Origin of the sequence: Geothrix sp. (assembly GCF_020622065.1) — a bacterium.
In the GTDB taxonomy this organism is placed as follows: Bacteria; Acidobacteriota; Holophagae; order Holophagales; family Holophagaceae; genus Geothrix.
This window is the reverse complement of sequence record NZ_JAHRYQ010000002.1, coordinates 1103185-1157830: the sequence shown is the minus strand read 5'-3', so window position 1 is coordinate 1157830 and position 54646 is coordinate 1103185. Positions and strand designations below refer to the sequence as shown.

Here is a 54646-nt window from a genome sequence, read left to right as displayed (position 1 = left end):
ATGCCCTCCATCTCCGCCACCTCGTGGGCGTTGAAGCTGGAGCGCACCAGGGGACCGGCGTAGACCGTGGCGAAGCCGAAGGCCTTGGCCTTGGCTCCCAGGTCGGCGAATTCGTCCGGGTGCACATAGCGCTTCACGGGCAGCTGGTGGCGCGTGGGGCGCAGGTACTGCCCCAGGGTGAGGATGTCCACCTGGGCTTTGGCCAGGGCCTCGAAGGTGGTCATCAACTCGGCCTCGGTTTCACCCAGCCCCAACATGAGTCCGCTCTTGGTGCGGAAGGCGTGGCCATACAGGGCTGTTCCCAGTTCCTTCGCGTGCGCCAGCACCCGGAGCGAACGCTCGAACCGTCCCGCAGGTCGTACCTCGGGATAGAGGCTGGGCACGGTTTCCGTGTTGTGGTTGAACACGGCGGGACCGGCGGCCACCACGCGGGCCACGGCCTCGAGGTCGCCCAGGAAGTCGGGCACCAGCACCTCCACGCCCACACCCGGGTTGCGGCGGCGGATGGCGAGGACGGTCTCGGCGAAGTGGGCCGCGCCGCCATCGGGCAGGTCGTCCCGGTTCACGGAGGTCAGAACCGCGAAGCGCAAGCCGAGCGCGGCCACGCGCTCGGCCGTTTCAAGGGGTTCCCGGGCATCCAGGGCCCGGGGCTTGCCGCTCTGGATGCTGCAGAAGCCGCAGGCCCGGGTGCAGACCTCGCCCATGAGCAGGAAGGTGGCCGTGCCGTGGGTGAAGCAATGAGTGCGGTTGGGGCAGCGGGCCTCTTCGCAGACGGTGTGCAGGTGCGAGTCGCGCAGGTCCCGCTTCATGCCGTGCAGGTCGCTGAGCTTCACCCGCTCCTTGGTGATCCATTCGGGGAGACGGGGGTGGCCCTCCAGCACTTCACGGCCAACGCGCTTCGAGAAACGGGCCATCGGGCCTCCAGATCCTCCAGTTTTCCGTAACATGCAGGAATGTCCAAGCCGCTATCCAGGTTGCTGCGCCTGGAGCAGACCGCCTTCCTGGCCCGGGACCGAACCGCCTGGGGCCCTCATCTGGCGCGGGTGCGGGGCTTCCTGGGCGAGGGGTTGCAGGCGGCGGACCCCGCGCGCCCCGTGCTGATCCTGGGCGCGGGGTCGGGCCTGGAGGTGCCCTGGGGCCTGGCCCCCACCGGGACCACCGGCTGGGATGCGGATCCCTGGAGCCGCGCCCGCACCGCCCTGCGCCACCGCCGCTGGGCCCCCTGGGTGTTCGAGGACTTGACGGGAGGCCTGGGGGACCTGGCGGCAGCGGCTCGGCGCGCCGTGGCCGAGCCCTGGTCGGGCCGGCACCGGGACCCCCAGACCGCCGCCCTGCGCCTGGCGGGGCTGGTGCCCTTCCTGCGCCCGGATCCCGCGGCGCTCCGGGCCTGGATCGAGGTCCACCGGCCCGGAACCATCCTGGCGGCCAATGTGATGGGCCAGTTCGGCGCCGTGGCCGAGCGCGTGGTGGAGGGGGCCTTCGGGAAGGCCTCGCCCTGGGCGGCGGATGCCGAGCGGTCCGATCCCCTGGCGGAAGCCCTGGAGGCCTGGACGCGGCGGGCCCTGGAGGCGTTCCTGGAAACCCTCGCCGGGAGCGGGGCGGCACTCTGGCTGGTCCATGACCGGGGCGTGGCCTTCGGTCCCGGTTCGCTGGAGCTGGGGCCCTGGACCGACCCCTGGATGGCCCAGCTGCGGGGAGGTGTCGAGGGTCTGGAGGTAAGCGATCCCCTGATGGGCCTGGATGTCGGGGCGGCGCTGAGGGCGGCGGGGCGGGATCCGCATCGCCGGGACCGCTGGGTCTGGCCCCTGGCGCCGGACCAGCGCCATGTGGTGGAGGCTTTGGCCAGCTTGCCGACCGGGGCGTGAATCCCCTGTGGCCTCCGTCAACCCTTGTCCCCACAGACGGCAACCACCGCCATACTGTCTTTCCCTGGAGATTGAACGGCATGGCGTGGTTGGGATGGGCGATGGCAGCGATGGTCCTCATGGGCCTGGGCAACCTGGGCATGAAGGCCGCGAGCCATCACGGGCTCAGCCCGGCGGGCGTGCTGTTCTGGGTGGTCGTGGGCGAAGTGCCGCTGGCCTTGGCCTACTGGCTGTACCGGGGCCGGCCTTCGACGCCGCCCGCCGGCGCGGCCTGGGCCGTGGGGGCGGGCCTCTTCACGGCCCTGGCCCTGATCTCGGTCAACGAAAGCTTCGCCCGCGGCGCCAAGGCGGCCGTGGCCGTCGGCATCATGAATGCGAATTTCGTGGTGGTGGCGCTTCTGGCCTTTCTTCTCTTCCGCGAACAGCTCCAGCCCACCAAGCTGGTGGGGCTCGCCGCCACGCTGTCTGGCCTGTGGCTGATGGCCCGCTGATGCAGGAATCCTGAAATGCCCAATTTCCGAAGACTTCTCCTGGGCCGCCGTCTTGCCAGCGAGGAAAGCCACGAAGCCCGGATCAGCAACCCCGTGGCCCTGGCGGTGTTCAGCTCCGATGCGCTCTCCTCCGTGGCCTATGGCACGGGCGAAATCATGGCCGCGCTGGCCCCCTACATGGCCATGGCGGCCTTCGGGCCGGCGGTGCTGTCCTGGTCCTGGCCCGTGGCCGTGGGCATCGTGCTGCTGCTGACCATCCTGACCGTCAGCTACCGGCAGACGATCTTCGCGTATCCCAGCGGAGGCGGCGCCTACATCGTCGCGAAGGAGAACCTGGGCGAGGTGCCGGCCCAGGTGGCCGGGGCCTCGCTGCTGGTGGACTATGTGCTCACGGTGGCGGTGAGCGTGTCCGCCGGCGTCACGGCCATCACCAGCGCCTTTCCGGCGGCGGACATCCACCGCGTGGCGATCGCCCTCGCGGTGGTGACCTTCATCGGCCTCGTGAACCTGCGCGGGGTCAAGGAGAGCGGTGCGGTCTTTGCGGTGCCCACCTACGGCTTCGTCATCTCCATGTTCCTGATCATCGGGCTCGGCTTTTGGCGCTACTTCACGGGGGGCGTTTCCATCGGTGAGCACCACGCCGTGGCGGCGCCCCCCCTTCCGGGCTGGCTGGCCATCTGGGTGTTCATGAAGGCCTACAGTGCGGGCTGCACGGCCCTGACCGGGGTGGAGGCCATTTCCAACGGCGTGTCCGCCTTCCGGGAGCCCACCGCGCGGAACGCGGGCAAGACCATGATCGCCATGGTGCTGATGCTGGGCGCCATGTTCCTGGGCATCACCTGGCTGGCGAACCACTTCGGGATCGTCTACCTCGGCGAGGGTGAATCACTCCTCTCCATGCTGGGGCGGCGGATCCTGGGCAATGACGCCGGTCTCCCGCATGCGGTCTACCTGTTGATGCAGACCTTCACCATGCTGATCCTCTGCCTGGCGGCCAACACGGCCTACGCGGACTTCCCGCGGCTGGCAGCCATGATGGCCCGGGACGGCTTCCTGCCCCGGCAGTTCTCCAGCCAGGGGGACCGCCTGGTGTTCTCCAACGGCATCTTCATCCTCTCCCTCCTCTCGGGCGTCCTCCTCTGGCTGTTCAACGCCCGTGAGCACCACCTGATGCCGCTTTATGCGGTGGGCGTGTTCCTGGGCTTCACCATCAGCCAGACGGGCATGGTGCGGCACTGGCTCAAGCTCCGCGGCCACCACTGGGCCCTCAAGTCGGTCATCAACGGAGCCGGCGGCCTGACGACGCTGGTCGTGATGATGGTCATCATCGTCACCAAGTTCACCCACGGGGCCTGGGTGGTGGTGCTGGTCCTGCCCCTCATGGTGATGACCTTCTTCAACATCCACCGGCACTACATCCGCGTGAAGTCGATCCTGGCGGGCAGCCGCGCCGACTTCATCAGCCCCCGCAAGAACCGCGTGGTGGTGCTGGTCTCCGGCATCCACTCGGGCGTGGTGCAGTCCCTGAATTACGCCAAGGTCATCGCGGACCACGGTGAGGTGGAAGCCCTCACGGTGGACTTCCCCGACGAGAACGGCCGCGACAGCGCCGCCCTGGAGCGCCTGCGCTCGGACTGGCCCCGCTACTGCGAAGGCATCCCCCTGCGCTCCATCCGCAGCCCCTACCGCAAGATCGTCGAACCCATCGTGGAGGAGCTCGATCGCATGCGGCGCGTGGAGCCGGAGTACACCATCACCGTCATCCTGCCGGAATTCGTGACGGGCCACTGGTGGGCGAACCTGCTGCACAACCAGACCGCCTGGCGCATCAAGGGCACGCTCCTGATGAAGCCCAAGACCGTGGTGATCTCGATCCCCTACCACCTGGAGCCCATCGTGGAGTAGCCTGCTGTCCGGGAGCGAGGGATGCAGAGCCTGAGGCGGATCCTCCTGGGACGGCGGTTATCCAGCGACGAGACGCAGCACACCAAGATCAGCAACCCGGTGGCTCTGGCCGTGTTCAGCTCGGACGCGATCTCCTCCGTGGCCTATGCCACGCAGGAGATCCTGGCCTCGCTCTCCGGGGCGCTGGTGCCGGTGGCCGGCGGCTTGGCGCTGGTGGGCGCGGGGATCTTCGGATGGTCCATCCCGGTGGCCCTCAGCATCGTGGCGCTGCTGGCGATCCTGGCCATCAGCTACCGGCAGACCATCCTGGCCTATCCGGGCGGGGGCGGCGCCTACATCGTGGCCAAGGAGAACCTGGGCGACATCCCCGCCCTGACGGCCGGGGCCTCCCTTCTCATCGACTACATCCTGACCGTGGCCGTGTCCGCCTCGTCGGGCATCGCCGCCATCACGGCCGCCGTGCCGGCCCTGGCGGGACACAATGTCGCCCTGACGCTCCTGGCCATCGGGTTCATCGCCATCATGAACCTCCGGGGCATCCAGGAGAGCGGCCATCTCTTCGCGATTCCCACCTACGGCTTCGTGGTGAGCATCTTCCTGGTGATGGGCTATGGCATCCTCCGCCTGCTCCTCGGGGAGGGCCCCTCGCCCGCGCAGGCCCAGCAGGCCGTGGCCCAGGGCGCCCACCTTGCGGGGGTGTCGATGGTCTGGATCTTCATGCGGGCCTTCAGCGCGGGCTGCACGGCGCTGACGGGGGTGGAGGCCATCAGCAACGGCACGACGGCCTTTCGGGATCCCGTGGGGCCCAACGCCGCCAAGACCATGATCTGGATGGTGCTGCTGCTGGGAACGATGTTTCTGGGCATCACCCTGCTGGCCCACCAGTACGGGGTGACCTACCAGCACAGCACGAATCCGGCGGTGGTGGCTGAGACGCTGCTGTCCAAGCTGAACAAGGCCATCCTCGGCGATGTGAGCCACGGCCTTCCGAAGCTGATGTACTACCTGGCCCAGGGCTTCACCTTCGCCATCCTGGTGGTGGCGGCCAACACGGCCTTCGCGGACTTCCCCCGCCTGGCGGCCCTCCAGGCCCGGGACGGCTTCCTGCCGCGCCAGTTCGCCAGCCAGGGCGACCGCCTGGTCTTCTCCAACGGCATCCTCATTCTCTTCTTCTTCTCCGGCCTGCTGGTCTGGCTCTTCCACGCCAATACGGACATCCTGCTGCCCCTCTACGCGGCGGGCGTGTTCATGGGGTTCACCCTCAGCCAGACCGGCATGGTGGCGCACTGGCGCAAGGTGAAGGGCCCGCGCTGGCATGCCAAGGCGATGGTGAACGGCCTGGGGGCCGTCACGGCCCTGGTGGTGCTGCTGGACATCGCCCTCACCAAGTTCATCCACGGGGCCTGGATCGTGATCTTGTTGGTGCCCGTGCTGGTGGTCGTCCACTTCAGCATCCGTCGCCACTATGTGGGCGTGAAGTCCCGGCTGGCCGCCAGCCGCACGGACGCCTTCCTGCCAACCAAGCACCACGCCCTGGTGCTGGTGAACGGCATCCACCGGGGTGTGGTGCAGTCGCTTCTGTATGCCCGGCTCATCGCGGGAGACCGCGTGGAGGCCCTCACGGTGGATCTCGGCTCCGACGGCACCCGGGAGAGCCCGGCCATGGAGAAGCTGCGGGCCGACTGGATCATCTACGGCATGGGCGTGCCCCTGCGCTGCCTGCCGAGCCCCTACCGCAAGCTCGTGGAGCCCGTTCTGGGGGAGGTGGACCGGATCCATGCCGCGGAACCGGAACTGGCGCTCACGGTCATCCTGCCGGAGTTCATCACCTCGAAGTGGTGGCAGCAGTTCCTCCACAACCAGAGCGCCCTGCGCCTCAAGGCCGCCCTGCTGATGCGGTCGGGCGTCATCGTGACCTCCGTGCCCATGCATCTCCCCCAGTAGGGCGCGGGGCCCTCAGCGCATCCGGGCGACGGGGCGGGCCAGCAGCTCCTGGCCGCTGAGGAGCTCGCCCAGGGTCTGGTGGCGGGGGCTCAGCACCATGCAGAGGAAGCTCAAAGGGAAGCAGGCCACGGACAGCAGATGGACGAGGGAGAAGGCCATCCGCCGCTCGGGCTGGTTCTCGGGAAGGGTCACGCCGAAGAACCCCATGAGGGGCGTCTGGCCGGCGAGGACCAGGGGGGCCATGAACAGGATCCAGGACACAGAGAACAGGTAGGGCAGCACCAGGGGCCAGGCCCCCAGCAGCAGCCGGTTCGGGGCCACGCCCAGCAGCCAGGCCGGCAGCGCCAAGGCCAGCACCTGCACCAGGACCAGGAGCAGGGCCTCGGTGGCCTCCACCTTCACGAGGGGCCAGAAGCTGGCGACGGGTTCCTGGGCGCCCAGGGCCGCCTGGGCGGGCCGGCGCGGTGAAATCGAAGGCGTTCCGCCGGCTTCAGGGCGTTCCAGCTCCTCTGGTGCGACCTCCACGGCCACGGGGGGTACGCGGCCCAGGGCGGGGGCCGTCAGGGCCCGGGGCGGCGGCGCGAAGGAGGCCTGGGCCAGGGCGGAGGCCTGGAAGAGCAGGGGGCGGCCCTGCCGGGGCGGCGCCAGGGCCAGCCCGCATTCGGGGCACTCCGCCGCGAGGGGTGAGAGGCGGGTCTGGCAGCTGGGGCAGATGCGCCGGGAAGGGGCCGTCATCCCCCCACTATCCGTCACCCGGCGACCACAGGGAACCCGCGAAACGAGAAGGCGCCCCGCGGGGCGCCTTCTCGTTGAAGAGTCGGAGGGCCCTACTTCACATTCACGGCCAGCCAGGCATTGTTCACGGTCGTGTAGACCGAGCTGCCCGAGGGGTAGCCGAGAGCGGTGCAGGCATTCAGGGTGGCCACGCGGGCGCCGGCGTAGTTGGTGCTGCTGGTCATGTAGGCCGTGATGGCCTTGTACCAGATGCGGGCGGCCAGATCGTTGCCGATGCCGGCGATGCTGGTGACGCCGTTGGCCAGGGGGGACTGGAGGTTGCCCGAGAAGGCGTCGATCTGGCTGCCGTGGGCGAGGAGGAAGAAGAAGTGGTTGGCCACGCCGGAACTGTAGTGGACATCCAGGCGGCCGAGCGTCTTGGACCAGGCATCCGGGCTGGAGCCGTCGAGGCTGGGCTTGTACATGTAGCGCAGGGGCTTGTTGAAGGCGTTCGTGGCCAGCTGCTCGCCGATGAGGTAGTTGGCGGCGGGCACGGAGCCGTAGTTCACCTGGATGGTGCCGGTGATGCTGGTGTAGTTGGGCACAGTGTTGGTGCCGCCCCCATGGGCCATGAACTCGACCATGCTGCCGAAGATGTCGGAGTTCGCCTCGTTCAGGCCGCCGGACTCGCCGCGGTAGGTGAGGTTCGCGGTGCGGGCCATGACGCCGTGGCTCATCTCGTGGCCGGCGACATCAATGGACTCGAGGGACTTGAAGGAGGAGCCGTCGCCGTAGGTCATGCAGAAGCAGCTGTCGGACCAGAAGGCATTGTCGTAGGCCGAGCTGTAGTGCACGCGGCTGTAGGTGGCGCCGTTGTTGCCGTCGATGCCGTTCCGGCTCAGGACATTCTTGTAGAAGTCGTAGGTGAGGCCCACGCCGTAGTGGGCGTCCACGGCCGCGGTCTGGCCGTTGGCGGTGGTGGTGCTGCCCCCGGCCACATAGTTGGCGCCGTCGCCCCAGGTGTTGTCGGCGTCGTTGTAGAGGGTGCCGGTGCCCGTGGTGGCGTGGTTCAGGTTGTAGGTGGCGTAGTTCATGCCGCGCGTGGTGTCGCGCAGGTCGTAGGTCGCGCCGTTGGCCGTGGTGTTGATGGCGACCGTGCCCGAGAACTGGGAGTTGCCCGTGCCGCTGATCGTGTGGAGGGTGCTCCAGCTTTCAAGGATCGCGCCGGTGTGGGCGTCCACGAGGAAGTCGGTGTGCCGGGTCTCCTCGGCGCCGTTCTCCAGCTCGGTGTGGATGTGGTAGGCCAGGGCCGGGCGGGAAAGGGTGCGGGTGCCGCGGGGGGTCTCAATGTCCCGGGTAAGGGTGGCGACCACGAGCTCGGAGGTGGGTGCGTGGGCGTAGGCGCCTTTCGGGGCCAGGGACTGGTGGGCCACGGCCAGGGCCTCGCCGTGCGCCAGGGTGGGGACGACATTCAGGTTGAGGCCGCGGACCAGCGCGTCGGTGCGGTCCGTGACGGCACCCCCGCGCATGTGCACGACCGACTCGCCCTCGAAGACGCGCACGCCCTTGTAGAGCTGGTGCATGCGGATGTGGGCCTCGCCGGTGGGTTCCTCGAAGACGCTCTTGGGCGAGAACCCGTGGTCGCGATCCAGGCCCAGCTGGTAGACCCGGGCGTCCAGGTGGCGGCGCGCCTCGTCAGCCAGGGGGCTGTCCGCGGGACGGGCGGCGAAGGCGGGAACCACGAGAACCGCTGCCGCGGCGAGACGAAGGGCGAAACGAGAGGGCATGGGACCTCCGGGGAGCCGAGGCTCCAGGAAAGAAGGAAAGAGGGTGGGAAAGAAGGGGATGCTCGAGCTTAGGACTGCCGGGGCCGGGTAGAGGTGTTAAGACATGTTAATTTTTATGAGAATCAGTTCTATTTGAAGCGCCTCCCGGAGCCGTGTCATCCTCGGGTGAAACCGCCCGGGAGTTGCATGTCCACCGAAGCCCCCACTCGCGCCCTGCCGGCTCCGCCGGCGGCCTTCCGCTGGCTGGTGCTGGTGGTGATCAGCCTGGCCATGTTCGGCAACTACTATGTCTATGACGCCATCAGCCCCCTGGCAGATGTGCTTCAGAAGCAGCTGGGCTTCACGGATGGCAACATCGGGCTGCTCCAGGGGATCTACAGCGTGCCCAACATCATCATGGTGCTGGTGGGCGGCATCCTCATCGACCGCATCGGCGTGAAGAAGGCCACCTTCCTGTTCGCCGTCCTCTGCTTCATGGGCGCCCTCCTCACGGCGCTGAGCCCCAAGCTATGGGTCATGGCCTCGGGCCGCCTGGTCTTCGGCCTGGGGGCCGAGAGCCTCATCGTGGCCGTCACGGCGGCGGTGGCCCAGTGGTTCCGCGGCAAGGAACTGAGCTTCGCCTTCGGCATCAACCTGCTCATCGCGCGGCTGGGCTCCTTCGCGGCCCTGAACAGCCCCACCTGGGCCCGCTGGGCCTTCGGCTCCTGGCGCACGCCCCTTCTTATCGCCACAGTCTTCGGTGCGGTGTGCGTCATCGCCGCGGGCGTCTACTGGCTCATGGAGAACGGCGCGGCGAAGCGCTACGCCCTGGGCGGGCAGGGTGGCACGGACAAGGTGGTCTGGGGCGACCTGCTGAAGTTCAGCCCCACCTACTGGTATGTGGTGGCCCTCTGCATCACCTTCTACAGCGGCATCTTCCCCTTCCAGACCTTTGCCGTGAAGTTCTTCCAGGATGCGCACGGGGTGACCCGCGAAACCGGCGGCTTCCTGTCCTCGATGCTCACCCTTTTCGCCATGATCGGCACGCCCCTCTTCGGGCTGATGGTGGATCGCGTGGGCAAGCGGGCCCTCTTCATGATGCTGGGCAGCCTGCTGCTGATCCCGGTCTACCTGCTCATGGCCTACACGCAGGTGAGCCTCTTCGTGCCCATGGCCATGATGGGCATCGCCTTCAGCCTGATCCCGGCGGTCATGTGGCCCTCCGTGGCCTACCTGGTGCCGGAGGAGAAGCTGGGCACAGCCTATGGGCTGATGACGCTCATCCAGAATGTGGGGTTGGCGGGCTTCAACTTCCTCATCGGCTGGGCCAACGACCATGCCGCCGCCAGCGCCGCGCATCCCGCGGGATACCGGCTGGGCATGTGGATCTTCAGCAGCCTCGGCTTCTTCGGCTTCCTCTTCGCCTACCTGCTGCGCCAGGCGGAGACGGGGCCGGATGCCCATGGGTTGGAAACCATCACCACCGCCAACCAGGCCGGGTAGCAGTACACTTGCAAACCGCAATCCTGGAGGTCGCATGACTCGCTGGCGGAGGACCCTCGCGCACCTGGCCGCCGGCCTGGTCGCCCTGGCCGCTCTGTTGCCGCTCACGGCCTGCGGACCCCAGGGCCCAGCTTCAGCCCCGTCGGCCCCGGCCGCGCAGGTCCAGGTGGCTCCAGCGGACCCCCTCCCCCCCCACGCCCGCGAGACCCTGGCCTACATCCGGCAGCACGGCTACGCCCAGCCCGGCTATGTGGGCGGCCGCATCTTCGGCAATTACGAGGGTGCACTCCCCCGTTACGACGCCCGCCGGAAGCGCATCGAGTACCGGGAGTGGGATGTGCATCCCCGGGCCGAGGGCCGCAACCGGGGCACCGAGCGCCTGGTCACGGGCAGCGACGGGCGGGTCTGGTACACGGTCGACCACTACCGCACCTTCGTCGAGGTCCGATGAGCGACTGGACCTTCCTCACCTCCGCCGAAGGGCCGCACCTCTGCGTGTGGCGCGGGGCAGCCGCCGCACTGGCGGAGGCCGTTCCGGCGGCGGAGCCCCTTCGCTGGCTGCGGGGGAGCCGCATGCGGACCCGGGCGGGGCTCTTGGACGAATGGGCGGCGGCCGCCCAGTTTCCTCCCTACTTCGGCGGCACCTGGGACAGCCTCCGAGACAGCCTGTCGGACCTGCCCGCGGGCGGGACCTTCCTGGTCTTCGACGCGGACCAGCTGCTCCAGGATGCGCCGCCTTCGGACGGCGTCACGCTGATGGCTGTGCTGGAAGCCGTGGCGGAGGACCTGGCGCCCCGGCCCTTCCACCTGGTGCTCCAGGTGGAGCCCAGCCACCACGGCGACCTGGTGGAGGGCTTGCGCCGCCTCCGGGTGCCCTTCCGCGAGGTCTAGAACTGGGCCTTGAAGGCCTCGAAAGCTTCCCGGAGTTCCATAAGCTCGTCGCGCAGGGTGGCGACTTCGCCTTCCAGCTGGTCGAGCCGACCGGAACGGGCGGGAGCGGCATCCTGGGTGGGGGCTTGGGCCGGAGCCTGGCCCTCCACCGGGCCCGAGAGCAGGTGCGCCACCCGCGCTTCGCGGGCCCCGGGCGCCCGGGGGAGTCGCTGGATGAGGGGCGGTTCGGCCTCCAGGAGCGCGCCAAGGCAGCCCTCCAGCTCCGCCAGGTCGGGGAAGGCATACATCCGCCGCGTGTTGGTGCGCAGCTCGCCGGGCGTCTGGGGCCCCCGGAGGAGCAGCTCTGCCAGCAGGGCCGCCTCCTGAACAGAGAGGTTCCAGGTGGGCTTGGCGGTGTGCGCCACCTTCAGGACCCGGCCCGGCCAGTGCTCGGCCAGCCCGCGGGCAAGGAGGGCCTCCACCGAGGCCTGGACCTCCGGTTCCGTCACCGTCAGCACTGGGGCGCGGTTGCTGGACTGGTTGCAGGCGTTGAGCAGCGCGTTCATGGACAAAGGATAGGCGTCCGGCGTGCTCAGCTGCTTCTCCAGCAGGCAGCCCAGGATGCGGCATTCCAGGAGCGGGAGGTCGAAGTCGGACATGGGCCATTATCCCCCAGGTCCATCTCCCGGAGGGCGTCCTCCCTGGGGCGGAGGTGGGGATCCAAGTCCCCGCGGGAGGAGCCAAAAGAGGCCTGAATTCTTTGGCAACAACAATTGACGACGATCACATCGTTAATAACGCCAAGCACTCATAGTGGGTCCCATCCCAACCACAACAAGAAAGGACCAAGCGTATGCAGTGGAACCAAAACTACGCCGCGCTTCAGGGGAGCCTGCTCCTCACCGCCCTGGTGGTGGCCATCCCCATCTTCTTCTTGTTCTGGGCCCTGGCCGTGAAGCGCATGAAGGGCCATGTGGCGGGGCTACTCACGCTGCTTCTCACGATCATCATCAGCGTGCTCGTCTACCGGATGCCGCTCAGCGCCGCGCTGTCGGCCTCCGCCCTGGGCATGGTGACGGGTCTCTTTCCCATCGGTTGGATCATCCTGACGGCGGTCTTCCTCTTCAACCTCACGGTGGAATCGGGACAGTTCGAGATCATCAAAGGCTCGATTTCATCCCTGTCTCCGGATCGCCGGATCCAGGCGCTGCTCATCGCCTTCTCCTTCTCCGCCTTCATGGAAGGCGTGGCCGGGCAGGGCGCTCCGGTGGCGGTGGCCGCGGCCATGCTCATCGGCTTGGGCTTTCCCCCTCTGCCAGCCGCCGTCATCTGCCTCGTGGCCAACACGCCGCCCGTGCCCTTCGGGCCCGTGGGCGTCCCGACCATGATGATGTCCACCGTGACGGGCATTCCCGCCACGACCATGGCCCGTGCCATCGGCATCGACATGGCCTTCATGGCCCTGATCATTCCCTTCTTCATGGTGGTCGTCATGGTGGGCTTCAAGCGGGCCCTGGAAGTCATTCCGGCGGCGCTGGTGGCCGGCATCAGCTACGGCGCCACCTCGTTGGTGATCTCCACCTACTTCGGGCCCGAGCTGCCCGCGATCACAGCCTCCGTGGTGTCGCTGCTCTGCCTGGTGATCTTCATCCGCTTCTGGCAGCCCAAGACCACCTGGACCTTCGAGGAGGACAAGGCCGCGAACCCGGCCACAGGCGTCCGCCACACGGCGGGCCAAATATTTAAGGCCTGGTCCCCCTTCCTCATCCTCATGATCGTCATGGGTCTCTGGGGCACGCCCTTCTTCAAGAACTACGCCGAGAAGACCCACCACTGGTTCCTGGCCGTGCCCCACTGGCCCTGGCTGGACGGCGTCGTCTTCAAGGCCGCGCCCATCGTCGCCAAGCCTGCCGTCTACGGCGCCAGCTACAAGTGGCAGTGGCTCACGGCCCCCGGCACGGCCATGTTCCTCTCGTCGCTGATCTCCATGGTCGTGCTGGGCATCAGTCCCGCCACCGGCGCCAAGGTCTTCGCGAAGACCTTCATGCAGCTCCGGTTCGCCCTCATCACGCTGGCCTCGGTGATCGGCTTGGGCTTCCTGGCCAACTACTCAGGCATGTCCTTCACCCTGGGCTTGGCCATGGCGGTTCTCACGGGCATGGCCTTCCCGATCTTCTCCCCCATCATCGGCCTGGTGGGTGTGTTCCTCACGGGCTCGGTGACCTCGTCGGCGGCCCTGTTCGGCAAGCTCCAGCAGGTCACCGCCGGGCACCTGGGCTTCAACCCCGTGCTCACCACCTCGGCCAACCTGTTCGGCGGCGTCATGGGCAAGCTGATCTCCCCCCAGTCCATTGCCGTGGCCTGCGCCGCGGTGGGGCTCGTGGGTCGGGAGACGGACATTTTCAGGAAGACCCTTAAGTATTCCCTGATCCTTCTGGGGATCGTGATCGTCGTGGTGCTCTTGCAGGCCTTCGTCATCCCCTGGATTCTGCCCACGGCTCCGGCCGTCAGCTGATGGGAAACCCGCCCTCCAACCTCACGCCATGAAGGAGACACGCCATGACGACCTGTGAACTGGAAACCCTGAAGGGCCTCATCGACTCCACCCCGGATGTGGCCGTCCTGATCAACCTGCGCGACTACTACGCCAAGCGTTCCCTGCCCGAGAAGGGCGTGGACAGCGAAGTGGTCTACGAGTGCCCGCGCACGCAGATGATGATCCGGACCGCCGTGAAGGGCACCACCATCGGCCGCCACTTCCACACGGTCTGCGACGAGTATGTGATCGTGGTCGGGGGCAAGGGCGAGATTATGGTCAACGGCGAGTGGAAACCCGTGAAGGCCGGCGATGTGCATGTCTGCCCCCGGGGCATCGTCCACGACACCCGGGCGCTGGAGGAGGATCTCCAGTACCTGTCGATCTTCACGCCGCACCTCCCTGCTGGCACGGACATCAACTGGCTTAAATAGATTCCGAGGAGGATTCGCCATGACCGCACTGCTTCCCAATGTCGACCCGGACGGACTGCTGGAATTCTCCGTGGTCTACACCGACCGCGCGCTCAACCACATGTCCAAGCGCTTCCAGCAGGTGATGCGGGAGATGAACCGCATCCTCGCGAAGGTCTACCACGCCCAGGCCGCCGTGATCGTCCCCGGCAGCGGCACCTTCGGCATGGAGGCCGTGGCCCGGCAGTTCGCCACGGGCAAGAAGGCGCTGGTGATCCGGGACGGCTTCTTCAGCTTCCGCTGGTCGCAGATCTTCGACATGGGCGGGATTCCCGCCTCGCATGTCGTGCTCAAGGCGCGGCGCACCGGCACGGATCGGCAGTCCCCCTGGGTGCCGACGCCGATCGCGGAAGTGGTGGCCGCCATCGCCGCGGAGAAGCCCGCCGTGGTGATCGCCCCGCATGTGGAGACCGCCGCCGGCATCATCCTCCCCAATGACTACCTGAAGGCTGTGGCCGAGGCGACCCACGCCGTGGGCGGGCTGTTCGTGCTGGACTGCATCGCGTCGGGCTGCATGTGGGTGGACATGGAGGCCCTCGGTGTGGATGTCCTCGTGAGCGCCCCCCAGAAGGGCTGGAGCGGCAGCCCCTGCTGCGCCATGGTCATGCTCTCCGAAAGGGCCAAGGGCGTGATGGAAGCCAGCACCAGCACCAGCTTCGCCTGCGACCTCAAGAAGTGGTCCGCGATCATGGACGCCTACCTGAAGGGCGGCCACGCCTACCACGCCACCATGCCCACGGATGCCCTGGCCAAGGTATGCGCGGTGATGCAGGAGATGGAGGCCTACGGCTTCGACAAGCTGCAGGCCGAGCAGGCGGATCTGGGCGCCAAGGCCCGCGCCCTGCTGGAGAGCTGCGGCCTGCCCAGCGTGGCGGCCGAGGGCTTCAAGGCTCCGGGCGTGGTGGTGAGCTACACCACGGACCCCGACATCCAGTCCGGGAAGAAGTTCCTGGCCGCGGGCCTGCAGGTGGCCTCCGGCGTGCCGCTGCAGTGCGACGAACCGGCGGACTTCATGACCTTCCGCATCGGCCTGTTCGGGCTGGAGAAGCTGCACAATGTGGACCGCACCGTGGCGCACCTGGCGGCGGCCCTGACGGAAGTCGGCCTTCGCGAAGCGGCTCCGGTCCGGTAAGGGAAACCCCCCAAAAGAGAAGCGCCCGGCCGTGTGCCGGGCGCTTCTCTTTTGGGATTGCTATCGCCCGATGACGCCCGCCATGGGGCTGCTGGCACTGGCATAGAGGCGCTTGGGCATGCGGCCGCTCTCGAAGGCGAGCCGTCCGGCGATCACGGCGTGATCCATGGCCTGGGCCATCTTGGTGGGCTCCCCGGCCTCGGCCACGGCGGTGTTGAGCAGCACGCCATCGGCACCCAGCTCCATGGCCAGGGCCGCATCGGAGGCCGTGCCCACGCCGGCATCTACGATCATGGGCAGCTGATAGCTCTCGACCACTTCCTTGATCAGCAGCAGCGTCATGGGGTTCTGCACGCCCAGGCCCGAGCCGATGGCGCTGCCCAGGGGCATCACGGCGGCGCAGCCCGCATCGCAGAGCTTCTTGGCGAGGATGGGATCGGCGTTCACATAGGGCAGCACCGTGAAGCCCTCCTTCACGAGGATCCTGGCGGCTTCCAGGGTTTCCTCGTTGTCGGGGTAGAGGCTCTTTGGATCACCGATGACTTCGAGCTTCACCCAGTTCGTGTCGAGCGCTTCGCGTGCCAGGCGCGCCACGCGCAGGGCGTCCTCGCGGGTGTAGCAGCCGGCGGTGTTGGGCAGCAGGGCGATGTCCTTGGGAATCCAGTTGAGGATGTTGTCCTCGCCCTTGGCGCTGAGGTCGAAGCGGCGCACGGCCAGGGTGACCATTTCCACCCGCGCGGCCCGGTAGCAGGCCTGCATGGTGGCGAAATCCTTGTACTTGCCCGTACCGAGGACGAGGCGGTTGTTGAAGGTCTTGCCGGCGATGACCAGGGACATGGGGCGCTCCGAACCTTCAGTCTAGCTCCGGCGGACCCCCCTCGTTCAGCGGGGCGGAATTCCCGGGCAGGTGAGGTCCAGCCTGCGATCGCCGGCGGGACCCCGGTAGAGGACCCGGACCTGCAGCGGGGCCTGGGGATCGCGGCTCCGGATGAACACCAGGCCACGGCGGCTCCGGCCCGGTGGCAGGGATCCGGGCACCCAGGCCTCATCCCGGAAGAAGTCGCCCAGGCGGCGGTTGCTCCGAGAGGCCACGACCGCATTCGGGATGCCGGTTCCCAGGCCCACGACCCCCAGAGCACCGAAGATAGCCTGGCCGATGCGGTCGCCGCCGCTGGCAATGGCCAGGATTCCCGGAAGGATCGGGTAGAGGAGGTAGGCGGCGCTCCGCTGTCGCACCAGGAGCAGGGCGGCTTCGGGAGTCAGAGTGCCAGCCTCGTCCGGCAGCTGCAGGCCCAGGACCTCTACGCCCTGGTCGGAGGCATTCTCAAGGCTCAGGACCGCCACGCGCAGGTGGGCGTCGAGGGCCTTTCGGGCATAGCCGGAGTTGTCCCCCCAGGGCAGGAGGGCGAGGCGTCCCGACAACTCTCCGCGCTGGACCTCCACTGGCGGCGCCAGCAGGGCCACGGGCCGATAGATCCGGGCGCAGTCCAGGCTTCCAAGCAGGAGCAGCAGGGTGCAGAGGAGCGATCGCATGGGACCTCCCCCGGAGATGTCGCCCCAGTTTCCGTGCACGGTCCCCCAGCCTCAACCGACCGGCGGGTGGAGAGGTCATGGCCTGAGGTGGATGGGCCATACGGATGGGTATGGTAGCCTGCGGGTCCCGGCCCAGGTCTGCATGCCCGTCTCCCGCAAAAAGCCCCCCCGCCCCGCGACGCCCCTCTCGCCCGAGGCCTGGGTCCAGGCGGCGCAGGCCCTGATCATCCGGGAGGGCGTCTCGGCGGTGGCCGTGGAGCCGCTGGCGCAGGCGCTGGGCGTCACGAAGGGGAGCTTCTACTGGCACTTCGAGAATCGGGATGCCCTCATCCGCGCGGCCCTGGAGGCGTGGGAGCAGGATCAGAGCACCGATGTGGTCGCCCGCTACGGGGGCATCGCAGATCCCCGGCGCCGCCTGCGGGTGCTGCTCTTCGCCGCCTTTGAAGATCTGGAGAACGGGCTGTTCTTCGCGGCGCTGGCGGTCTCGAGCGGAGATGCTCGGGTGGCCCCCTTCCTTCGCCGCGCCACGGAGCGCCGCCTGGCTTTCGGCGTGGAGGCCTTCCGGGCCCTGGGGCTCTCCGAGGCTGAGGCGCGCGAGCGGGCGCTGCTGGCCTACGCCGCCTACGCCGGCTACTTCCAGCTGCTGCGCACCACCCCGGAAGCGGTGGCGGCGGTGACAGACCTCAGCGGCTATGTGCGGCGCCTGGCCGACGCCCTGGTGCCCGGCCCCAAGGTCTGAGCTTCCGCGCTTGATCTTCAGGATCCAAGGGCGTTCCATGGAGCCATCTTCGGGGGGACCATGCCCACGATCCTGACCGTCCCTGGCTATCAGAGTTCCGGCCCTGGCCACTGGCAGAGCCTGTGGGAGGGCAGCCTGGGCGGCATGAAACGGGTGGAGATGCCCAGCTGGGAACACCCGATCAAGGCGGCGTGGGTGGAGGCCCTGGACGAGGCCATCGCCGACTGCCAGGAACCGCCGATCCTGGTGGGGCATTCGCTGGGCTGCCTGGCCATCGTCCACTGGGCGGAGGGCCATGACCGGGAAATCCGGGGCGCGCTGCTGGCGGCCCCCGCAGATGTGGAGCGAGCCGATGCCTTGGCGGTGCTGAGGGCCTTCGGACCCATCCCCCGGCTGCGGCTGGCTTTTCCCGCCATCCTGGCCGCCTCCTCGGACGACCCCTTTCTGGCGCCGGCCCGGGCCCGCGCCTTGGCGGCGGACTGGGGAGCGCGCTTCGTGGACCTGGGGCCCTGCGGCCACCTGAACCAGGCTTCGGGCCACGGCCCCTGGCCCCGCGGCGAGGCCTTGCTGAGCGACCTCCGGTAGCGGCTTGCAAAAGGGGGCTTGGCCGTGGGAAGGTGGACCTTCCGATGGAGGAGCGGTCCCCATCAGTACCGACGGCGAGGGGGATGACCCCGATGACCTGCCGGGAAAGGGGAGGATCGCCGAAGGGATCGCGAGTCATCGGCGCGGCCCCTGGACGCTGAGGCGAAAGCCCGGCGGCTGTCGTGCCGGTCACCCGGCGCGGAGGGCCTGAGGAGCGGCGGCGGGAGTCCCTCCCACCGCGTTCCAGATGGCACCGTCGGCCCGCCGAGGTTTCCATGAACGCCACCACCGCCGATCTCCGAAGCTGGCTCACAGGCAGCCTGCGACAGCTTTGCGCCCAGGAGACCACTTCGGGCCGGGAGGATGCGGGCCTGCCGGCCCTGCGGGCCCTGCTGCAGGGACTCGGCGCGACGATCCACGAGCAGCCCGTGGCCGAGGGTCGAACCAATGTGCTGGCGGTCTGGGGGCGACCGGCGGTGCTCTTCTCCACCCATCTGGATACGGTGCCGCCCTTCCTGCCGCCGAGGCTGGAGGGAGAGGTGCTGCATGGCCGCGGGACCTGCGACGCCAAGGGCCAGATTGTGGCCCAGCTCGGCGCCGTACGGAGGTTGCTGGCCGAAGGCCGCGAAGGCCTCGCCTGGCTGGGCGTGGTGGGCGAGGAGACCGACAGCGCGGGAGCCACCGCGGCCCTGGGCTTGGCGGACCGCCTGCGGGACCTGAGGGCGCTCATCAACGGCGAGCCCACGGAGCTGAAGCTGGCCTCGGGTCAGCGCGGGGCCCAGCACCTCTGCCTCCACTGCGCAGGTCGGGCCGCCCACAGCGGCAGCCCGGAGCTGGGCCACGACGCCACCTGGCCCCTGCTGGACTGGCTCCAGCGGCTGCGCGAGCAGCCCCGGCCCGCGGATCCCCGGTTGGGTCCCGAGGTGTGGAACCTCGGGCTGCTGCGCGGGGGCGAGGCCCTCAACTCCGTGCCAGCCTCGGCGGTGGCCGACCTGCTGGTGCGCACGCTGCCCGGCAGCACCTTTGCCGAGGAGGTCCGCCGCCTGGCGCCGCCCGAAGGTTCGGTGGACCTGCGCCTGGACGAACCCCCGGATCGCTATCCGGAGATTCCTGGCTTCGAGCAGGCGGCCATGCCCTTCGGATCCGATGCGCCCACCCTGCGGGCGCTGGTGCCGGATCGCACCGTGGTGTTGGCGGGGCCCGGCAGCATCCGCGTGGCGCACACGCTGGAGGAGTGCCTCGCCCTCGCCGATCTGGAAGCCGGCGTGGATCTGAATCACCGGCTGGCCCTGCATTTCCTGGGAGACTGAACCATGTCCTCGAAAATCCCCGTGACCGTGTTGGGCGCCACTGGCGTCGTGGGCCAGCGCTTTGTGCGGCGCCTGGCGAACCACCCCCTCTTCCGCGTGGAACACCTCGCGGCCAGCGAACGCAGCGCCGGCAAGCGCTACCGCGACGCCTGCGCCTGGCGCCTGGACGGCGAGCCCTATGGCGGTTTGGGCGACCAGGTGATGGCCGAGGGCACCCCGGAATTCGCCCTGTCGCCGGTGATCTTCAGCGCCCTCGACACGGCGCCGGCCACGGAGCTGGAGCCGGCCTTCGCCCGGGCCGGGGCCATGGTGTTCTCCAACGCGGCGGCCTTCCGCATGTCGCCGGAAGTGCCCCTGCTGGTGCCCGAGGTGAACGCCGATCATCTGGGCCTGCTCGAGGTGCAGCGCCATCACCACGGCTGGAGCGGCGGCATCGTCACCAACGCCAACTGCACGGCCACGGTGCTGGTCATGGCCCTGGCCCCGCTCCAGGAGGCCTTCGGTGTGGAGGCCGTGCTGATGACCTCCATGCAGGCCATCAGCGGCGCCGGCTACCCCGGCGTGGCCAGCCTGGACATCCTGGGCAATGTGATCCCCTTCATCCGCAACGAGGAGCCGAAGGTGGAGGAGGAGACGCCCAAGATGCTGGGTCGCTTCACCGGCCGCGAAGTGGAGCTGGCGCCCATGCGGGTGAGCGCCCTCTGCCATCGGGTACCCGTCATCGAGGGCCACACGGAGGCCGTCAGCGTGAAGCTGAAAGGCAACCCATCCCTGGAGGCGGTGCGCGAGGCCTGGCTGAGCTGGAAACCTGAACCCCAGCGACTGAAGCTCTTTTCGGCACCCGCCGTGCCCGTGCATGTCCACACCCTGGAGGACCGCCCCCAGGTACGCCGCGATGTGGAGACGGATGGCGGCATGAGCGTGCATGTGGGCCGCCTGAGGGCTTGCCCCATCCTCGGTGTGAAGTTCGCGCTCCTCGGCCACAACACGGAGCGCGGGGCGGCCGGAGGCAGCATCCTGAACGCCGAGCTGGCCCATGCGAAGGGGTACCTCCGATGATCGTCCTCAAGTTCGGCGGCAGCAGTGTGGCCGATGCGGCCTGCATGCGCCAGGTGGCGAGCCTGGTGCGGTCGGCCCTGCCCCAGTCGCCCCTGGTGGTGCTGTCCGCCATGGGCAAGACCACCAACGGCCTCTTCGGGGCGGCGAGGGCCGCGGAAGCGGGCGACCTGGCCGGCGCCATGGAGCAGCAGCGGGGCCTCATGGCCTCCCACCGGAAGGCCGCCGCGGAGCTGTTCGACGGCGCCGTGCCCGAAAGCCTGGATGTGGCCCTGACGGACCTCTTCGGGGAGCTCGAGCTGCTGCTTCGGGGCGTGGCCCTGCTCCGCGAGCTGAGCCCCCGGAGCATGGATGCCATCGCCTCGCTGGGCGAGCGGCTGTCCACGCGCATCTTCGCGGCCTTCGTGGGGGGTGCCTGGGTGGATGCCCGCACGGTTCTCCGTACGGACGGCGTGTTCGGGGAGGCCGTGCCCCAGCAGGAGGCGATCCGGCCCCTGGCTGCCGACCACCTGAAGCCCCTCCTGGGCCCGGGCCGGGCCGTGGTGACCCAGGGCTACATCGGCGCCACGGAGGATGGGCTCACCACCACGCTGGGCCGGGGTGGCAGCGATTATTCCGCCGCCCTCTTCGGGGCGGCCTTGGGCGCGGCGGAGGTGCAGATCTGGACGGATGTGGAGGGCGTGCTCACCTGCGATCCGCGCATCGTGCCCGAGGCCCTGCCCATTCCCGAGCTGAGCTTCGCCGAGGCCGCCGAGCTGGCCGCTTTCGGCGCCAAGGTGCTCCACCCGGCCACCATCCAGCCCGCGGTGGAAGCGCGCATCCCTGTCACCGTGCGCCACACGCAGAAACCCGAAGGCCGCTTCACCACGATCTCGGCCGAGGTCCGCACGGGCCGTCCCATCACGGCCCTGGCCAGCCGGGGCCCGGTGACCGTGCTTACGGTGAGCAGCTCCCGGATGCTGGCCCAGAGCGGGTTCCTGGCGCGGCTGTTCGAAGTGTTCGGCCGCCGCGGCGTGAGCGTCGACCTCGTGGCCACGGCCGAGGTGAGCGTCTCCCTCACGGTGGAGGCGGATGTGCCGCTGAAGCCCCTGATCCAGGACCTGTCGGCCTTCGCCACGGTGGAGATCCACGAGGGCCGGGCCATCATCGCCGCCGTGGGCGAGCGGCTGAAGTCCACGCCGGGCCTGGGCGCGCAGCTGCTGTCCTCGCTGGGCGACATCAATGTGGAGATGATCAGCATGGGCGCCAACGAGATCAACCTGAGCCTGGTGGTCCGCCAGGACCAGAGTTCCGAGGCCCTGCGGCGCCTGCATCGCGTGCTGGTGGGGGGTGCGGCGTGACGGCACCCCGCCTTGGCCTCTTCGGGAAGGGCCGTCTGGGTTCAGCCATCGCCGCGGAGGCCGGGGAGGCCCTGGCCTGGCAGGTGGACCGCGAAGGGCGCCCGACCGGCCCCGTGGCCGTGGCCATCGATGCCAGCGTGGCGGAGGCCGTCGAGGCCCATCTCGCCTGGGCCCTGGAGACGGGAACCGACCTCGTGATCGGCACCACGGGCTGGTCGGTGCCCGACCTGGAGGATCGTGTGGCGGGGCGCATCGGCGTGTTGGCGGCCTCCAACTTCTCGCTCTCGGTGGCCCTCATGGCCCGCTTCGCCACGGTGCTGGGGCGCTTCGCGGCCCTCGATCCCGCGCGGGATCCCTTCCTGATGGAGCGCCACCACCGCCTCAAGGCCGACGCACCTTCCGGCACGGCCAAGACGCTGGCCGCGGCCCTCCTGCGGGGCTGTCCCCGCAAAACCGAATGGACTTTGGGCACGCCAGCGCCGCATCAGCTGAGCATCGGCGTCGTGAGGGCCGGGGCGGAATTCGGCACCCACACGGTGGGGCTGGATGCCCCCGCCGAGCTGCTGGAGCTGACGCACATCGCCCGGTCCCGGGCGCCCTTCGCCCAAGGCGCTCTGGCGGCGGCCCACTGGCTTCAGGGCCGCAAGGGCGTCTTCACCATGGAAGACCTGGCCGCCGACCTGCTCGATCCCCTCTTCGCCTTCGGAGGCAAACCATGACCCTCGATTTCTCCGGACTCGCCGTCGCCCTGGCGACGCCCTTTACCGCCTCGGGCGAGGTGGACCTGCCCGCCTTCCGCAAGCTGGTGCGGCATGTGGTGGCAGGCGGAGTGGACTTCCTGGTACCCCTGGGCTCCACGGGGGAAGCCGCCACGATCCTGGATGCGGAGCGCGACGCCATCATCACGGCTTGTCTCGAGGAGAGCAGCGGCCGCCCCGTGGTCGTGGGCACGGGACACAACGCCACGCGCCAGGCAGCGGCCATGACCCAGCGCGCCCAGGCCCTGGGAGCCCAGGGCGCCCTGGTGGTGACGCCCTACTACAACAAGCCCACGCCCGCTGGCCTGGTGGCGCACTTCGCCGCGGTGGCCGACGCGGCACCGGGGTTGCCGATCATTGCCTACAATGTGCCGGGCCGCACGGGGCTGAATGTGACCCCGGCCGTGCTGGCCCGCCTCTGGGAGAATCCCCAGGTGGTGGCCGTGAAGGAGAGCAGCGGCAACCTGGCCCAGATCGGGGAGATCGCGCGACAGCTGCCCAAGGGCAAGCTGCTGTTGTCCGGCGACGACAACCTGGCCGTGGCCTCCCTGGCCGTGGGGGCTTCTGGTCTCATCTCGGTGCTGGGCAATGTGCTGCCTCGCGAGACTGCGGCCATGATCGCCGCCGCCCGGCAGGGGAACGGGGTCGAGGCCCTGCGCCTGCACCAGCAGCTGCTGCCCCTGATGGACGCCCTCTTCGTGGAGAGCAATCCCATCCCCCTGAAGGCAGTGCTGAAGCTCCTGGGCCTCTGCGAAGACGGCCTGCGCCTGCCCCTGGTTCCTGCCGAACCCGCCACGCGCACACGCCTGGCCGAAGCCCTCTGCCTCTCGACCGAGGGCACCTTCCCTGGAGTGGTGTGATGGTTGTCGATCTGGATTCCATCCACAGCTTCTTCAACCGTCCGGCGGAGGTCCTGGCGGCGGATCCCGAAGCCCCCGCCATGCACCAAGTACTCCTGGTGGGCTTGGAGACGGGCACCATCCGGGCCGCCGAGCGCCAGGATGACGGCACCTGGGTGGCCAACACCTGGGTGAAGCAGGCGATCCTCTGCGGTTTCCGCCGGACGAACCTGGTGGAGATGCCGGGTCCCGGCTTTCCCATGTTCGACAAGACCGCCTATCCGGTCCGCCACTTCGGACTGGAGGATGGCGTGCGCCTCGTGCCGGGCGGATCATCGGTGCGGCGCGGCGCCCACATTGCCCGCAGCGTGGTGCTCATGCCGCCCGCGTATGTGAATGTGGGGGCTTTCGTGGATGAGGGCACCATGGTGGACAGCCACGCCCTGGTGGGCAGCTGCGCCCAGATCGGCAAGCGCGTGCACCTGTCGGCCGCCGCCCAGATCGGCGGCGTGCTGGAGCCCGCCGGCGCCCGGCCGGTGATCGTGGAGGATGACGCCTTCGTGGGCGGACTGGTGGGGCTCTTCGAGGGCATCGTGGTGCGCCGACGCGCGGTGCTGGCCTCGGGTGTGGTCATCACGGGCAGCACCGTGATCTACGACCTGGTGAATGGCCGCGAGCTGCGCCAGGAGGTGCCCGAAGGCGCCGTGGTGGTGCCGGGCTCCCGGCCCGCCTCCGGCGACTATGCCAAGGCCCGCGGGCTCCAGGTATCGGCCCCCTGCATCGTGAAGTACCGCGACGACAGGACCGACGCGGCCACGGCCCTGGAACAGGCGCTGCGGTAGGGCGGTGGTGACGAAATGAAAACCACCAGGCCGCGAAGGCACCAAGAACGGCAAAAACCCTTTGTCTTTACTTGGTGCCCTGGTGTCTTGGTGGTGATCTGTTGCTTTTGAGGTCCCGATGAATCCCGCCACCCGCCTGTCCCTGCTGAAGCCCTCGCCCATCCGAGCCATCACGGACGGCACGCCGCCCGGGGCCATCCCCCTGGGCCTGGGCGAACCCACCTGGAACCTGCCGGAGGTGGCCCGGCGGGCGCTGCTGCGCGATCCCGGCCCCTGCGCCTATGTGCCCCATGTGGGCCTGCTGGAGCTGAGAAAGGCCGTGGCCGCCTTCCACGGCGCCCAGGTGGAGGAGGTGCTCATCACCACCGGTTCCCAGGGGGCGCTCTTCTCGCTGTTCCAGGCCTGGGTGGAGCCCGGCACGAAGGTCCTCATGCCCGACCCCGGCTTCGTGGCCTATCCGGCCCTGGCCCGCATCGCGGGTGCCGAGCCCGTGACCTATCCGCTGTCCAAGGACCGGTTCCGGCTCGATGCCGAGGCCCTCATCCGGGTGCTGGACGCCACGCCAGAGGCCTCCGCCGTGATCCTCAACCTGCCTTCCAACCCCACGGGCGGCGGGGGCGATCTCGCGGCCCTCAAGCGCGTGGCCGAGGCCTGCGTGGCCCGGGGCATTCTGCTCATTTCGGATGAGGTCTACCGCGACCTCCACTTCGGCGTGCGGGCGCCCAGCCTGCGCGATGTCACCGATCGCGGCGTGGTGACCAGCTCGGTGAGCAAGGGCTGGGGCGCGCCGGGCCTGCGTGTGGGCTGGGCCGTGGGCGATCCCGCCTGGCTCACCCCTGCCCGCGTGGTCCATGGCTACGCGGTGACGGGCACGGCCACACCGGCCCAGTGGGCGGCCCTGGCGCTCCTCGAACACTCGGACGCCATCCTGGCCGAGGCCCGCGCCGCCGTGCAGCTGCGCTGGGAAGCCCTGGCCTCGGCCCTGCGTGAAGAGCTGGGCCACACCGTGACGCCCCCCGACGGCACCTTCTACCACTTCATGGCTCTGCCGGAGTCCGCGCACGCCGATCCCCTGGCTTTCTGCCTGAAGCTGCGGGATGAGGCCAAGGTCGTGCTCATCCCCGGCCTCGCCTTCGGCGAAGGCGGCCGCGGTCACGCCCGTCTCAGCTTCGCCGCTACGCCCGAGCAGCTGAGGGAGGGCGTGCGGCGGCTGGCCCCCTACTGGAAGCACTGAAACGAGGTTTAGCCGCAGAGATCGCAGAGGAATGCCGGATGAAACAGGGATGCACAGGGAAGAATCTGATGGAGGGGTTGGCCCAAGAGTCCGGCCCGTCCTTCTCTGCGTCGTCTGCGTTCTCTGGGGTTAGGGGTTTTTATGCTTTTCGCGTTTGACGATGCCCAATGCCGGTCCCTGGCCGAGGCCCACGGCACGCCCTGCTTTGCCTACTCCGGCGCGGTGGCGACGGAGCAGTTCACCGCCCTGCGTGCGGTGCTGCCGCCCCGGGTGCGCCTCGCCTATGCGGTGAAGGCGAACCCGCATCCGCGGCTGCTGGCGTGCTTCGCCGCCCTGGGTGCCAGCTTCGACTGTGCCTCCATCGGCGAGCTGGAGCGGGTGGAGGCCTTGAAGCTGCCCCCCGGCCGCACCTTCTTCGCCGGGCCCGGGAAGCGGGAAACCGAGCTGCTTCGCGCCCTGGTCATGGGCGTTCGGGTGCAGGCGGAAGGCTTCGAGGACCTCGCCCGGCTCGATGCGATGGCGGATCGCGAAGTAGCCGTGAACCTGCGGGTGCACCCGGCCTTCGACATCGATGAGGGCAACCGCATCATCGGCGGCAGTGGGCCATCGGCGTTCGGCGTGGACGAGGAGGAGGTCCCGGCCCTGCTTCAGAAGGCCGCAAAGCTCCGCCATGTCCGCATCCGGGGTCTGCATGTCTTCGCCGCCAGCAACCAGCGGGACGCGGCCAAGCTGCGGACCATCCACGGCGCCGTGCTGAGCCTGGCGAAGCGCCTGCACGAATCCCACGGCATGACCTTCGAGCAGATCGATCTCGGCGGCGGGCTGGGTGTGCCCTACGCGCCGGACGAAGCCCCGCTCGACCTGAGGACCTTTGGACAAGGATTGTCCGAAATTCTGATGGAACATCCCTGGTTCACGGGCGAGCTGATCCTCGAGCCGGGCCGCTTCCTGGCGGGCCCCTGCGGAATCTACCTGGCCCGCGTGGTGCGGATCAAGGAGAGCCGCGGCACCCGCTTCGCCATCCTGGAGGGCGGCATCAACCACTTGATCCGGCCCCTCCTTACCGGCCAGCCCTTCCCGGTGAGGGCCGTGGGCAAGGGGCGTGGGACCCAGCCTTACACGCTGGCCGGCCCCCTCTGCACCAGTCTCGACCGCCTGGGCGAAGTGCGCCTGCCAGAGCTGGCCCCGGGGGATCTGCTGGCCTTCGGCACCACCGGCGCCTACGGCTTGAATGAGGGGATGACCCACTTCCTGAGCCACCCCGTGCCGCCCGAAGTGTGGGTGGAGTAAGCCAAGAAACGGGCGTTGGGGTCTCTATCCGAGGAGCGGGAGCCATGCGGCCTGCTGGGCCTTGGGCAGGGTCTTCACGCGCTCTAGGAGCTTGAGGCGGGATTGCCAGCTCTTGTCGCCGGGGAAGAGGGCGCGGCCCCGGCGCAGGTCCTCGGCGGCCTCCTCCCACTTGGCCTGCCCGGCGTGGGCCGAGCAGAGCAGGAGCTGGAGGCGGGCGGCGCGGGCCCGCAGGTCCGCATCGTCGGGCTGGGCCCTCAGCAGGGCGTCGATGACCTTGGCGGCGGCCTCGAGGTCGCCGTTCTGCAGGTGCTTTTGGAACTCAGGGAGGCTGGCGCCCGTAACGCCGCCGGCCAGGCCGGCCCGGGCCTTTTCCAGCAGCTGGGGTCCGGCGGCTTCCGAGGGATGCTGGGTGACGAGGGTCTGGGCCCGCAGGTAGGCGCGGAGGGGATCCCGGTCGAGGGCGGCTTCCGCCTCCTCGCGGATGTCTGCGGGCGCCTCCGCCAGATCCGGCGCCTGGGCCTGCTGGAGCACCGGGGCCACGGCGGCGGTCCGGGCCGCCTTGACGGCCTCCTTCAACGCCTGGTCCTGACGGTAGCTGCGCAGGCCGACGATCCCCACGATCAGCACCAGCAGCCCGCCTCCGAGCAGGGCGAGCGTCTTGGGGCTCTTCAGCCAGGGCAGCCGGTCCGAGGCCCCCTGGAGGCGACCGGGCAGGGAGAGGCCCCCCCGCGGCGCCCGGGCGGCCTTGAGCAGGGAAGCGGGTGGCGCCACCGCGCCGGGGTCGGGAGGGGCGGAGAGGGGCTCCTCCTCGACCATGGTGATGGGGTGGGACGATAGGGCCTGGGGCTCGACGACGGGGCCCGGGGGCGGGAGCAGGGTCGGACTGGGGCCCTGGGCGCGGCCGGCGGGCTGGCGGCACCGCTGGAGACCCTCCAGAGCCCTCGGGTGGCCGGGTGACAGGCTGAGGGCCTGCTGATAGGTGAAGGCCGCTTCCTCGTGGCGCTGAAGGGACAGCAGGTGGTCGGCTTGGCGGAGCTTGAGGTCCAGGGCCTCGGCCTCCGCCACGGCGGCCCGGACCGTCGAGCCGGTTTGCGCTGCGGGGGTCAGGGCGTTCTGGGTCACCTCCTGCCGGGCCTGGCGCAGGTAGTCCTGGATCTCCTCGCGGTGAGGTTCGAGGACCAGGACCCGCTCCCACTTGGAGATGGCCTCCTCCGTGAGCCCCATGTCGTAGAGCTGGACGGCCTCGCGGAGGAGCCGGGCCACATCGTCATCCCCGAAGGCGATGGGCGAATCCGCCGGGGGAGGGGCCATGGGAGCCTGCAGCGGGGGGAGCCCCAACTCGCGGCGGGCGCCGTTCGCGTAGTTCCGGGCGAGGGCGTGGTCGGGGTCGAGGGCCAGGACCTGCTCCCACTTGTGGAGGGCATCCTCCAGCTGGCCCATGTCGTAGAGGGTGCAGCCCTCGATCACCAGGCGGTTGAGCTCCACGGGAGCCGAGGCCGGTTCGGGGACGGAGGCCGGGGCGAGGGTTGGGACGAAGGCCGGGAGGGGTGTGGGAGAAGGCGCTGGTGCAGGCGCCGGTGCAGACCTGGGTGGGGGGAGGGCCACGGGTTCCTGTGGGATCCTGTCTGCGGGCGGGCGAACGGGTTCCGGGGCGGCCACGGCTTCCGGCGGGGGTCCCTGCAGGGCCAGCAGCCGCTTCCGGACGGTCACCAGGCGTTCGCGGGCCTCGGTGTGGGTGGGCTGCTGCTTGAGGATGGCCTGCCAGATCTGGCCCGCTTTGACGATCTCGTCGCGGGCGAAGAGCTCGTCCGCTTGGCGGAGGTAGGGCGCATAGGGATCAGGCGGCAGGGCGTCGTTCGGCATGGAGGCTCAATTCAGCGGAAACTCGTCGATGTTGCGCACCAACAGCATGAAGGTGCTGTTTCCACAGGTGAACTCCTGCTGACTGGCGAGCTGGACGGGTTCCGAGATGCGTTCCCCGTTCACATGGGTGCCGTTGGTGGACTGCTGGTCCGTGATCCACACCGTGCCGTCGCCGTGGATCTCCAGGATCGCGTGGCAGCGCGAGGTCTCGGGATCCCGGGTGATGACATCGCCCTCTTCCCGGCCGATGACGACGCGGGGGCGGTCCAGCACCTGCACCGTGGAGGCCTGCGGGCCGCTGAGGAAGGCCAGGCTGAAGCGGTAGCCGGAGGGCAGCCCCGGCTTCTGGAGGCCGGCGGCCACCAGCATGGCTTCGCGATCCCGGCGGGCCGTGGTGCGGGCGGGGGGGATCGGGGTCTGCGGGGTGGGCTCAGCGCCCGGCTCAGGGAGCCGGTCGGGCCCTGGTTCGGAACCCACCTCGGGGACGGGCCCAGTGAAGGGATGGGTGAGCGTTTCCCCCACCGGCAGGGCCCCCATCGCCGGGTTCACCACCTCGAAGACATGGCTGCACTTCGGGCACTTGAAACGCTTCGTCCGGACGCCGCCGAAGCGACTGTCGTCATATTGGAAGCGGGCCTGGCAGGCCTGGCACACCACGATCATCGGACCCTCGAAAGCGCCTCTGAAGTGTAGCCCTACTTTTTCCGCGTGGCGAAGAAGCTGAAGTCGCTGCGCACGGGGATGCCCTCGGGGAGCTTGAAGCCCGTGACGGCGGCGGGCAGGGCCTGGTTGGTTCGCAGGGCCCCCAGCTCCACCAGCCAGGAGTCGCCGCTGCGCTCGATCCACTGGACTTGCCTCGGCAGCCAGGTCTCCTTGTCCACCCAGAGGTTCAGGGCCTGCATCCGCTTCCGCATGGATAGTGTCCGGGGCACCATGGCCAGGAACCAAGTTCCGGGCAGGTCCCGCGTCTCCTCGAGGCGGATCTGGAAATACTCAGAGAGGTAGCTGAGCTTCTGGCCCAGGCCGAGGAACTTGCGATCGGCGTTCCGAATCAGGCCGATCTTCATCAACTCGCCCTCCCCGGCACCGGGGCTATAGGAGACAAGGGCCTTGGGGGTGAGGTGCAGGATTAGGTCCTCTGGCGGCTGGAAGGCGAAATGGACGAAGTCCGAGCCCTGCAGGTAGAGGGTGCCCTTGGTGACCGAGGGGGTCTTCAGCAGGGCGCGGCGCAGGGTGAGCGTGAAGGGGCACTGGAGGGTCTGCACCTGGGCCTGGGCCGCATCGAAGCGCTCCACGGCCTCCCGCAGGGGGGGCGGGGCGGCCGGGGCCACCTGGGACAGGGCCAGGCAGAAGAGGAAGGACAGGCGTCGGATCATCAGGCATCCATCAGATGGCGGCGGAAGGGAGGGCGAGGGGTTCCCGCTGGTGGGCCAGGTGCAGGGCCGTGGCGGCGCCCCGCAGGGCCTCCTCGGCGGCGAAGCGGGCCAGGTTGGGGTGGTTGTTCGATTCGCTCAGGTGCGCCAGCACCACCTGCTTCAGCCGGGGCGACAGGACCCGGGTCAGCAGCTCGGCCATGGCGGCGTTGCTGAGGTGTCCCACCCGGCTGAGGATGCGGGCCTTGAGCTGGGGCGGATAGCTGCCCTCCCGCAGCATCTCCACATCGTGGTTGGCCTCCAGCACCAGGAGGTCCAGCTCCTGGAGGTGGTCCGCCACCAGGGCTGTGGGGTGCCCCAGGTCCGTGACCACCGCCGCCGCCATGCCTCCGGCCTCCACGCGGTAGGCCACGGGGTCCTCGGCGTCATGGGGCAGGGCGAAGGGGAGCACCCGCCAGCCGTCCCAGTCGCAGGGGTGCCCGGCCTCCACCTCGATCCAGCGCGAGGCGGGGATCTCGAGACCCTGCGCCCGCTGCACGGCGGTCCGGGTGGCGGCGGTGGCCAGGATGGACCAGTCGGTGCGACGCAGGATCACCCCCACGGCTCCGATGTGGTCCGAGTGCTCGTGGGTGAGCGCCACGGCGCGCACCAGGCCGGGATCCCAGGCCAGGGCGCCCAGGCGCTGGCGGATCTGGAGCAGGGAGATGCCCGCATCGATGAGCAGGGTCCGGCTCCCGTCCGACAGGGCATGGCAGTTCCCCTTGGAACCGGAGGCGAGAGCTGCATAGTGCATGGATCAGGATACCTCCTACACTAGCGCCATGAACGCGACCCTCCGACCCTCCACGCCCGCCGACCTGGAGATCCATGTGGCCCATCGCCTGGCCATGTTCCGGACCATGAAAGTGGGCACGGATGAGGGCCTCTCGCGCATGGCCGAGGCCTTCCGCCCCCAGCTCCGCACCTGGCTCCACACGGGCCAGTGCCGCGGATTCATCGTGGAGGAGGACGGCCGCGCCGTGGCCAGCGTCCTCCTGCTGATGCGGGACGCGATCCCCACCCCTGTGACGCCGCTGTCCGTGCGGGGCTACCTCTTCAACATCTACACGGAGCCCACCCACCGCCGCCGGGGCCTGGCGGCGCGCCTGACGGACGCGGTGCTGGACCTGGCGCGGGAGCTGGGTCTGGAGATCCTCGAAGTGCACGCCAGCCTGGAGGCCGAGGGGCTGTACCAGCGCCTGGGCTTCATGCCCACGAGCGAGATGCGCCTGGTGATGAGTGCCGGGATCAAGACCCCGAAGCAGTGGAAGCACCGGCACCAGCCCTGATTCCCCGCCAGCGCCACAGCCCGGTGATGGCCGCCGTGCAGACGAGGCCGCAGATCAGGCTGGCCTCCAGCCCGAAGGCGCCGCCGGTGAGCCAGTCGGGACGCCCAAGAAAGGCCGGGGTCCACCAGCCCTGGTTGGTCGTGCCGCTCACGCCGAACCCGAGCAGGTTGCCTTGCGTCCAGTTCCAGCCCAGGTGCACGCCGATGGGCAGGGCCAGGCTGCCCGTGCGGCGCCAGCAGAAGGCCAGCAGCAGGGCCGCCAGGGCGATGTTCAGCGTGGCCCAGGCCTTGGTGGCCCCGGCCATGCCGGGGTTGCCCCAATGGCCCAAGGCGAAGAAGGCGGCGAAGGCCAACTGGGCCAGGGGGAAGCCCAGGCCCCGCACCGCCCGCTGGAAGGGGTAGCCGCGGAAGAGGATCTCTTCGAAGCAGGCCACGGCGAGGTACAGCCAGGCCCCCTTCAGGAGGTCGGCGGGGCCGATGCCGGCGGTCCGGACCCAGTGCACGCCGCCGGCCCCCCAGACGATGGCTGCCGTGATCACCATCAGGCCGAACCCGCCCAGGGAACCCAGGGCGAGGTCTCGGACGAAGCGCCGGTCGAGGCGCAGGCCCAGGGAGGTCAGGGGCGCGTCTTCGATCCGCAGGCAGATCCAGGACACGCCCAGCACCGACAGGGTGCCGATCCACTGCCCCGGAATCAGCGTCTTCCAGCGGCCCGGAAGCAGAAGATGAAGGCCGCCCGTGAGGAGGCTGAACAGCAGCATGAGGGCGAAAAACCCCAGGATCTTCCAGCCGTTGCGGACGGCGCCATGGTCGTCGACGAAGGCTCGGTGCATGGGAATCCCTTTACGGAGTGGGTCTCGAGTCAGCTCGGGGTCGGCTCAGAGTTGGGGCGGCGCCTAGCGGTAGGTTTCCGTGGAGCGCATGTCCCACTCCACCTCGAAGGTCACCCGAAGGGCGGGACCGACCTTGGGATCCGCCCCCACCACCCGGGCCGTGAGCGTATTGGTGCCGCGCCACCGGCTGGGGTTCTGGGCGTCCTGCCGCATGTCCCACATCTGTTCCTGGCGGCCCGCATCGCCCGTCGGGCCGCCCTGGGTATCCCGGTAGCCGACGAGGTAGAGCCGGGCCGCGTTGAGGAATCCCGAGACCGGGGGTTGGGTGCCGCTCTCGACCCAGTGGGCGGCGGCGCCCACCTGGAGGAGATCGACTGTCGAGTCGGGCCGGTCCACCCAGTCCTTCGACCAGGATTCAGCCTCTTTGACGATGGCCTTGTGGCTGCCCGAGATGCCCGTGACCCGGACCCGCCACTTGGAGATCCGGTGGCTCTGGACGGACAGGGGCCCCGCGGGGGCGCCGGGATGTCCGGTCTCGACGGCCTTGAGCAGCGACTCGTAGTCGAACATGGTCAGGGTGTTTTCGGCCGCGGCGTGGAGGCCCTCCAGCTTCCCCCCCGAGGCGACCAGGGCCTGGCCATGCTTCTTCATGCCGGCCCAGTCGCCGAGGTGGGCGGCCACGAAGAAGCAGTGGGCCAGCTCGCGCATGTTCGGGGAAGGCTGGGCGGACACGGCCGCGTAGGCGGTCCGCATCCGGTCGAGATCGAGCAGCCGCCAGGCCAGCTCCAGCCGCAGGCCGTCCCGGGCGCGGGCCTGGCCGGCGCCGACGGTCTCGAGCAGCGTCCAGGCCTTCAGGAGATCGGCCTGCGTGCGGGCGGCCTGCAGGTAGGTCTGCTCCTTGCCGTGCCGAAAACCGCGAATGAGGTTGGTGGCCCAGAGCCACGAGGCGGCCGCGAACCGGGCCTGCTCGGTGGCCTTGGCCGGGTTCAGGGTCAGGGCGGCCAGGCGGATGGGGCTGGCGTCCTCCAGGTCCTTCTTCCCCGCAGGATCCTCCCGTTCGAGCCGGGCCATGGATTCCGTGAAGATCCGTTCATCCTGGGCGACGAGACTCAGGGTGGAGAAGGCGAGGAGGGCAGCGCGCAATGAGGCTCCTACAGGGGGATGTTCCCGTGCTTCTTGGGGGGCATGCTGTCGCGCTTGGTCTCGAGGAAGGCCAGGGCCTTGACCAGCTTCTGGCGGGTTTCGCGGGGGAGGATCACCTCGTCCACGAAGCCGAATTCCGCGGCGATGTAGGGATTGGCGAACTTCTCGTTGTACTCGGCCACGAGCTCCGCCTTGCGGGCGGCCGGATCGGGCGCGATGGCGATGGACTTGCCGTGCAGGACATTCATGGCGCCCTCGGCCCCCATGACGGCGATCTCCGCCGTGGGATAGGCGAAGTTGAAGTCCGTTCGGATGTGCTTGCTGGCCATCACGCAGTAGGCTCCGCCGTAGGCCTTGCGGGTGATGACGGTGATCTTGGGGACCGTGGCCTCGCAGTAGGCGAAGAGCAGCTTGGCGCCGTGGCGGATGATGCCGCCGTGCTCCTGCGTCACGCCCGGCAGGAAGCCCGGTACATCCTCGAAGGTGATCAGCGGGATGTTGAAGGCGTCGCAGAAGCGCACGAAGCGGGCGCCCTTTTCGCTCGACGCGATGTCCAGCACGCCCGCGTAGAAGGCGGGTTGGTTGGCCACGATGCCGATGCTGCGGCCGTCGATGCGGGCGAAGCCCACGACCAGGTTCGGCGCGAAGGCCTCGTGTACCTCGAAGAAGTGCGCGTCGTCCACCACGCCGCGGATGATGTCGCGGATGTCATAGGGCTTGCTGGGATCGTCCGGCACCACCTTGTCGAGCTCGGGATTCTCCAGAGGCATGGGGTTCTTGGGCGCGCGTCGGGGTGCCTCGCCGAGGTTGTTGCTGGGGAGGAAGGAGAGCAGCTCACGGGTGTGGGCCAGGGCCGCGAGGTCGCTGGCGCAGACGAAGTGGGCCACGCCGCTCTTGGCCGCGTGGGTGTGCGCGCCGCCCAGTTCCTCCTTTGTGACTTCTTCGTGGGTGACGGTCTTGATGACATCGGGCCCTGTCACGAACATGTAGCTCGTGCCCTTCACCATGGTGATGAAGTCCGTGATGGCCGGGCTGTAGACCGCGCCGCCCGCGCAGGGGCCCATGATGAGGCTGATCTGGGGGATGACGCCGCTGGCGAGGGTGTTGCGCAGGAAGATGTCGGCATAGCCGCCGAGGCTCACCACGCCCTCCTGGATGCGGGCGCCCCCGCTGTCGTTGAGGCCGATGACCGGGCAGCCCACCTTCATGGCCAGGTCCATCACCTTGCAGATCTTCTTGGCGTAGGCCTCGCTGAGCGATCCGCCGAAGACCGTGAAGTCTTGGGCGAAGACCGCCACGGGGCGGCCGTCCACGCGGCCGAAGCCGGTCACCACGCCATCGCCTGGGATCTTCTCCACGCCCCAGGCCCGGTGGACCATGAGGGCATCCATCTCCTCGAAGGAGCCCTCGTCGAGGAAGGCCGCCACCCGCTCCCGGGCCGTGAGCTTGCCGCCCTCATGCTGCTTCTGGACCCGCGCCTCGCCCCCGCCGGCCAGGGCCTGGGCATGCTTGGCTTTGAGGATCTCGATCTTCTTTTCGAGGGACATGGAGACTCCGGGGTACCGACGAAGGCGACTGACCAGGGGGGATCAGTCGCCAGTTTAGCCGACCCCGGAGACCCGGCGCGGAAGTCTGGGGTCGTTGCCGTTCGCCGGCCGGAGGCCTACTTGAGGGCGCGGACCGCCACGAAGGAGGCGAATTTGTCTGCCCACTTCACCAGCTTGTCCTGGATGTTGCTCATGGCCGTGCCGCTGATGGCGCGGTGGTGGACTGCCAGGAGGAGCTCCCCGGTCTTCGGGTCCAGCACCTTCAGGTCCCAGGTGGCGGTCTCGCTGCCGGCACCCAGGCCGATGAGCCATTTGGCCGCCTTGCTGCCCGCATTGGCGTCCACGAAGCGGCCCGTGAGCACCAGGTCGCCTTCGGTGCGGCTCACCTTGGCCCGGCCGTTGAAGGCGCCCGTCAGGGCTCCCCGCAGCATGCCCGGAAAGCTGTCCGTCAACTCGGTGGCCTTGGCGTTGTCCTTCCCGTCCCGGCCCTTGCGGAGCATGGCGGGATCCTCCCAGGGCCGCATGTGGAGGGAGCGCCCCGTGAGGTCGAGTCCGGGCTTGATCCAGAAGAAGTCCACATCATCGCCCTTGGTGAAGGCGATGCCCTCGCCGAACCAGGAGGGATCGAGCAGGCCATCGTCCTGCAGGGGTGCCTTCGGGACCGCCGCTTTGGGCGTCGGGGTGGTCGAGGTCGCCAGTGGCGCGGGGGCGACCACGGGAGCCGCAACTGGGGCGGTGGGCTCGGGAGCCGGAGGGAGCGGCGCCTGGGCGCACAGGCACAAGGCAGGGCCCATCAACACGATGAGGAAACGGGGCATGGGGACTCCAGGGATTTGGAAGCCCCCATGCTAGCGCAGAACATGGCTAGCGCAGAGCGGGCCGTGGCCTAGCGGAGGGGCCTCGGCTGGGTCATGGCCTCGAGGCTGAAGGCCTCATCGAGCTCCGCCGGGGTGAGGTAGCCCTTGCGCAGGATCAGCTCCCGCACGGGCAGCCCGGTCTCCAGGGCCTCCTTCGCGACCTCGGTGGCGCGCTTGTAGCCGATGGCGGGCATCACGGCGGTGACGATGCCGATGCTGTGCTCCACGAGGTCGAGGCAACGCTCCCGGTTGGCGGTGATGCCCACGATGCACTTGGTGGTGAGGACATTCACCGCGGCCGTGAGGTTGCGCATGCTGGTGGCCAGGCTGTAGGCCAGGATGGGCTCCATCACATTCAGCTGGAGCTGGCCAGCCTCGGCGGCGAGGGTGATGGTGAGGTCGTTACCGATGACCTGGAAAGCCACCTGGTTCACCACCTCGGGGATCACAGGGTTCACCTTGCCGGGCATGATGCTGCTGCCGGGCTGCATGGGGGGGAGGTTGATCTCGCCGAAGCCGCAGCGGGGACCGCTGCTGAGCAGGCGCAGGTCGTTGCAGAGCTTGCTGAGCTTCACCGCGGCGCGCTTCACGACACCGGAGAACATGACGAAGGCGCCGGTATCGGGCGTGGCCTCGACGAGGTTCTCCGCCAGGACGATGTCCAGACCCGTCACCTTGCACAACTCCTCGACCACGAGCTGCGGATAGCGGGGATCGGCGCAGATGCCCGTGCCGATGGCCGTGCCGCCCATGTTCACCTCGAGGAAGAAGCGGGCGGTCTCCTGCAGGCGCTGGATGTCCTCCCCCGTGGTGACGGCGTAGGCCTCGAACTCCTGGCCCAGGGTCATGGGCACGGCGTCCTGCAGCTGGGTGCGGCCCATCTTGATCACATCGGAGAACTCGCGGCCCTTGGCGTGCAGGGCCGCCTTGAGGCGGTTCATGGCCTCGAGCAGGTTCTTCAGCATGAAGATGGTGCTGAGACGCAGGGCCGTGGGATAGACATCGTTCGTACTCTGCCCGAGGTTCACATGGTCGTTGGGGTGGCAGAAGGCGTACTCGCCGCGCGCGTGGCCCAGCAGCTCCAGCGCCCGGTTGGCGATCACCTCGTTGGCATTCATGTTGGTGGAGGTGCCGGCGCCGCCCTGCACCATGTCGGTGGGGAAGTGGCCGTGCCAGTGGCCGTCGATGATCTCCTGGCAGGCCCGGTCGATGGCCTCCGCGATGGGTGCGTCCAGCAGGCCGAGCTTGGCGTTGGCCCGGGCGGCGCCCTGCTTGACCATGGCCAGGGCGCGGATCATGGCCGGGAAGTGGCTGGTGGGCACGCCCGTGATGGGGAAGTTGTGCACGGCGCGCAGGGTCTGCACGCCGAAGAGGGCGTCCTCGGGCACCTCCAGGGGGCCGATGAGGTCGGTCTCGCGGCGGGTGCGGCCGCTGGCGTAGGCCTGCTCGCGGCCGGTGCGGGGCGTGGCCGAGTAGAGCAGCCGCTGGTGCAGGACATTGGCAACCTTGCTGAGCACGGCGATGGCCGCGGCGCCATCCTGGCCCAGGCTGCCGAGCACGGCCTCGCGGTCCAGGTCCAGCAGCACAGCGGGCGTGAGCGTCTGGCCGGTGGCGGTGTGCATGCTGACGGCGAGGAAGGACTGTTCGCCCGCCACATCCCCGGGGCCGAGGATCACCACGGGCTCGGCGCCTTCGCCGTTGTCGCGGGAGATCTCCACGCGGCCCTCGGCGATGACCGTGGCGCCCATGCGGGCCTCGCCCTGGCGGAAGAGGCAGGTGCCGGCTGGCACTTCCCGGCGGCGCGCGGCCTTGGCAATCAGGCTCAGGTCCGCGTCGGACAGCCCGGAAAAGATTTCGCAGCGGCGAAGGACAGATGTGATCGCATCCATGTGAAGGCCTCCGGCCCGGTCCCGGGCCTTCGGCCATGGTATCGGGCCCTTTTTACGATTCGGTCACGAATCCGCCGGATGTCTTACCGTTCCGCCGGATCTTTCGTGATGGCGTCCTCGCGGAGCTTTTCGCCGCCCACCACATGGAAGTGGAGGTGGAAGACGCTCTGGCTGGCGTCCTTTCCGGCGTTGGAGATGACGCGGAAACCCTCGTCCAGGATCCCCTGGTCCCGGGCCACCTTCACGCAGGCGCTGAGCAGGGCCGCGCGGGTCTCCACGGGCAGCTCGTCCAGCTCCTTGAGGCTGGCCACATGCTGCTTGGGGATGACCAGCAGGTGCACTTTGGCGCGGGGCCGGATGTCCCAGAAGGCCAGGACATACTTGTCTTCGTAAACCTTCCGCGAGGGGGCCGTCCCCGCCACGATCTTGCAGAAGACGCAGGCCGCCGGGGCTGGCGCTGGGGTTGGAGTTGGTGCCGGTGCGGCGGGTTTCGGCGTCTCCGCCACCGGCGCCTGGCAGGCCGTCAGGGCCAGGGCCGCGAGGAGGGCGAGGGCTCGGCGCATCAGCGGCCGCTCTTCGCCCAATCGGCCAGGAAGCCCTCCACGCCCTTGTCCGTGAGGGGGTGCTTCAGCATCTGGTCGAAGACCTTGGTGGGGATGGTGGCCACATGGGCGCCGGCCAGGGCCGCGTCCGTGACATGGCGGGGCTGGCGGATGCTGGCGGCCAGGCACTGGGTGGCGAAGCCGTAGTTCTCGAAGATGGCCACGATCTCGCGGATCAGCTCCATGCCGTCCAGGTTGATGTCGTCCAGCCGGCCCACGAAGGGCGACACATAGGTGGCGCCGGCCTTGGCGGCCATGAGGGCCTGGGTGGCGCTGAAGCAAAGGGTCACATTGGTGTGGATGCCCTCGGCCGTGAGCGCCTTGCAGGCCTTCAGGCCCTCGGCGATCAGCGGCAGCTTGACCACCACATTCTTGTGGATCTTGGCGAGGCGGCGGCCCTCCTCGATCATGGCGGGGGCCTCCAGGCCGATCACCTCGGCGCTGATGGGGCCGTCCACGATGCCGCAGATCTCGGCGATGATCGCCTCGAAGGGCTTGCCCGTCTCCTTGGCGATGAGGCTGGGGTTGGTGGTCACCCCGTCCAGCACGCCCAGGGCGTTGATGCGCTTGATCTCGTCGATGTTGGCGGTGTCGATGAAAAACTTCATGGGTCACTCCCGGCCCTGCTCATGCTGGACCCTTCCATTCTCCCAGGGCCCGCGGGAAGCTGGAAGCCCGGAGTCTGTCATGAATCATTCCGAGATCAAGGTGCTGGACAAAGGCTTCGTCCGCCTCATCGACCACATGGGATCGGACCTGTCCGTGGTGAACGCGGCGCGGGTGTCCTTCGGGAAGAAGAAGGAGGCCTTCGAAGCGGGTGACGCCAAGCTGATCGACTACCTGGCGGAGCACGAGCACACCTCGCCCTTCCGCCACACGGCGCTGACGCTGCATGTGAAGGCGCCCATCTTCGTCTTCCGCCAGTGGATGAAGCACCGCATCGGCTCCGAGTTCAACGAGATCAGCGGCCGGTATGTGGAGTTCCCTGAGGATGAATTCTTCGTGCCCGCGGTCTTCCGGCGCCAGGCCAAGGTGAACAAGCAGGGCAGCGAGGGCGAGATCGACGGGGCCGACGGCGCCCGGGCCCTGGCAAGCTACCTGGAGAGCTGCCGCGGCGCCGTGGCGCATTACAAAGAATTACTCTCCCTGGGCGTCTGCCGGGAGCAGGCCCGCTGCGTGCTGCCCGTGGCGCTCTACTCGGAGGTCTACTGGACCGTGAGCCTCCAGGCCGTGGCGCACTTCATCCGCCTGCGGGCCGACAGCCACGCCCAGTGGGAGATCCAGCAGTACGCGGCCGCCGTTCGGTCGGTGGTGGAACCCCTCTATCCGGTGGGCCTGAAGGCCCTGCTGGCCTCAGGGAAGGGATGAACGCGCCGCCTCTCAACCCCGCCCTGTTCCATCTGGACAGGGAACACCTCTGGGTCATGCACTGCTCGGAGGGGCCGGTGCCCCGTGCGGGGGTGATCGCCGTCCAGGCCTTCCTGCAGAAGGAGCTGCGGCCCTGGGAAGTCCGCTGGGTGGAGGATTTCCAGGGAATTCCAGCGGCGCTGCGGACCGAGGCCGCAACCCTCCTGGGCGGCCGTGCCGACGACATCAGCCTGCATCCCAGCACCTCCTCGGGCCTGGTGGCCGTGGCCCAGGGCTTCCCCTGGCAGCCTGGCGACGAGGTTCTGGCCCCCTTAGGCGAATTTCCGTCCAATGCCTGGCCCTGGCTGGCCCTGAAGGCGAGGGGTGTGGGCTTCCGCGAGGTGCCCCTCTGGGAGGGCCACCGGGCCGGCCGCGAGGCCTGGACGAGTCTGCCGCCCACGGTTGGGGCGGACCCCGAGGCGCGGCTCATCGCCGCCCTGGGCCCGCGCACCCGCATTCTGGCGCTTTCCTGGGTGCGCTTCCAGGATGGCCTCAAGCTGGACCTGCAGCGCCTGGGCAAGGCCTGTCGCGAGCGCGGCGTGCATCTCGTGGTGGATGGCATCCAGGCGGCGGGCACGGTGCCGGTGGACCTGGAGGGCCTCTCGGCCTTCGCGACCAGCGGTCACAAGGGTCTTCTGGCGCCCCAGGGCATGGGTTTCCTGTGGACTGAAGCGCATTTTAGACAGTCACTGTCGCCTTCGGGCACCTGGCTGTCGGTGGAGGATGCCACGGACTTCTCCCGCCCCTCCACGGACTTCGACCGGGATTGGCTGCCGGACGGCCGCGCCCTCGAGCCCGGTGGGCCGAACCTGCTCCAGGCCACGGCCCTGCTGGAGTCTCTGCGCCTGATCAACGGCGCGGGCGTGGCGACCATTGCGGGTCATGCCGCCCACCTCCAGAGCCGCCTCTTGGAAGCCCTGATGGATTCGCCCTGGGCGGAGGAGGCGATTCGACTCCGAAACCTGCTGGCGGCGGGACGACTGGGATCGTTCCTGGCCTTCCACCACGGGGGTGGGGATGGAGACGCGGGCGCAGATCATCTCCAGGCCCTGCTGCAGGCCGGCTACCGGAGGGGCATCTTCGCCTCGGTGCGCGAGGGTTACCTGCGCGTGGCTTTCCACGGCTTCCACACCGAAGAGGATGCGGATCGCCTGGCCGCCTGGCTTACCGGAACAGCCAGCTGACCTTGGCCTGGACCACATCGTCCGAGGGCAGGTGCCGCAGGACGGCGAGGTCGGGCCGGGGCGAGAGGGTGGCGCGGTCGTTGATGAGGGCGTCCGTACTCGCACCGTGGGTGTAGACCAGGAAGAAGGCTGATCCGGGGCGGAACTCCCAGCGCGTGATGAGATTCAGGTTCCAGGTGCGGTAGCTGAAGGCGGTTTGGGGCGTGGTGCCGGCGGGCTGGTCGTCCGGGAGCCCCGGGGCCAGCGTCTGGTCGTCGGCGTAGTGTTTCAGGTCCCGATGGTTCCAGTTGGCGGTCAGCCACTGGCTGAACACCTGGACCGTGAGGTTGGGGGTGAAGGCGTAGGCCACCCGCAGGGTCTGGTTGAGCTGGCTGAGGCGCCGGAGGCCCACGATGGGTGTGGCGGCGGGCGTCTCCAGCCACTTCAGTTCACCCTCGTCGCGGGTGACGGAGGTGGAGATCTGGACCTCCACCGAGGAGGCCGGCTTGAGGATCTGGAAGAGCGTGGCGTCCGTGGAGGGGCCGCCCTCCTGCCAGGAGCGGCTGGTCGTGAGCCGGAGGTACCAGGGACGGTTGCCCGGGGTGTCGATGCCGAGGTTCGCCCAGGGGAGGCTGGGTCGCTCCAGGTACTTCTTCCGGGGGTCGGCGTAGGTGCGCAGCTCCCGGTCGTCCTCGGCGGCCAGGTCCACGCCGCCGCCGCCCCATAGGGAGACGAAGTTCGTGAAGTCGGTGCGGGCCCAGGTGTTGAGGCTGCGGAGGAAGGCGTGGCCCGCCTGGTCCCGGGCGGCGGTGTAGCCGAGTCCCCACTCTCGGCTCCGCAGCACGCCGAAGGTCTGGTCCCAGCGGCGGGCCACCTCGGCGTACACCTTCTGCTCATCGGAGCGGTTCAGGTAGCCGATGTCGTTGGGGTTGTAGTTCCGTCCGGCGTTGATGGCCTGGAGTTCCATGCTCCACCCGCTGCGCCACTCCTGGTGGGCGCGCAGCCGGCCGCGCCAGCCCTGCTCCTGGGCATCTCTGGGCCCGGCCTGGCTCCGAACGAAGGTGGCCTCCAGGAGACCGCTTCGATCCAGCGTGGTGTACACGCCATCCAAGGCCTGGACCTGGGCGATGCGTCCCTCCGGTCCCGCCTGCCGCATCTCTGAGACGAACCCGCCGAGGTAGCTGCCGCGGGTGTCCATCAGCTGCTGAACGCGCATCACGCCGAAGTTGGTGAGGGGCGAGATCTCGCGGCGGAACCGTCCCCCGCCGGCGTCCTGGATCGTGGCGCGGGCCGGCTCCACGCTGGCGCCCAGCAGGCCCACATTGGTGCCCGTGGCGTACTTGGCGGTGTACTTTGCCGCGGCGGTGATGTCGGTGGCGTTAGGGCGGTCCTGCAGGGACTCGCCGGGGTTCAGGTCAGGATCGGACAGTCCATGTCCAATGCGGCGGCTGTAGAAGAGGTCGGGTCCCGCCACGCGGAAGATATCCATGCCCTCAAGGAAGAAGGGCCGCTTCTCCGGGAAGAAGGTCTCCACAGTGCTCAGGTTCAGCACGGTCTGGTCCACCTCCACCTGGCCGAAGTCGGGCCTCACGGACAGATCCACCTGGGCATGAGAGTTGAGGCCCCAGCGGGCGTCCAGGCCCACGCGCGACTCTCCGCGCCGGTCGTCGTAGCTGCGGCTCGTCTCGAACTTCCGCGAGAGTCCGAGGTACGGCATGTATTCCCGGCGGGGCTGGGGATGGAGGCCCTCCAGACCTGTGAGCTCGGGAAAGCGGCTCACGAAGCCGTTCTCGCCCCGGGGCACCACCTGCCAGCGGCTGGATTCCCGCACGGTGCCCTGATCCACGCGGCTGAAGTTGACGCCCCAGGTCTGAGGGCCGCCATCGCCCTTGAAGCGCAGCAGGGAGAGAGGGATCTTCAGCTCGGCACTCCAGCCCTTCGCGTCCACGCTCACCGCGCTTTCCCAGACGCCATCCCAGCTGGGATCGAAGGAACTGTCGTTGTAGATGACCTGGTCCTTCTGCACCCCCGCCGCATTCACCTCGAAGACGAGGGCGGTGCGGCGGTCGTGGTTGGAGTCCAGGGCCACGCCGAACCAGTCGCCCATGCTGTCCTGGTCCCGGCGATGGAGGCGGCGAACCACGCGGGCCGAGCCGCCCTCCAGGGCCTGGTTGTGATCCATGCGGGCGCCCACATAGAGGTAGTGGTCGTCGTAGAGCACCCGCACCTCGGTGCGCTGCCGCGCGGGCTGGCCGCGGAGGGGCCACTCCTGGGTGAAGCCCGACGCTGCAGGCACCCGCCGCCAGATGGATTCATCCAGGCGCCCGTCCAGGTGGATGGGCTCGGTCGTGCGCAGCGCCTGGAGGCCCGTGGCGGGGCCCGGGGAGGCCACGGCCAGCCCGCCAAGGAGAAGAAGCACGAGCGGGACGAGTGGGCGCATGGGTCTCCAAGGGCGCGAAGCGGAGCGCTCCGGCATCCTCGATCATGGTGCCACACCTTGCGAGGTATCATGAATGACCGAACCCCCGCGCGGCTTCCGGCACTTCATTGATAATGGGTTTCAAGGAGTCGACATGCGCATGCTGTACGCCGCCCTGCTGTCCTTTCCGCTGCTGGCGGGGGGCGGGGGCACCGTGGCCTTCAAGCAGACGGCCTTTCTGGCCGAAGTGGCCGCCACGGAGCCGGAGAAGGCCAAGGGGCTGATGTACCGGCAGAGCCTGGCCAAGGACCGCTGCATGTTCTTCGTCTACGGTGAGGACGGCAGTCACGCCATCTGGATGAAGAACTGCCTCATCGCCCTGGATGTGGCGTGGGTGGATGCCGAGGGCCGGGTGGTGGAGACCGCCGAGCATGTGCCGCCCTGCAGTCCCATGCGCGGCGACGACTGCCCCACCTACGGCGGCAATGTGCCCGCCCGCCATTTCATCGAGTTCGCCGCGGGAACGCTGAAGCGCCTTGGCCTGAGGAAGGGCGACCGCCTGGGCTGGGACCTGGTGCTGGATGACGGCCGCAGCCTCCGGGGCGGCGCGCCGGTACCCAAGGCGAAAAAGAAGTAGCGAACGCCTACTCGCCGCCCTTGGCGGCCTCCCGTCCCTTGCGGGGCGGGCGGGTGAGGGTGCGCAAGGATTCAGGCGCCGGGGGCAGCTCCGCCAGGTCCAGGGGGCTCAGGCGGTCGGCCAGCAGCTTCCAGGCCCGGGCCTGGCGGGGCAGGCGTTCGGCCTGGATGACCTCGAAGCCCTGGGCGTAGCTCACAAAGGGCGGCATCACCAGGGCGAAACCCGTGTAGAGGAAGGCGGGCAGGCGCATCCAGTCCGGTTCGCCCGCCGGCCCGGGGCCCGGCACGGCGAAGAGCGGGTGGACGCCGCCGTTGATCCAGAAGCCCTGGGAGGCATCGTGGCGGGGATAGACGAAGATGCGGCGGCGGTGCATGAGGGTGAAGGGGCCCACCCGGTGCTGCTCCACGGGCTGGATGCCGGTGCCCTCCAGGGCGGGGCCGCTGCTGCGCTCGGGATGGCCCACGATCTGGACCACCTGGCGGCCTCCGCCCTTGAGCTTGCGGAAGATCGTGCGGAGTTCCTCGGCCTCGTCGCCTTCCACTGCGCCCTGGGCGGGCTTGAGGTCCCCGAGGAGGGCGATCTGGGCCGGATCGTGGTCGTCGATGAGGCTGAAGAGCCGCTCCCAGATCTCCAGGTGGGGCGTGGCGGGCAGGGGGTCCGGGCGGCGGCGGCGGGCCGCGCCCAGGCCGAAGAAGAGGTCTGAGATCACCAGCGTCTTCTGCCGGGGCAGCCAGACGGCGCGCCGGCTATCGAGTACCACATCATCGCTGAGCTGGACCTGCACGAAGGCCTCCCGCCTTCCATTGGAACACACGGAAGGTCAGAATCCCGGGAGGGGGACAGGTGCAGCACGGCCAGGGCCACTACCTGAAGCTGGATTGGGAAGGCGAGGCCCGGCGGATCCTGATCCACGATCCGCCCGGGGCCGAGGGCCGGGATCTGCCCCTGGTGCTGGCCCTGCATGGCACGGGCGGCACCGGTCGCCTCATGGCCCTGCTCTCGGGCCTGAGCCGCCTGGCGGACGAGCGGGGCTTCCGGGTGGCCTATCCCCAGGCCCTGGGCGAAGCCGGCACGGAGGATCCGGCCCGGGGGGCGGCCTGGAATGCGGGGCCCGGGCTGGGACACCCTCTGCATCCCGAGGTGGATGATGTGGCGTTCCTGGGCGCCGTTGTGGACCGGGTGGGCCGCCACGCGCCCGTGGACGCCCGGCGTCTCTTCGTGGCGGGCTTTTCCAATGGGGCGCGCATGGCTTACCGGATGGCCCTCTCCGCCCCCTGGGTCGCCGCCATCGCGGCCGTGGCCGGGGCGCCGGTCTGGGGCCAGGCCCCGGCGCGTCCCGTGCCCACCCTGGCCTTCCACGGCACCGATGATCGGCACATTCCCTACCTCGGTGGGGTGGGCCCCCAGGGGCGGCGGCTCCCGGCCCAGCCGGCCCCGGAGGCTCTGGCCCGCTGGGCGGCGCTCATGGGCTGCGGGGCGGGGCCGGTGAGGGAGGGACTGGAGCCCCACCACCTGGACCTGTGGTCCGGTGGCGACTGCGAAGTGGGCCTCTGGACCGTGAGGGGTATGGGCCATGCCTGGCCGGGGGGGCGGGCCTACGCCCCCGGAGCGGACCGACCGGTCACCGACCTCTCGGCCGCCCACCTGATCTGGGCCTTCTTTGAGGCCCATGCCCCGGGGGCTCCATGACCTTCGCACCCGGCCACCTTCTGGCGGGCCTTGGCACGGGCCTCTGCGGCGGCCTGTTGTCGGGCCTCTTCGGCGTGGGGGGCGGCATCGTGATGGTGCCGCTGCTGGGCCTCGTCCTGCATCTGGACCAGCACCGGGCCCAGGGCGCCACCCTGGCCGCCATGTTGCTGCCCACGGGTCTGCCGGCAGTGCTGCAGTACCGCAGCCGGGGCATCCACACCAGCCTGCGTCTGGTGGGCGTGCTGGTGCTGGCCTTCCTCTTCGGCATCTACGGGGGTTCCCTGGTGGCCAACCGCATTCCCTCGGAGCCGCTGCGGTGGGGGTATGCGGCCTTTCTGGTGCTGCTGGCCTTCAAGACCTTCTTCCGCCACGAACCCGCTCCGGTGGATCGCACCCTGGAACCCCTCGACCTGTCCACGGGCCTGTGGAGCGCGGGCGTGCCCATCGGCCTCCTGGCCGGCGTGGTGTCCGGGCTCACAGGGCTGGGCGGGGCCGTGGTGGTGATTCCGCTGCTGGCCTCGCGGTTCCGCATGACCCAGCACGAGGCCCAGCTCACCAGCCTGGTGATGCTGCTGCCGCCCATCGGCCTGCCCGGCGTCTATGTCTACGCCAAGGCCCAGGGTGGTCTCCCCTGGGGCGTGATCGCCGGCGTGGCCGTGGGCTTCGCCGTGGGGGCCCTGGGGGGCGCCCGGGTGGCCACCCGCATCCAGGGCGTGAAGCTGAAGCAGACCTATGCCGTGATCGTGCTGCTGATGGCCCTGCTGGTGGCGTTCCGGGGACGCTAGCTCAGAGGAAGCCGAGCCGCGGGTAGCTGGTGCCGAGGAGCCCGTCGGTGGTGGTGGTCGCCTGGCCCAGCCAGCGGTCCAGCACCGTCGCGTAGAGGCTGCGGAAATCGGTGGTGAACTTCATGTTCCCGTTGGCATCGAGGTTCGAGAGGTCGGGGTAGGCGCCGTAGAGGCCGCCCTTCACGGCCTTGCCCACACAGAAGGAGAGGCCGGCCGTGCCGTGGTCCGTGCCGCCGTTGTTCTCCTGGACCCGCCGTCCGAATTCGCTGTAGGCGAGGACCATCACCCGGTCCTGGGCATTGCCGGAAGGAGTGGTGATGCTGGCGAGGTCGTCGTAGAAGGCCTTGATGGAGCCACCCAGGGTGCGCTGGAGGTTCGGGTGGTCCACGGCCTGGTTGCTGTGCGTGTCCCAGCCTCCCAGGCGGGAGAAATAGACCTGGGCCGGCAGCCCGGCCGCGATCATCTGCGCGATGAGCTTGAATTGGCCGCTGAGGCTGCCCGAAAGCGCGGCGCCGTTGAGCCGGGTGACGGGGTAGGCCGCATCGCCGGGGTAGGGCACGGAAGGCGTGCGGGCCGTGAGGGACCCCCCCGCGCCGAAGGCGGCGTTGTTCTGGGCGTCGAAGAAGAGCTTTCCGGCCTGGGCCGCGGCCAGGGTGGCGGCGTCCGGGGAGGAAGCGTTGAGCGCCGCGCCCCAGCCCGCTTCCAGGGTGGCGGCATCCGGCACCGTGCTCCCGCTCAGGAGGTAGGCGGGGAACACATAGCCCCCGGCACCGGTGATGGAGACGAAGCTTCGGGTGCCGCCCTTCAGCATCACGGGCAGGTCCGAGGTCACCGTGAGCCCCCGGAGCACATCGCCCGTGGGGTTGAAGGCCGCATCCGCGAACCGGCCCAGCCAGCCCGTTCCCGCGGGCACGGTGGCGCCCTGGCCCCAGAGGTCAATGGAGGTGAAATGGGAGAGATTGGGATTCGGCATGCCGATGCCGGGAATCCAGGCCACCCGCCCCAGGGTGTGCAGCTGATCCAGGCCCGTGAGGTCCTTGTTGAGGGCGGCGCCGCTGCCGAGGTCCGTGAGCAGGGCCGGGTCGGTGATGCCCAGGGTCGCCCGCTTCGCCTGGTACACGCCGAGGTTGGCCCCGGTGTTGGGTGGCATGACATTCAGCCAGTCATAGCCGCCGTCGATGTTCACGACGACGAGGATGGGCGCCGCCGGGATGGGGGCGGGCGGCTGGCCGGAGGTGCCTCCGCCCCCGCTGCCCTTTCCCCCGCCTCCGCAGGCGCTGAGACCGGCCAGCGCGGCCCCGGTGGCGCCGAGGGTCTGAATGAACTCGCGTCGCGTGGTCATGGCGCCCCCGTCAATAGAGCTGGCCCGAGGGCGAGCAGAGGATGAGGAAGGCCAGCTCCCGTGCCTTCGTCTGTGAAGCTGCGTCCCAAGTGAAGGCCGTGGGCCACAGCGCCGACAGCCAGGCGGCGGAGACCGGGGCGGGGATGGGACCCGGTTGCAGCAACGCCAGGAGACGGTCGAGGACGCCCTGGGCGCTGGTGGGGGCCGTGGGGAACCAACCCGTGGCGACGGTCGTGGGGAACAGCGGGTACGAGGTGCCGTTGGAGCTTCGGGCTTCGCCCAGGGTCAGGGCGGCCGCCAGCTTGGTCCGGTAGCGCATGGTGTTGCTGTTGAGCCAGGCGGCATGCTCCTTCCAGCCGTTGGGACCGCTGGGATCCAGGAGCTTCATGCCGGCTTGGTCGAGGGTGGTCGCGTTGTTGGTGAGGAGGCGCCAGGCCGGGAAGGCCTTCGGGGCCTGGGCACCACCGACGGCCAGAGAGGGGCAGAGGGCTCGGGCCCCCCGCACGAGCCACGAGATGGGGCCTTCGATGAGCGCGTGCTGGTTGGCCGGGTCGAAGAAGTACCGGGATTTGAGGAGGGTTTTCATCACGGTGCGGAGATCGAAGTTCGCCGTCTGGATCATGGCGGCCACATCGTTGAGGTCCTGCGCCGAGTAGGCCGGAGTGATGAAGTGGAGGATCAGCCGCTTGGCCAGGAACTGCGCGCAGTTGGCGCCCCTGGCGGAAAGGATGCTGCGCAGGGCGTTCTCGCCCTTGGCCCAGCCGTTGGTCGTGGTGGTGATGTCGAGGGTCTGGCCGAAGAGGCTGATGGTGCCCGTGCCGTGCATGGAATAGGAGGTGGCTCGGGCCGTTCCACTCCAGAGACGCGTATCCGGAGTGATGGCCGAGCCGTCGTAGACCTTGAAGCGGCCGTCCGCCACGACCTTTTGGGTGGGGTTGGCGGGGTTCGCGGGGTAGTCGCCCTCGGCGAAGGTGAAGCTCCAACCGCTGAGGGCCCGGGCCAGCTGCGTGATGTCGGTCTGGTTGTAGCCGTTGTCCGCGCCCAGGCTGTAGAGCTCCAGAACTTCCCGGGCATAGTTCTCATTGGGGATGTTCGACCCCGAGGCGTTATTGAGCACGGAGTCCAGCCAGATGCCCATGGCCGGATCTTTGCTGACGGCGACGAGCAGGTCGTCGAACCGGGCCAGGCCTTGGCTGCGGAACAGCTGGATCTGCTTGAGCATCAGGGCCGCGTTGTTGACCTTGTGGAAGCCCGTGGCGAAGAGGTTGTGCCAAAAGAGCGCCATGCGCTCCTGGAAGGCGTAGGGATTGAACTGCATGCGCCAGAGGCAGAGGGCCTGGGCGGTGTTGAGGCTGTTCCGCCAGGCATCCGGCCCTTCGACGAGAAAGGCATGGGGAGCGGGCACGGCCGGCACATCCACACTGCCGGCAGTCGAGGTGTTGGCGGCCACGAGGGGTTCGGCCACCACATCGGCGGTGCCCAGGGCAGCGTTGAAGGCCGCGGGATCGTAGGCGGCGCCGGAACCATCGATCCAGGCATCAATGGCGGCCCCGGGAGCTTGAAGCTGAAGGAGAGCGGTCTCCTCGGGGCTCAGACCGAAGCCCGCGCGCCGGGCGAAGTGCTGCACATCCGCGAGGGTCCAGCTGGAAACAGGGGTGAGGTCGGCCATGGGATCCTAGTTGTTGGGGGCCCCGGCGCTGATCCAGGCCGAGAGCGTGTCCACGGTGGGCTGACAGAGGTTGGGCGCCCCCTGGGGCATGCGAGTGCCATATCCGGATCCCCCCGGCTGGTCCTTGGTGACCTTCTCCAGGATCCAGGAGTGGGCGGGATCGCCAGGTTTCACGCGGAGCCAGCCTGCGGGAGCGCTGGCGGGAACGACATTGACCAGCTGCGCGTAGACCTCGGCCGCGGTGCCGGAAAAGGTCGCGTGGCCCGTGGGGGAGGCGCCGCCGTGGCAGCTGGTGGCGGCCGCCCCGCAGCTGCTCTGTAGGGCCGGAACCAGGTCGCCCGCGAAGGAGGGGTTGGGCTTGGCCACGGAAATGGGGCAGGTGGCGGGCGGGGGGGCCGGCGCCGCGACCACCGGGGTGCCTCCGCCACCTCCCCCGCCGCAGGCGGCCAGCAGGGCGAGGGCGACCAGGGGGAAGGTCTGGCGCATGGGGCTCCGGGAAGGTGTGGATCCAGGATGGACGGGCCCGGAGCACGGTCAAGGTCCAAACAGGTAATTTTCCCTAGACCGAAGGGTGGACGGAGACGGAATTCATGGATGGAAGGGCCTTGCGCTATCCTCGATTCGGAGGTTGCCGTGCCCCTGGATACCCAGACTCCCCTCTATGTGGGGGAGCGCCTGCGAGACCTGATCCTGTGCTACGCCGGGCCCTGGGCCTTCCTGCCCTACATGCGCAACCGGGAGGACTCCGAGTTGCTCTGGCATGCGCGACAGGGCGTCATCCTGGCCTTCACGGAATGCGCCGTGACCCTGGCCATGGTCATCATGGGGCTGTTTCCCATCTTCGGGCCGGTCTCGGTGCGCTTCTTCCTACCCCTCTGGCTGCTCTGGTGCCTGGGCATGTCCGTCACGAGCATCCTGCAGGCCACCAAGGGCAAGAAGCACCGCATCCCCGTGATCCACCAGTTCGTGGATTACCTGTAACGGTCCGGGGTTCCCCTCGCGGCGCGTGCGCTGCGGGGATCTCACGGTGCGCTGCGCGCCTCCATGTGACGCAACGCCCTGCGTTGCGCTCACTCGCCTGTGGCTCGTGGACCTGGAGCCTCCCCCCGGGACGCCCGCGCAGAATCGTGGGCAAGCCACGCTCCTGCTTTTCCCGCCTCTTAGCTGGGACGGCGCGCGTTGAGGATCAGCATGGCGTCGCCGTAGCTGAAGAACCGGTAGCGCTCACGCACGGCCTCGGCGTAGGCGGCCCGGGCCAGGTCGACGCCCAGCAGGGCCGACACCAGCACAAACAGGGTGCTCTCCGGCAGGTGGAAGTTGGTCAGCAGGTGGTCCGCGGTGCGGAGCCGATGGCCCGGCGTGATGAAGAGGCGGGTGGCGCCCTCTCGCGTGAGCCGCACGCCGTCCCAGGCCCCTTCAAGGGTGCGCAGCGAAGTGGTGCCCACGCAGAGGACGGGGCGGGAGTGGTCGCGCAGCACGGGTTCGAGGATGGCCGCCGTGGAGGCGGGAACCTCGAAGCGCTCCTCGTGCATGGCGTGATCCTCCAGGCGCTCGGCGGTCATGGGGCGGAAGGTGCCGAGACCCACATGGAGCCTCACCGGATGCCAGCCGCAGCCCCTGGTCTGGAGCTCGGCGATGAGCTCCGGGGTGAAGTGCAGGCCCGCCGTGGGGGCGGCCACCGCCTCGCCCTCCCGGGCGGCGAACACGGTCTGGTAGCGGGTCTCGTCCTCGTCGGCGGCCAGGTGCTCGATGTAGGGCGGGAGGGGCAGGCGGCCGATGCGGTCGATCTCGTCCCAGTCCAGGTCGTGGTCCGCATGGACCCGCACGGCGCGCAGGCCCTCCGGCAGGGTGTCGAGGATCTCGATCCGGGCCAGCGCCGCGCCGGAGATCGGGTCCACCACGGTGGCCGAGGCGCCGGGTTTCAGACGGGCTCCTGGTTTCACCATGGCCTCGAACCGACCCTGCCCCAGGCTGCGGAGCAGCAGGGCCTCGCCCGCGCCCCCGCCCGAGCGCTTCAGGAAGAGCCGCGCATGGCGGACCCTTACATCGTTCGGTACGCACAGGCTGTGCGGGGGCACGAGTTCGGGCAGGTCGCGGATGGTGCGGTGGGACCAGCTACCGGTCTGTGCGTCCACCACCAGCAGGCGGGCGCCATCCCGGTCCAGCGCAGGGTGCTGCGCGATGAGGTCCGGCGGCAGGTCGAAGTGGAAGTCGGAGCGCTTCATCGGAAGGAGGTCAACCCTCGGCGAACTGCAGCTTGTGCAGGCGCGCGTACTCACCGTGGCGGGCGAGAAGTTCGTCGTGGGTGCCCTGTTCGACGATCTGGCCCCGCTTCAGGGCGCAGATGCGGGTGGCGCGCTGGATGGTGCTCAGGCGGTGGGCGATCACCAGGGTGGTGCGGTTCTGCATGAGGGTTTCGAGGGCCGCCTGCACGGCGCGCTCGCTCTCGGTGTCGAGGGCGCTGGTGGCCTCGTCCAGGATGAGGATGGGGGGATCGTGCAGCAGGGCCCGCGCGATGGCGAGGCGCTGGCGCTGCCCACCGCTCAGGCTGGAACCCGTCTCGGCCAGGGGCGTGTCGTAGCCCTTGGGCAGGGCCGCGACGAAGTCGTGGGCATGGGCCTTCTTCGCGGCCTCGATGACGGCCTCGCGACTGGCGTGCAGCCCATAGGCGATGTTGTCGTGCACCGTGTCCATGAAGAGCAGGGTCTCCTGGGTGACGATGCCGATGGCCTTCCGCAGGTCGCGGGGGTCGAAGTCCCGCAGGTCGATGCCGTCGAGGGTGATGCGCCCCGCGGTGGGATCGAAGAAGCGGGGCACCAGGTTCACCAGGGTGGTCTTGCCGCCGCCGCTGCCGCCCACCAGGGCCACGGTCTCGCCGGAGTGGATCTCCAGGTCGATGCCGCGGAGCACCGGGTGTTTGTCGTCGTAGGCGAACTCGACGCCCTCGAAGCGCAGCAGGTTGGGATGGGTGGGCATGGGCTTCGGATTCGGGCTCACGGGGAGCTCGGGCACCCGGTCGAGCATGCTGTAGACGCGATCCAGGCTGGCGGAGGCGACCTGCATCTCGTTGTTGAGCTTGGTGAGCCGCCGCAGGGGGTCGTAGAGGGCGTAGATGGCCAGGATGTAGGTGAGGAAGTTCTCGGTGGTGAGGGTGCCGGCCTTGAAGCGCCCCGAGGCGTAGGCGGCGAGGAAGGCCAGCAGGAACCCGCCCACCAGCTCCATGATCGGCGTGGAGAGGGCCGAGGCCCGGGCGCTCTTCATGCCCAGGCGGAACAGCTCGAGGTTCTGGATCCGGAACCGCTGGACCTCGTAGGACTCCCGGGCGAAGGCCTGGACCACGCGGATGTTGCTGAAGACTTCCTTGAGGCGCTGGAGCAGGCGGCTGGAAGCCTCCTGGTTCCGGTGGTTCACCTTGCGGATGCGCTGGCTGAGCCGCTTCACGGGCAGGACCACCAGGGGGCCGGCGAGGAAGAGGGTGAGGCTCAGCTTCCAGTCCATGTAGAGGACCGTGGCCAGCATGGTGAGGGCCACGCAGACTTCGCGGACGGCCTCCGCCAGCTGGTTGCTGGCGATGCCTTGTACTGCGCCCACATCGCTGATGCTGCGGGTCAGCAGCTCGCCGACCGGGTGCTTCTGGAAGAAGGCGGGCTCCTGGATCAGCAGGTGGGCGAACAGGCGCTCGCGCAGGGCCTGGGTGGCCAGAATCCCGCTGCGGACCATCAGCAGGGTGCCGCTGTAGGTGAAGAGGCCCTTCAGGGCGAAGAGCGACACGAGCACCAGGGGCACCAGCAGGCCGCCGCTCCGCAGGGCCGAGGCTTCCGGCAGGCGGGCCATGGCCCAGGCGCGCAGGTGTTCCAGCTGCCCGAAGAGGCCCGGCTGGGCGGCCTGCAGGGCGTGGGCCTTGCCATCGTCGAAGACGAACTTGATGGAGGCGATGAGGGCGCCCTGGCAGAGGCCCGCCAGGAGCAGAAGCAGCGAAGCCCCCGCAATGAGGGGGGCGTGGGGGCGGAGGTGGTCCCGGAAGAAGCGGAGAATGCGCGACATGGTCAGAGACCAGCTTAGCCGGTCTGTCCGGCCCGGCCGCGGCGCGGGCTATTCGACCGTCACCGTCACGGTGCTCTTGCCGTCATCGAGGCTGAAGAGCTCGGTGCCCTTCGGGGCATTGAGGGCCTGGTCCATGAGGCGCTCCAGGTCCACGCCCTTCTTCTTCGCCTGGCGCATCTGCTCGTCCGAGAGGTAACCGCCCACGGCCCGGGCGAGGCCCAGGGCCAGGCGCACAGTGAGGGCTTCGGCCTTGGCGCGCTCCTTCACCCGCACCACGAGGAAGCGTCCTTGGGCGGGCCCGGCGGCCTGGGGTTGGACGCCCATGGCGAGGAGGGCCAGGCGGCAGGCTTCGGACGAGGCGTCCACCCGCAGGCCGGCCTGGAGCACCGGCAGGGCACGGGTGTCCCGGCGCTTGGCGAGCTGGAGGGCCGCGGCGATACGGACTTCTTCGCGGTCGTCGGACAGGGCGTTGGCCAGGCCTGTGCTGGCGGCCGGGCTGTCCCATTGGCGGATGCCCCAGCAGCGCACGCGGTTCAGCCGGGCCTCCTTGCCCAGGAGGCGCTGGTCGGCGTGCTTGGCCAGGAATTCGGTGTAGGCCTCGGCCGCCTCGTCCCACCGCTGGTCCTGCTCCAGGCTGGAAGCCAGCCAGTAGCGGGCGTCGGCGGCGCGGGAGGAGGTGGGGAAGTCGCGGATCAGCGCGCGGTAGACCAGGGAGGCTTCATACCAGCGCTGGGCGTAACGGAGGTCCCGGCCCGCGCGGAAGAGGGCCTCGGCGGGGCTCTCCATCGCCACCATGGCGAGGGGTTCCGGCGCCGCCGGAGCCACCAGGGCCGGCAGGGCCAACAGGAGGGACAGGGTCATGCGTCCTCTCCCCTCAGGCGGCGTTCCATGCGTTCGGCCTGGGTCTCCAGGTTGTGGGCGGCCGCCCACTGCCGGAGTTCTTTGGCGCGCTCGACGCTGAGGCAGTTGTCCTCGAAGGCCACTTCGGAGAGCCAGGTGTGCAGGGTGGCGCGGATGGCCTCGGCTTCCTTGAGGGGGGCGCCCTGGGCGGCGAGCTGATGGCTGGCTTCCAGGAGGGCCACGGCCATCTCGCGCTCCTGGCGACGGTCTTCCTCGCCCTTCTTGCACAGGGTTGGATTCTGCTCAAAGTCCTGGAGCAGGGTGGTGCTCTGTTGGAAGAAAGCGATCCAGGCACGATCCTGGGTGCGCTTCTGGGCCAACTGCTCGAGGCGCGCCGTGTCGCGGGCCAAAGCCTGCAGGCTCCGGGTGCGCTGGAGGGTGGCGACGGCGGGGATCAGGGCCACCAGAAGGACGGCGGCGGCGGCCAGGGTC

At 69.2% G+C, this 54646-nt stretch carries 53 protein-coding genes and 1 riboswitch (2 of these 54 running past the window's edge); of the genes, 27 read left to right on the top strand and 26 right to left on the bottom strand.

All coding sequences use genetic code 11. The annotated features are described in order from the left end of the window. Positions 1 to 914 carry the 5' portion of a lipoyl synthase gene (lipA, locus tag QZ647_RS14755; RefSeq protein WP_291272891.1) on the bottom strand. It extends 13 nt beyond the left edge of the window, so 914 of the gene's 927 nt are visible here — the first part of the coding sequence; it begins with the start codon at positions 912 to 914; its stop codon lies off the left edge, out of view. Positions 915 to 953: 39 nt separating this feature from the next. On the opposite strand from lipA, the gene QZ647_RS14750 reads away from it, so the two are divergent. The 4 genes from QZ647_RS14750 to QZ647_RS14735 all read left to right on the top strand — a co-directional run bounded on the left by QZ647_RS14750 (position 954) and on the right by QZ647_RS14735 (position 6205). Next, on the top strand, positions 954 to 1865 hold the full coding sequence (locus QZ647_RS14750; RefSeq protein WP_291272890.1) for a hypothetical protein: 912 nt from the start codon (positions 954 to 956) through the stop codon (positions 1863 to 1865). An 80-nt stretch (positions 1866 to 1945) separates the two neighbouring features. Beyond that, entirely contained in the window at positions 1946 to 2356 is a 411-nt protein-coding gene (locus tag QZ647_RS14745; protein ID WP_291272889.1) for an EamA family transporter, read from the top strand. A gap of 15 nt (positions 2357 to 2371) precedes the next feature. Then, a complete protein-coding gene (locus QZ647_RS14740; protein WP_291272888.1) occupies positions 2372 to 4261 on the top strand; it encodes an APC family permease in 1890 nt (629 codons plus the stop codon). Positions 4262 to 4282: 21 nt separating this feature from the next. Next, positions 4283 to 6205 carry an APC family permease gene (locus QZ647_RS14735; RefSeq protein ID WP_291272887.1) on the top strand — a complete coding sequence of 641 codons (1923 nt, stop codon included), beginning with the start codon at positions 4283 to 4285 and terminating at the stop codon, positions 6203 to 6205. A gap of 12 nt (positions 6206 to 6217) precedes the next feature. On the opposite strand, the gene QZ647_RS14730 is transcribed toward QZ647_RS14735, so the two are convergent. Both QZ647_RS14730 and QZ647_RS14725 read right to left on the bottom strand, forming a co-directional pair. After that, a complete protein-coding gene (locus QZ647_RS14730; protein WP_291272886.1) occupies positions 6218 to 6940 on the bottom strand; it encodes a hypothetical protein in 723 nt (240 codons plus the stop codon). 92 nt (positions 6941 to 7032) lie between these two features. Continuing rightward, positions 7033 to 8706 (bottom strand): M4 family metallopeptidase, encoded by a 1674-nt coding sequence (locus QZ647_RS14725; RefSeq protein ID WP_291272885.1) that lies wholly within the window; start codon positions 8704 to 8706, stop codon positions 7033 to 7035. Positions 8707 to 8892: 186 nt separating this feature from the next. Between QZ647_RS14725 and QZ647_RS14720 the strand changes: the two genes are divergently transcribed. The 3 genes from QZ647_RS14720 to QZ647_RS14710 are packed head-to-tail and all read left to right on the top strand — an operon-like array spanning position 8893 to position 11079. Next, positions 8893 to 10188: an MFS transporter gene (locus tag QZ647_RS14720; RefSeq protein WP_291272884.1), complete on the top strand. Its 1296-nt coding sequence runs from the start codon at positions 8893 to 8895 to the stop codon at positions 10186 to 10188. A gap of 34 nt (positions 10189 to 10222) precedes the next feature. Next, positions 10223 to 10639 carry a ribonuclease domain-containing protein gene (locus tag QZ647_RS14715; protein WP_291272883.1) on the top strand — a complete coding sequence of 139 codons (417 nt, stop codon included), beginning with the start codon at positions 10223 to 10225 and terminating at the stop codon, positions 10637 to 10639. Next, positions 10636 to 11079 (top strand): barstar family protein, encoded by a 444-nt coding sequence (locus QZ647_RS14710; RefSeq protein ID WP_291272882.1) that lies wholly within the window; start codon positions 10636 to 10638, stop codon positions 11077 to 11079. The genes QZ647_RS14715 and QZ647_RS14710 overlap by 4 nt, the downstream gene beginning before the upstream one ends. Here QZ647_RS14710 and QZ647_RS14705 read toward each other — a convergent pair. Further along, on the bottom strand, positions 11076 to 11717 hold the full coding sequence (locus tag QZ647_RS14705; RefSeq protein ID WP_291272881.1) for a DUF480 domain-containing protein: 642 nt from the start codon (positions 11715 to 11717) through the stop codon (positions 11076 to 11078). The genes QZ647_RS14710 and QZ647_RS14705 overlap by 4 nt on opposite strands. Positions 11718 to 11911: 194 nt before the next feature. Between QZ647_RS14705 and QZ647_RS14700 the strand changes: the two genes are divergently transcribed. From QZ647_RS14700 to QZ647_RS14690, 3 genes are read left to right on the top strand one after another with little or no spacing between them, the layout of a single operon-like run. Then, positions 11912 to 13573: an L-lactate permease gene (locus QZ647_RS14700; RefSeq protein ID WP_291272880.1), complete on the top strand. Its 1662-nt coding sequence runs from the start codon at positions 11912 to 11914 to the stop codon at positions 13571 to 13573. A gap of 44 nt (positions 13574 to 13617) precedes the next feature. Further along, positions 13618 to 14028 (top strand): cupin domain-containing protein, encoded by a 411-nt coding sequence (locus QZ647_RS14695; protein WP_291272879.1) that lies wholly within the window; start codon positions 13618 to 13620, stop codon positions 14026 to 14028. A 19-nt stretch (positions 14029 to 14047) separates the two neighbouring features. Beyond that, positions 14048 to 15199 (top strand): aminotransferase class V-fold PLP-dependent enzyme, encoded by a 1152-nt coding sequence (locus QZ647_RS14690; RefSeq protein WP_291272878.1) that lies wholly within the window; start codon positions 14048 to 14050, stop codon positions 15197 to 15199. Between the two features lie 60 nt (positions 15200 to 15259). Here the strand turns inward: QZ647_RS14690 and QZ647_RS14685 are convergent, their stop codons facing one another. After that, a complete protein-coding gene (locus QZ647_RS14685; RefSeq protein ID WP_291272877.1) occupies positions 15260 to 16036 on the bottom strand; it encodes a thiazole synthase in 777 nt (258 codons plus the stop codon). A 45-nt stretch (positions 16037 to 16081) separates the two neighbouring features. Then, positions 16082 to 16732, bottom strand: a complete 651-nt coding sequence (locus tag QZ647_RS14680) for a hypothetical protein (protein ID WP_291272876.1) — start codon at positions 16730 to 16732, stop codon at positions 16082 to 16084. 142 nt (positions 16733 to 16874) lie between these two features. On the opposite strand from QZ647_RS14680, the gene QZ647_RS14675 reads away from it, so the two are divergent. From QZ647_RS14675 to QZ647_RS14630, 10 genes are all read left to right on the top strand, one after another. Next, positions 16875 to 17471, top strand: coding sequence for a TetR/AcrR family transcriptional regulator (locus tag QZ647_RS14675; protein ID WP_291272875.1), 597 nt, complete (start codon positions 16875 to 16877; stop codon positions 17469 to 17471). Positions 17472 to 17531: 60 nt separating this feature from the next. Further along, positions 17532 to 18056: an alpha/beta fold hydrolase gene (locus QZ647_RS14670; RefSeq protein WP_291272874.1), complete on the top strand. Its 525-nt coding sequence runs from the start codon at positions 17532 to 17534 to the stop codon at positions 18054 to 18056. Positions 18057 to 18093: 37 nt separating this feature from the next. Continuing rightward, positions 18094 to 18270, top strand: a riboswitch (Lysine riboswitch). 61 nt (positions 18271 to 18331) lie between these two features. Next, complete coding sequence (locus QZ647_RS14665; protein ID WP_291272873.1) at positions 18332 to 19366, top strand: M20/M25/M40 family metallo-hydrolase; 1035 nt, start codon at positions 18332 to 18334, stop codon at positions 19364 to 19366. Between the two features lie 3 nt (positions 19367 to 19369). Next, positions 19370 to 20425 carry an aspartate-semialdehyde dehydrogenase gene (gene asd / locus QZ647_RS14660; RefSeq protein ID WP_291272872.1) on the top strand — a complete coding sequence of 352 codons (1056 nt, stop codon included), beginning with the start codon at positions 19370 to 19372 and terminating at the stop codon, positions 20423 to 20425. After that, positions 20422 to 21762, top strand: a complete 1341-nt coding sequence (gene lysC / locus QZ647_RS14655) for a lysine-sensitive aspartokinase 3 (RefSeq protein WP_291272871.1) — start codon at positions 20422 to 20424, stop codon at positions 21760 to 21762. The genes asd and lysC overlap by 4 nt, the downstream gene beginning before the upstream one ends. After that, positions 21759 to 22481 (top strand): dihydrodipicolinate reductase C-terminal domain-containing protein, encoded by a 723-nt coding sequence (locus QZ647_RS14650; protein ID WP_291272870.1) that lies wholly within the window; start codon positions 21759 to 21761, stop codon positions 22479 to 22481. The genes lysC and QZ647_RS14650 overlap by 4 nt, the downstream gene beginning before the upstream one ends. Then, a complete protein-coding gene (gene dapA / locus QZ647_RS14645; RefSeq protein WP_291272869.1) occupies positions 22478 to 23380 on the top strand; it encodes a 4-hydroxy-tetrahydrodipicolinate synthase in 903 nt (300 codons plus the stop codon). Before QZ647_RS14650 ends, dapA begins: the two co-directional genes overlap by 4 nt. After that, positions 23380 to 24201, top strand: a complete 822-nt coding sequence (locus QZ647_RS14640) for a 2,3,4,5-tetrahydropyridine-2,6-dicarboxylate N-succinyltransferase (protein ID WP_291272868.1) — start codon at positions 23380 to 23382, stop codon at positions 24199 to 24201. The genes dapA and QZ647_RS14640 overlap by 1 nt, the downstream gene beginning before the upstream one ends. A 118-nt stretch (positions 24202 to 24319) precedes the next feature. Continuing rightward, positions 24320 to 25435 carry a pyridoxal phosphate-dependent aminotransferase gene (locus tag QZ647_RS14635; RefSeq protein WP_291272867.1) on the top strand — a complete coding sequence of 372 codons (1116 nt, stop codon included), beginning with the start codon at positions 24320 to 24322 and terminating at the stop codon, positions 25433 to 25435. A gap of 141 nt (positions 25436 to 25576) precedes the next feature. Continuing rightward, entirely contained in the window at positions 25577 to 26725 is a 1149-nt protein-coding gene (locus QZ647_RS14630) for a hypothetical protein (protein WP_291272866.1), read from the top strand. A gap of 24 nt (positions 26726 to 26749) precedes the next feature. Here the strand turns inward: QZ647_RS14630 and QZ647_RS14625 are convergent, their stop codons facing one another. Genes QZ647_RS14625 through QZ647_RS14610 form a run of 4 tightly spaced genes read right to left on the bottom strand, consistent with a single transcriptional unit; the run spans position 26750 to position 30754 of the window. Further along, positions 26750 to 28588, bottom strand: a complete 1839-nt coding sequence (locus tag QZ647_RS14625; RefSeq protein ID WP_291272865.1) for a tetratricopeptide repeat protein — start codon at positions 28586 to 28588, stop codon at positions 26750 to 26752. Between the two features lie 6 nt (positions 28589 to 28594). Beyond that, positions 28595 to 29251, bottom strand: a complete 657-nt coding sequence (locus QZ647_RS14620) for an FHA domain-containing protein (RefSeq protein WP_291272864.1) — start codon at positions 29249 to 29251, stop codon at positions 28595 to 28597. 32 nt (positions 29252 to 29283) lie between these two features. Continuing rightward, entirely contained in the window at positions 29284 to 29964 is a 681-nt protein-coding gene (locus QZ647_RS14615) for an outer membrane lipoprotein carrier protein LolA (protein WP_291272863.1), read from the bottom strand. Between the two features lie 10 nt (positions 29965 to 29974). Further along, positions 29975 to 30754: an MBL fold metallo-hydrolase gene (locus QZ647_RS14610; protein WP_291272862.1), complete on the bottom strand. Its 780-nt coding sequence runs from the start codon at positions 30752 to 30754 to the stop codon at positions 29975 to 29977. On the opposite strand from QZ647_RS14610, the gene QZ647_RS14605 reads away from it, so the two are divergent. Beyond that, on the top strand, positions 30753 to 31289 hold the full coding sequence (locus tag QZ647_RS14605; RefSeq protein ID WP_291272861.1) for a GNAT family N-acetyltransferase: 537 nt from the start codon (positions 30753 to 30755) through the stop codon (positions 31287 to 31289). The two genes, QZ647_RS14610 and QZ647_RS14605, sit on opposite strands and share 2 nt — an antisense overlap. Here QZ647_RS14605 and QZ647_RS14600 read toward each other — a convergent pair. The 7 genes from QZ647_RS14600 to fsa all read right to left on the bottom strand — a co-directional run bounded on the left by QZ647_RS14600 (position 31249) and on the right by fsa (position 38767). Next, positions 31249 to 32121 carry a CPBP family glutamic-type intramembrane protease gene (locus QZ647_RS14600; protein ID WP_291272860.1) on the bottom strand — a complete coding sequence of 291 codons (873 nt, stop codon included), beginning with the start codon at positions 32119 to 32121 and terminating at the stop codon, positions 31249 to 31251. The two genes, QZ647_RS14605 and QZ647_RS14600, sit on opposite strands and share 41 nt — an antisense overlap. A 63-nt stretch (positions 32122 to 32184) precedes the next feature. Then, on the bottom strand, positions 32185 to 33264 hold the full coding sequence (locus QZ647_RS14595) for a hypothetical protein (protein WP_291272859.1): 1080 nt from the start codon (positions 33262 to 33264) through the stop codon (positions 32185 to 32187). A gap of 8 nt (positions 33265 to 33272) precedes the next feature. After that, on the bottom strand, positions 33273 to 34811 hold the full coding sequence (locus QZ647_RS14590) for an acyl-CoA carboxylase subunit beta (protein WP_291272858.1): 1539 nt from the start codon (positions 34809 to 34811) through the stop codon (positions 33273 to 33275). 116 nt (positions 34812 to 34927) lie between these two features. Continuing rightward, the gene (locus tag QZ647_RS14585) at positions 34928 to 35629 is read right to left on the bottom strand and encodes a DUF4410 domain-containing protein (protein WP_291272857.1); all 702 of its coding nucleotides are present in this window, start codon (positions 35627 to 35629) and stop codon (positions 34928 to 34930) included. A gap of 68 nt (positions 35630 to 35697) precedes the next feature. After that, the gene (locus QZ647_RS14580) at positions 35698 to 37557 is read right to left on the bottom strand and encodes an aspartate ammonia-lyase (protein WP_291272856.1); all 1860 of its coding nucleotides are present in this window, start codon (positions 37555 to 37557) and stop codon (positions 35698 to 35700) included. An 83-nt stretch (positions 37558 to 37640) separates the two neighbouring features. Continuing rightward, a complete protein-coding gene (locus QZ647_RS14575) occupies positions 37641 to 38063 on the bottom strand; it encodes a histidine triad nucleotide-binding protein (protein WP_366526196.1) in 423 nt (140 codons plus the stop codon). A 56-nt stretch (positions 38064 to 38119) separates the two neighbouring features. Continuing rightward, a complete protein-coding gene (gene fsa / locus QZ647_RS14570; RefSeq protein ID WP_291272854.1) occupies positions 38120 to 38767 on the bottom strand; it encodes a fructose-6-phosphate aldolase in 648 nt (215 codons plus the stop codon). 79 nt (positions 38768 to 38846) lie between these two features. Between fsa and thyX the strand changes: the two genes are divergently transcribed. Together thyX and QZ647_RS14560 are read left to right on the top strand one after the other, a co-directional pair. Next, complete coding sequence (thyX, locus tag QZ647_RS14565; RefSeq protein ID WP_291272853.1) at positions 38847 to 39527, top strand: FAD-dependent thymidylate synthase; 681 nt, start codon at positions 38847 to 38849, stop codon at positions 39525 to 39527. Continuing rightward, positions 39524 to 40750 (top strand): aminotransferase class V-fold PLP-dependent enzyme, encoded by a 1227-nt coding sequence (locus QZ647_RS14560; protein ID WP_291272852.1) that lies wholly within the window; start codon positions 39524 to 39526, stop codon positions 40748 to 40750. The genes thyX and QZ647_RS14560 overlap by 4 nt, the downstream gene beginning before the upstream one ends. On the opposite strand, the gene QZ647_RS14555 is transcribed toward QZ647_RS14560, so the two are convergent. Next, the gene (locus tag QZ647_RS14555) at positions 40731 to 43169 is read right to left on the bottom strand and encodes a DUF5916 domain-containing protein (RefSeq protein WP_291272851.1); all 2439 of its coding nucleotides are present in this window, start codon (positions 43167 to 43169) and stop codon (positions 40731 to 40733) included. The genes QZ647_RS14560 and QZ647_RS14555 overlap by 20 nt on opposite strands. A 133-nt stretch (positions 43170 to 43302) precedes the next feature. Here QZ647_RS14555 and QZ647_RS14550 point away from each other — a divergent pair, with 133 nt between their 5' ends. Further along, on the top strand, positions 43303 to 43785 hold the full coding sequence (locus QZ647_RS14550; RefSeq protein ID WP_291272850.1) for a DUF192 domain-containing protein: 483 nt from the start codon (positions 43303 to 43305) through the stop codon (positions 43783 to 43785). 7 nt (positions 43786 to 43792) lie between these two features. Here the strand turns inward: QZ647_RS14550 and QZ647_RS14545 are convergent, their stop codons facing one another. Continuing rightward, positions 43793 to 44569 carry a hypothetical protein gene (locus QZ647_RS14545; protein ID WP_291272849.1) on the bottom strand — a complete coding sequence of 259 codons (777 nt, stop codon included), beginning with the start codon at positions 44567 to 44569 and terminating at the stop codon, positions 43793 to 43795. Between the two features lie 59 nt (positions 44570 to 44628). Between QZ647_RS14545 and QZ647_RS14540 the strand changes: the two genes are divergently transcribed. Continuing rightward, a complete protein-coding gene (locus tag QZ647_RS14540) occupies positions 44629 to 45474 on the top strand; it encodes a PHB depolymerase family esterase (RefSeq protein WP_291272848.1) in 846 nt (281 codons plus the stop codon). Continuing rightward, complete coding sequence (locus tag QZ647_RS14535) at positions 45471 to 46259, top strand: sulfite exporter TauE/SafE family protein (RefSeq protein WP_291272847.1); 789 nt, start codon at positions 45471 to 45473, stop codon at positions 46257 to 46259. The genes QZ647_RS14540 and QZ647_RS14535 overlap by 4 nt, the downstream gene beginning before the upstream one ends. Position 46260: 1 nt before the next feature. On the opposite strand, the gene QZ647_RS14530 is transcribed toward QZ647_RS14535, so the two are convergent. From QZ647_RS14530 to QZ647_RS14520, 3 genes are read right to left on the bottom strand one after another with little or no spacing between them, the layout of a single operon-like run. Continuing rightward, entirely contained in the window at positions 46261 to 47601 is a 1341-nt protein-coding gene (locus QZ647_RS14530) for a DUF1501 domain-containing protein (protein WP_291272846.1), read from the bottom strand. 10 nt (positions 47602 to 47611) lie between these two features. Then, positions 47612 to 49270, bottom strand: coding sequence for a DUF1800 family protein (locus QZ647_RS14525; protein ID WP_291272845.1), 1659 nt, complete (start codon positions 49268 to 49270; stop codon positions 47612 to 47614). 6 nt (positions 49271 to 49276) lie between these two features. After that, positions 49277 to 49756 (bottom strand): hypothetical protein, encoded by a 480-nt coding sequence (locus tag QZ647_RS14520; protein ID WP_291272844.1) that lies wholly within the window; start codon positions 49754 to 49756, stop codon positions 49277 to 49279. A 147-nt stretch (positions 49757 to 49903) separates the two neighbouring features. Here QZ647_RS14520 and QZ647_RS14515 point away from each other — a divergent pair, with 147 nt between their 5' ends. Next, positions 49904 to 50251 carry a hypothetical protein gene (locus tag QZ647_RS14515; RefSeq protein WP_291272843.1) on the top strand — a complete coding sequence of 116 codons (348 nt, stop codon included), beginning with the start codon at positions 49904 to 49906 and terminating at the stop codon, positions 50249 to 50251. Between the two features lie 179 nt (positions 50252 to 50430). Here the strand turns inward: QZ647_RS14515 and queA are convergent, their stop codons facing one another. The 4 genes in view from queA to QZ647_RS14495 are tightly spaced (at most 48 nt apart) and all read right to left on the bottom strand, a layout consistent with a single transcriptional unit that may run on beyond the window. After that, a complete protein-coding gene (queA, locus tag QZ647_RS14510) occupies positions 50431 to 51495 on the bottom strand; it encodes a tRNA preQ1(34) S-adenosylmethionine ribosyltransferase-isomerase QueA (protein ID WP_291272842.1) in 1065 nt (354 codons plus the stop codon). Between the two features lie 10 nt (positions 51496 to 51505). After that, positions 51506 to 53314, bottom strand: a complete 1809-nt coding sequence (locus tag QZ647_RS14505; RefSeq protein ID WP_291272841.1) for an ABC transporter ATP-binding protein — start codon at positions 53312 to 53314, stop codon at positions 51506 to 51508. A 48-nt stretch (positions 53315 to 53362) separates the two neighbouring features. Further along, positions 53363 to 54175: a tetratricopeptide repeat protein gene (locus QZ647_RS14500; protein WP_291272840.1), complete on the bottom strand. Its 813-nt coding sequence runs from the start codon at positions 54173 to 54175 to the stop codon at positions 53363 to 53365. After that, positions 54172 to 54646, bottom strand: the 3' portion of a protein-coding gene (locus QZ647_RS14495) for a hypothetical protein (protein WP_291272839.1). The gene runs 218 nt beyond the window's last position; the window shows 475 of its 693 coding nt (coding positions 219-693); the start codon falls outside the window, past its right edge; it ends in the stop codon at positions 54172 to 54174. Before QZ647_RS14495 ends, QZ647_RS14500 begins: the two co-directional genes overlap by 4 nt.

Coding starts and splice junctions, on each gene's coding strand:
- QZ647_RS14705 (WP_291272881.1), bottom strand. CDS start 11,717: ATGTCCGACTTCGACCTCCCGCTCCTGGAATGCCGCATCCTGGGCTGC.
- QZ647_RS14695 (WP_291272879.1), top strand. CDS start 13,618: ATGACGACCTGTGAACTGGAAACCCTGAAGGGCCTCATCGACTCCACC.
- QZ647_RS14505 (WP_291272841.1), bottom strand. CDS start 53,314: ATGTCGCGCATTCTCCGCTTCTTCCGGGACCACCTCCGCCCCCACGCC.
- QZ647_RS14610 (WP_291272862.1), bottom strand. CDS start 30,754: ATGCACTATGCAGCTCTCGCCTCCGGTTCCAAGGGGAACTGCCATGCC.
- QZ647_RS14740 (WP_291272888.1), top strand. CDS start 2,372: ATGCCCAATTTCCGAAGACTTCTCCTGGGCCGCCGTCTTGCCAGCGAG.
- queA (WP_291272842.1), bottom strand. CDS start 51,495: ATGAAGCGCTCCGACTTCCACTTCGACCTGCCGCCGGACCTCATCGCG.
- lysC (WP_291272871.1), top strand. CDS start 20,422: ATGATCGTCCTCAAGTTCGGCGGCAGCAGTGTGGCCGATGCGGCCTGC.
- QZ647_RS14680 (WP_291272876.1), bottom strand. CDS start 16,732: ATGCGATCGCTCCTCTGCACCCTGCTGCTCCTGCTTGGAAGCCTGGAC.
- QZ647_RS14620 (WP_291272864.1), bottom strand. CDS start 29,251: ATGATCGTGGTGTGCCAGGCCTGCCAGGCCCGCTTCCAATATGACGAC.
- QZ647_RS14500 (WP_291272840.1), bottom strand. CDS start 54,175: ATGACCCTGTCCCTCCTGTTGGCCCTGCCGGCCCTGGTGGCTCCGGCG.
- QZ647_RS14750 (WP_291272890.1), top strand. CDS start 954: ATGTCCAAGCCGCTATCCAGGTTGCTGCGCCTGGAGCAGACCGCCTTC.
- QZ647_RS14710 (WP_291272882.1), top strand. CDS start 10,636: ATGAGCGACTGGACCTTCCTCACCTCCGCCGAAGGGCCGCACCTCTGC.
- dapA (WP_291272869.1), top strand. CDS start 22,478: ATGACCCTCGATTTCTCCGGACTCGCCGTCGCCCTGGCGACGCCCTTT.
- QZ647_RS14630 (WP_291272866.1), top strand. CDS start 25,577: ATGCTTTTCGCGTTTGACGATGCCCAATGCCGGTCCCTGGCCGAGGCC.
- thyX (WP_291272853.1), top strand. CDS start 38,847: ATGAATCATTCCGAGATCAAGGTGCTGGACAAAGGCTTCGTCCGCCTC.
- QZ647_RS14700 (WP_291272880.1), top strand. CDS start 11,912: ATGCAGTGGAACCAAAACTACGCCGCGCTTCAGGGGAGCCTGCTCCTC.
- QZ647_RS14670 (WP_291272874.1), top strand. CDS start 17,532: ATGCCCACGATCCTGACCGTCCCTGGCTATCAGAGTTCCGGCCCTGGC.
- fsa (WP_291272854.1), bottom strand. CDS start 38,767: ATGAAGTTTTTCATCGACACCGCCAACATCGACGAGATCAAGCGCATC.
- QZ647_RS14615 (WP_291272863.1), bottom strand. CDS start 29,964: ATGATCCGACGCCTGTCCTTCCTCTTCTGCCTGGCCCTGTCCCAGGTG.
- QZ647_RS14600 (WP_291272860.1), bottom strand. CDS start 32,121: ATGCACCGAGCCTTCGTCGACGACCATGGCGCCGTCCGCAACGGCTGG.
- QZ647_RS14640 (WP_291272868.1), top strand. CDS start 23,380: ATGGTTGTCGATCTGGATTCCATCCACAGCTTCTTCAACCGTCCGGCG.
- QZ647_RS14535 (WP_291272847.1), top strand. CDS start 45,471: ATGACCTTCGCACCCGGCCACCTTCTGGCGGGCCTTGGCACGGGCCTC.
- QZ647_RS14580 (WP_291272856.1), bottom strand. CDS start 37,557: ATGGATGCGATCACATCTGTCCTTCGCCGCTGCGAAATCTTTTCCGGG.
- QZ647_RS14525 (WP_291272845.1), bottom strand. CDS start 49,270: ATGGCCGACCTCACCCCTGTTTCCAGCTGGACCCTCGCGGATGTGCAG.
- QZ647_RS14605 (WP_291272861.1), top strand. CDS start 30,753: ATGGATCAGGATACCTCCTACACTAGCGCCATGAACGCGACCCTCCGA.
- QZ647_RS14665 (WP_291272873.1), top strand. CDS start 18,332: ATGAACGCCACCACCGCCGATCTCCGAAGCTGGCTCACAGGCAGCCTG.
- QZ647_RS14690 (WP_291272878.1), top strand. CDS start 14,048: ATGACCGCACTGCTTCCCAATGTCGACCCGGACGGACTGCTGGAATTC.
- QZ647_RS14585 (WP_291272857.1), bottom strand. CDS start 35,629: ATGCCCCGTTTCCTCATCGTGTTGATGGGCCCTGCCTTGTGCCTGTGC.
- QZ647_RS14685 (WP_291272877.1), bottom strand. CDS start 16,036: ATGTCCCTGGTCATCGCCGGCAAGACCTTCAACAACCGCCTCGTCCTC.
- QZ647_RS14590 (WP_291272858.1), bottom strand. CDS start 34,811: ATGTCCCTCGAAAAGAAGATCGAGATCCTCAAAGCCAAGCATGCCCAG.
- QZ647_RS14725 (WP_291272885.1), bottom strand. CDS start 8,706: ATGCCCTCTCGTTTCGCCCTTCGTCTCGCCGCGGCAGCGGTTCTCGTG.
- QZ647_RS14675 (WP_291272875.1), top strand. CDS start 16,875: ATGCCCGTCTCCCGCAAAAAGCCCCCCCGCCCCGCGACGCCCCTCTCG.
- QZ647_RS14735 (WP_291272887.1), top strand. CDS start 4,283: ATGCAGAGCCTGAGGCGGATCCTCCTGGGACGGCGGTTATCCAGCGAC.
- QZ647_RS14520 (WP_291272844.1), bottom strand. CDS start 49,756: ATGCGCCAGACCTTCCCCCTGGTCGCCCTCGCCCTGCTGGCCGCCTGC.
- QZ647_RS14635 (WP_291272867.1), top strand. CDS start 24,320: ATGAATCCCGCCACCCGCCTGTCCCTGCTGAAGCCCTCGCCCATCCGA.
- QZ647_RS14720 (WP_291272884.1), top strand. CDS start 8,893: ATGTCCACCGAAGCCCCCACTCGCGCCCTGCCGGCTCCGCCGGCGGCC.
- QZ647_RS14745 (WP_291272889.1), top strand. CDS start 1,946: ATGGCGTGGTTGGGATGGGCGATGGCAGCGATGGTCCTCATGGGCCTG.
- QZ647_RS14530 (WP_291272846.1), bottom strand. CDS start 47,601: ATGACCACGCGACGCGAGTTCATTCAGACCCTCGGCGCCACCGGGGCC.
- QZ647_RS14730 (WP_291272886.1), bottom strand. CDS start 6,940: ATGACGGCCCCTTCCCGGCGCATCTGCCCCAGCTGCCAGACCCGCCTC.
- QZ647_RS14625 (WP_291272865.1), bottom strand. CDS start 28,588: ATGCCGAACGACGCCCTGCCGCCTGATCCCTATGCGCCCTACCTCCGC.
- QZ647_RS14715 (WP_291272883.1), top strand. CDS start 10,223: ATGACTCGCTGGCGGAGGACCCTCGCGCACCTGGCCGCCGGCCTGGTC.
- QZ647_RS14550 (WP_291272850.1), top strand. CDS start 43,303: ATGCGCATGCTGTACGCCGCCCTGCTGTCCTTTCCGCTGCTGGCGGGG.
- QZ647_RS14560 (WP_291272852.1), top strand. CDS start 39,524: ATGAACGCGCCGCCTCTCAACCCCGCCCTGTTCCATCTGGACAGGGAA.
- asd (WP_291272872.1), top strand. CDS start 19,370: ATGTCCTCGAAAATCCCCGTGACCGTGTTGGGCGCCACTGGCGTCGTG.
- QZ647_RS14555 (WP_291272851.1), bottom strand. CDS start 43,169: ATGCGCCCACTCGTCCCGCTCGTGCTTCTTCTCCTTGGCGGGCTGGCC.